Origin of the sequence: Streptococcus infantis, assembly GCF_047463315.1 — a bacterium.
Lineage (GTDB): Bacteria > Bacillota > Bacilli > Lactobacillales > Streptococcaceae > Streptococcus > Streptococcus infantis_AB.
Genome location: NZ_JASHEB010000004.1, coordinates 1 through 57671, shown reverse-complemented (window position 1 = coordinate 57671; position 57671 = coordinate 1). Strand labels below are relative to the sequence as shown.

Below are 57671 nucleotides of genomic sequence, written 5' to 3'. Positions count from 1 at the left end.
TGGCATCGATTTTTGCAATGCGTTCACCTTCTTTTTCAAGAAGGGAAAGATATCCTTGACGAACTTTTCTGTGCAAGTCTAAGCCTTCCAAGTCCAAACGGTTGACTTCACGATTACTGTTTGCCGCGATTCGTTCAAGCCCCTTCTCCACTTCAATATCAAAATAAAGTGTCAAATCTGGTTTAAGACCATCTGTCGCAAATTGATTGAGCCAATCAATAGCTTCAATATCTAAACCACGACCAAAACCTTGATAAGCAACGGAACTATCAATAAAACGATCCATGATGACCAGTTTCCCTGCTGCAAGTGCTGGTAAGACCTTTTCCACTAGGTGTTGTCTACGACTAGCAATATAGAGTAGAAGCTCTGTCTTGGCATCCATTTGAGTATGACTAGGATCTAAAATAACTTCTCGAATCTTCTCACCAATCAATACTCCACCTGGTTCACGTGTTGTTAAAACCTCAATATTTTTTTCTTCTAACACAGGAAGGATAGCTTCAAGCACACTCGTTTTCCCAGCTCCCTCTGGCCCCTCTAGAGAGACTAAAAATCCTTTTGACATGACAAACTCATTTCTTTTTTTCTTCCTTCTATTTTATCAAAAAAAGAGGCATTTGTGAAAAGCTTTTTAACCTAATAAAAATTTATTCTGAAAAACTAGGATATACATTCGTTAATAAAGTAGATAATTATTTAATTAAGTTTCTATATTCGTAATCAACTACCATACTGTCTTATTTTGCCTTCGTATAGCTAGAAAAAAGAACCTTGCATAGCAAGATTCTTTTAATGTCTGACTTAAATAATTGTTCTTCTGGGAACTAAATCGAATTAAGCTTCGATTTCTGTAACCATACCTGAACCAACAGTACGTCCACCCTCACGGATAGAGAATGTAGTACCTTGTTCTACGGCGATTGGGTGGATCAACTCAACGTCGATTGTCACGTTATCACCTGGCATTACCATTTCAGTACCTGCTGGAAGTTCGATTGAACCTGTAACGTCAGTAGTACGGAAGTAGAATTGTGGGCGGTAGTTGTTGAAGAATGGAGTGTGACGTCCACCTTCTTCTTTAGTAAGGATGTAAACTTCACCTTTGAATTTTCTGTGTGGGTTGATTGAACCTGGTTTAGCGATAACTTGTCCACGTTCGATTTCGTCACGTTGAACACCACGAAGAAGGACACCTACGTTATCTCCTGCAAGACCTTCGTCAAGTTGTTTACGGAACATTTCAACACCAGTAACAACTGCTTTTGAAGTTTCTTCTTTGATACCAACGATTTCGATTTCGTCGTTGACACGAACAGTACCACGGTCGATACGTCCTGAAGCAACTGTACCACGTCCAGTGATTGAGAATACGTCCTCGACTGGAAGAAGCAATGGTTTGTCAGTGTCACGTTCTGGTTCTGGAATGTACTCATCAACAGTGTTCATCAATTCCATGATGATATCTTCGTATTTAGAGTCACCTTCAAGAGCTTTAAGAGCTGAACCTTGGATAACTGGAAGATCGTCACCTGGGAAGTCGTATTCTGAAAGAAGGTCACGGATTTCCATTTCAACCAATTCAAGCAATTCTTCGTCGTCAACCAAGTCGATCTTGTTCATGAAGACGATAAGGTGTTTAACACCAACCTGACGTGAAAGAAGGATGTGCTCACGAGTTTGTGGCATTGGTCCGTCAGTTGAAGCTACTACAAGGATAGCTCCGTCCATTTGAGCGGCACCAGTGATCATGTTTTTAACGTAGTCCGCGTGTCCTGGAGCGTCGATGTGAGCATAGTGACGTTTTTCAGTTTCGTACTCAACGTGCGCAGTGTTGATTGTGATACCGCGTTCGCGTTCTTCTGGAGCAGCATCGATAGACGCATAGTCTTTAGGTTGGTTAACTGCTGAAGGCAAGCGACGTGCCAAAACAGTTGTGATAGCTGCAGTTAGGGTAGTTTTACCGTGGTCAACGTGTCCGATAGTACCAATGTTAACGTGTGGTTTACTACGATCGTATTTTTCTTTTGCCATTTGAGTAAAAGCCTCCAATAAAATATATTTTATAGATAGACAGTAGGCAATACAGTCTAACTTTCCTTACTATTTTATCAAATTTTAGCTAAATTGCAAGTGTTTTACAAAGATTTTGTGAATTATTCTTATTCTTCTTCTCGGTACTCGATTTATTGATAAAAGATAAAAAAAGAAACAGATGAATCTGTTTCTTTTTGAAAATCTTTATTTTTCTTGTACTTCTTTATGTTTTTCATAAAGTCGAACTAGGAATTTGGATATTTCTTTGAGAATCGAGTAGGTAGGAACGGCAACAATCATACCAACGACACCGTAGATATTACTTGACAACAATAATAGGACGAGAATTGTAATCGGATGAACCTTCATGACTCCACCAACAATACGAGGGTATAGGATATTCCCATCTACTTGTTGGATAATCAGCATATAGATAACTGCTATTATCATCTTTTGAGGATCCGTAAACAGATTTGAAATAATCATCGGGATTAATCCAATACTCGGTCCAACATAAGGAATCAGATTCGCTAAACCTGAGAAAATAGCAAAAACTAATGCATATTTTAAGCCAATCACACTATAACCGATAAAAGCCAAACACCCGATAATGAATGCATCGATTGATACTCCACTTATGTAACGGGAAATCGTCGCATTCAAGTTTGTTATTAAACCAGATATATTAAGTTTGTCTCGTTTTAAAATAGTTCTTTCTAGCATCGGCAAAAATTTATGCCCATCTAGAAGGAAGTAAATCAAGAAAACTGGTGTCATAATAATAATTAAAACAGTGCTTACTAGAGCTGAAAGAACACTTCCTACACTATTTGTCACACTATTTAAGATATTTTGTAAAATATCAACGTAAGAAAGATTTAATTGTTGAATTGTTTGTTGAATATCAAGTTCTTGGAAAGCAGGGTATTTTGATAATTCTATCACCAAATCTTGGAGTCGACCATAGATGCCTTGGCTGGAATTGATCAAACTACTCAACTGATTGATTAAAATCGGTAAGAGATATACGACAGCTATCACTATGGACCCGAAGAGAGCACAAAGTGTTAACAAAATCCCAATAATTCGGTTGATTTTACACTCTTTCTCTAAAAAGATAACGATTGGATTTGTTAAGTAGTAGAGAAATCCTCCTAATAAAAAGGGAATCATGATTGTATTTACGACACTTACAAATGGTGTAATAATAGCACCCATTTCTCTCCATAAGTAGAAGATTAAGGTTATTAATAATATCTCAGTGGTCCAGAAGAATAATTTATTTCTCCGAAACATAAGCCACCTCCTCTTTTTCCTATTTTACCATATTTCGAAAAAGATTGATAACCTACATTATAAAAACAAGAATATTTTTTGTCTTTATGATAGAATACAATTACTATGAAGAAAATATTTTTAACAATACTAACACTTATTTCATTTGGTTCGACTACAACTGTATTTGCTCAGGATTTTGATGTTGCTGCAAAACACGCCATCGCTGTTGAAGCTAATACTGGTAAGATTTTATATGAAAAAGATGCTACTCAACCTGTAGAGATTGCCTCTATCAGTAAGTTGCTAACTGTTTACTTGGTATATGAGGCCCTAGAACAAGGTAAAATCACTCTTTCCACTCCGGTAGAAATATCTGATTATCCTTACCAGCTCACGACTAACTCCGAAGCAAGTAACGTTCCTATGGAAGCTCGTAACTATACTGTTGAAGAATTGCTTGAAGCAACATTGGTATCTAGTGCCAATAGTGCAGCTATCGCTTTATCAGAAAAGATTGCTGGATCCGAAAAAGACTTTGTTGACATGATGAAGGCTAAACTGCTTGAATGGGGAATCCAAGATGCGACCCTAGTCAATACAACTGGTCTAAATAATGAAACTCTTGGGAATAATATCTATCCTGGTTCTAAGAAAGATGACGAAAACAAGATGAGTGCCTATGATGTGGCTGTCGTTGCACGTAATCTTATCCTCAAGTATCCTCAGGTTCTAGAAATCACTAAGAAACCTTCTTCTACTTTCGCTGGGGTGACCATTCATTCTACAAACTATATGTTAGATGGAATGCCTGCCTATCGTGGTGGTATAGATGGTCTTAAGACTGGAACAACTGATAAAGCAGGAGCTTCTTTTGTCGGTACGACTGTAGAAAAAGGAATGCGTATCATCACAGTCGTTCTGAATGCTGACAACCAAGATAGTAATCCTTATGCTCGTTTCACTGCAACTTCAGCTCTTCTAGATTATATCTCATCAAATTTCGCTCTTCAAACAATCGTCAATCAAGGGGAAAGCTATCAAGATAGCAAATCTCCAGTTTATGACGGGAAGCAAGATACTGTTACAGCAGTCGCTAAAGAAGATATAAAAATCGTTCAACGTCTCGGCAGTAGAGCACAGTCATCTGTTACTTATACACCTGATAGTACTGAGCATACTGCACCACTTGAGGCAGGTACAGTGGTTGGTCATCTGACTTATGAAGACAAAGACTTAGTTGGTCAAGGTTATATTACTACTGATAATCCAACCTTTGATATGGTTGCTGAAAAAAATGTTGAAAAAGCCTTTTTCTTAAAAGTATGGTGGAATCGTTTTGTTCGATTTGTAAATGAAAAATTATAAAAAAATCGCGAGAAATCGCGATTTTTTCTTTATTGATTTTTTGATAGTGTAGAGTTTTTATAGCCATAAGTAAAGTAAATAATAACTCCTACTGCTAAGGCTAATACAAATGCTATCCAAGTTTCAAGAGTATATTGAAGCATGAAGGACAGACAAATCAGAATAGACAAGATTGGTAAAAAAGGTACCAGAGGAGTTTTAAATTCTCCCTCTTTAGGTTCTCCCTTGTCTTTTCTTAATTTGATAATTCCATAAGCTAGGAGAATGAGATAAGCTAAAGTACAGATGTTTAGAAAGGCTGCGATACTTGATAGAGGGAAGATCCCAGCTGCAATTGCTGAAACAAGACCTGTTAAAATGGTCGCATTCTTTGGAACACGACTTGTCTTAGTCACTTCTTTAAAAGTCTTAGGCAACAACCCATCACGAGCCAAACTATAAATCATTCGAGACAAGGCGTATGTCATTGAAATACATACTGTAATCAAAGTAAAAATAGCAACCAGAGAAACATAATTAGCCGCCCAACCAATACCAATGCTTCTAAGAGCAAAAGCCACAGCATCATCAACATTGAGCTTGCTATAGTGAACAACACCAGTCAATACTAGGGTAACCAAAGCATAGAGAATGGTTACAATCATCAAGGATAAAACAATTCCACGTGGAATATTTTTCTGAGGATTTTGAATTTCATCAACTGCCATAGAAATGGACTCAAAACCTAAGAATCCAAAGAACATGAGCGAAGCACCTGCCATAATCCCAGTGCTTCCACCATAAATCTGCCCAAAACCAAATGGAGCAAAGTCTAACCAATTTTCAGGTTTAATGTACCAGACTCCAACTAAGATGAATAAAGCAAGAGCAGAAAATTTCAAGACTACTAGAATGGAATTAAAGCGCAAAGCTGTTTTTGAATTTAATAAGACAAGACCAGTAACAAGAAGAATGACTAAAATTGGCAGGAGATCAATATAGCTACCTTGTGCTTGGTTAAATGTCCCATTTAGAGCTTGAGGCAGAGAAATTCCATAATGACTAAGCAAACCTTTAAAGTAAGCAGCCCAACCTGAAGCCACACCAGAAACAGCTGTCATAAATTCCATAATGGTTAGCCAACCAGCTATCCAAGCTGGAAATTCTCCCAAAACCACATATAAATAACTATACGCCCCACCAGTTGCTGGTACACGAGATGCAAACTCTGCAAAAAAGAGAGCAGATAAGGAAACACAGATAGCTGAGATAACGATAGATACAACAAGGGCTGGACCTGCTAATGTAGCTGCAGCTGTTCCTGTAATGGTAAAAATACCTGTTCCCACCATGGCCCCAATTCCCAAGAGAATTAAATCCCATAATTTCAGATGACGATGCATCTCTGTTTTACCTAGACTTACGTCTTTGGTTCTAAAAATATTCATAATTCATCTCCACTAACAATAATTGTTTTATTTTACCATAAAAAATGGAATTTGTGAATATTTATAAAATTGTATATAAAAAACTGAACAAATTTGTATTTGTTCAGTTTTTATTTATAATGTTTATCCGACAGATCCTTCCATTTCATAGCTAATCAAGCGGTTAAGCTCAACTGCATATTCCATTGGTAGTTCTTTGGTGAAGGGCTCTACAAATCCCATGACAATCATCTCGGTTGCCTCAGATTCTGACAAGCCACGACTCATGAGATAATAGAGTTGTTCTTCTGAAATCTTAGAAACCTTAGCTTCGTGTTCCAAAGCTACTTGTGAGTTGTGGATTTCATTAAATGGAATGGTATCTGATGCTGACAAGTCATCCATGATAATGGTATCACACTCAATGTGAGAAACAGATTTCTTAGAGTTCTTGTTAAAGGTTACTTGTCCACGATAGTCAACCTTTCCTCCACCTTTAGCGATGGATTTAGACACGATTGACGAGCTTGTATGTGGTGCATTGTGGATCATCTTGGCACCAGTATCTTGGTGTTGCCCTGCATTGGCAAAGGCAATCGAAAGCATGGTACCACGCGCTCCTTCTCCATCTAGGTAAACAGATGGATACTTCATAGTCGTTTTTGCACCCAAGTTTCCATCAATCCACTCAACAGTCGCATCTTTCAAGGCTTTGGCACGTTTGGTTACCAAGTTATAAACGTTGTCAGACCAGTTTTGAATAGTCGTATAACGCATATAAGCTCCGTCCAAAGCAAAGATTTCTACAATAGCAGCGTGCAAGCTGTTGCTTGAATATGTTGGCGCTGTACATCCTTCTACGTAGTGGACGCTTGCTCCCTCATCAACGATAATCAAGGTACGTTCGAACTGACCTGTATTTTCGTTATTGATACGGAAGTAGGTTTGAAGTGGAATGTCTACTTTCACACCTTTTGGCACGTAGATAAAGGTTCCTCCAGACCATACTGCTGAGTTGAGGGCAGCCAACTTGTTATCTGTTGGCGGTACTAACTTCGCAAAGTATTGTTTAAACAAGTCTGGGTATTCCTTGAGGGCAGAATCTGTATCTGTAAAGATAATTCCTAACTTCTCAAATTCTTCCTTCATGTTATGGTAAACCACTTCTGACTCATACTGGGCTGAAGCTCCAGCTAGATAGGCACGCTCAGCTTCAGGAATCCCGATCCGTTCAAAGGTTTCTTTGATTTTTTCAGGAACGTCATCCCAAGAACGGGCTGGTTTATCAGATGGTTTTTGGTAGTAGATCAAGTCATCAAAGTCAATCTCTGACAAGTCTGCTCCCCAAGTTTGCATGGGCATTTTTTTGAAGGTTTCATAAGATTTCAAACGGAATTCCAACATCCACTCAGGTTCTCCCTTAGCAGCTGATAGTTCACGAATGACATTTTCATTCAATCCTTTTCCTGTTGATAGGACAGGCTCTACATCGTCATGGAAACCAAATTTATATTCACCAAGATCAATTGGTTTTGGTTCTACTCTTTCTTCAGCCATAATATCCTTTCTTTCATTCTTTATTTCTAATGATTTATAAGACAAAGAAAGCTTGTCTTATTTGTTTTCTTGGTCTTCAATTGTTTTTTTAAGGGCATTCCAAGCTAGGGTTGCGCATTTAATTCGTTGAGGGAATTTGGCAACTCCTGATAAGAAAGCTGCATCTCCAAGTTGATCTTGACGCTCATTCTTTTGACCTTGAACCATTTCAGAAAAAATGGTCGCAAGCTCTAGGATTTCTTGCTTGGTCTTTCCTAAAACTGCATCTGTCATCATACTAGCAGAGGCAGTTGAAATGGTACAGCCTGAGTTTAGAAAAGCAATATCTTCCAAACGGTCCTCTGCATCAAACTTAACAGAGAGATTAATCACATCACCACAGGTTGGATTGTTAAGACTGATTTGTTCAGCATCTACTAACTTTCCTTGGTGATGGGGATTTTTCGAATGATCTGCTACCACTGCCATATAAAGGCTATCTAGTTTAGAAAGTGCCATTGAAAAACTCCTTTGTCTTTTGTAGGGCATCGACCAACTTGTCGCAATCAGCCTTGGTGTTGTAGATATAAAAACTAGCGCGAGCTGTCGCAGGGACTTCCAAATACTGGAGCAAGGGTTGGGCACAATGGTGACCGGCACGAACTGCTACACCTTCATAATCCAGAGCTGTCGCAAGGTCGTGAGGATGAAGGTCACCTAGGTTAAAGGCAATGACACCTGAACGTTGAGCCAAATCTTGCGAACCGTAAATGGTCAATCCTTCAATTGCCTGTAATTTTGGATAGACATATGCAATCAGTTCTTGTTCATGAGCTTCAATGGCATCCATACCAATCTTTTCAAGATAATCCACGGCAGCTGCAAGTCCAATAGCACCTGCCATATTGGGAGTTCCAGCCTCGAATTTCCAAGGCAATTCCTTCCAGCTAGCAGATTGCTCATAGACGAAATCAATCATCTCGCCACCAAATTCAACTGGTGACATTTGCTCCAGATATTTTTCTTTACCGTAAAGGACACCAATACCAGTCGGACCAGCCATCTTGTGACCTGAAAAGGCGAAGAAGTCCACATCCAAGTCCTGGACATCAATCTTCATATGTGGTGTAGACTGAGCACCATCCACCACCATAATAGCTCCAACTTCATGAACCATTTGCGTGATTTCTTTGATAGGATTAACTACTCCAAGAACGTTTGATGCGTGAGCTAGGGAAACGAACTTGACCTTGTCCGTCAATCTAGAACGCAAGTCATCCATATCCAGAGCTCCATCTTTGAGATAGACATAAACAAGCTCTGCCCCAGTCTTTCGGCAAGCTTCCTGCCATGGAATAATATTGGAATGGTGTTCCATGATAGAAATCAAGACTTGGTCTCCCTCAGTCAAGACTTCCTCAGCGAAACGTGCCACCCAGTTGAGACTAGTCGTCGTTCCTCTGGTAAAGAGAAGTTCCTTTGTAGAGCCTGCATTGATAAATTTACGAATGGTTTCACGAGCAGCTTCGTAAGAAGCTGTCGCACGCTCTGCCAAGGTGTGAACACCTCGGTGGACATTGGCATTGTCCTGCTCATAGTAGCGGTTAATGGCTTCCAGAACAGCTAGTGGTTTTTGTGTCGTCGCAGCATTATCCAAATAAACCAGAGGTTCGTCATTAACAATCTGGTTTAAAATTGGAAAATCCTTACGAATCACTTCTACATCTAACATAGGCTTCCCCTTAGCGTTTTGACAATTTTTCTTCGATCGTCGCAATCATTTCATCACGAACTTCCTTGACTGGGATCTCAACGATAACGGATCCAAGGAAACCACGTACAACCAAGCGTTCTGCAGTTGCTTGATCTAAGCCACGACTCATAAGGTAGTACATATCTTCTGGATCTACTTGACCGATAGAGGCTGCGTGTCCTGCAGTGACATCATTTTCATCAATCAAAAGAATTGGGTTAGCATCTGAACGAGCTTGGTCAGAAAGCATGAGAACACGACTTTCTTGTTGAGCATCTGCTCCCTTAGCACCCTTGATGATGTGTCCGATACCGTTAAATGTCAAGGTTGCTTTTTCAAGGATAACTCCATGTTGAAGGATATTACCGATAGAGTTGCAACCATAGTTAGTCACTCGAGTATCAATCCCTTGAACCTGACGGCCACTTGAAAGAGCAACAACCTTAAGGTCTGCATGGCTACCATTACCAATCAAGTCACTATCAAAGTCAGCAACGACATTTCCTTCGTTCATGACACCGATAGCCCAGTCAATACTTGCATCGTTGCCCAATTTCCCACGGCGGCTAATGTAGGCAGTAACATTTTCACCTAGACGGTCAATCGCTGCAAACTTCACTTGTGCGCCTGAACGTGCAATGACTTCTACCGTGATATTAGCAGTTGCTTTAGCACTTCCTTCACCACGTGACTCTAAGCGTTCAAGGTAACTAATCTTACTGTTCTTACCAGCGATAATGAGGATATGCTTGTTAAATGGTACATCGCTATCGCTGTCTTGGTAGAAAATACCTTCAATTGGTTCTGTGATTTCTACGTTATCTGGAATGTAGAGAACAGCACCACTGTTAAAATATGCTGTATGGTAGGCTGCCAACTTATCATCATCGTATTTCACTGATGACATGAAGAATTCTTCTACAAGTTCTGGGATTTCTTCTAAAGCTGAATGGAAGTCTGTAAAGACCACTCCTTGTTCAGCCAACTCAACTGGAATTTGTTCGAAAATAGTTTGAGTTCCAACCTGCACCAATTTCAAGTGATTATCTAAAGCAGTGAAATCAGGAACATTTGCTGACGGTTCACTTTCTGTAATAGTTCCATCACCAAGATTCCAACGGTGAAATTTTACACGCTCAATGACTGGCAATTCCAAACTCTCAATCTTATCAAAAGCTTTTTGACGGAGGTCTGACAACCAGCTTGGTTCAGCGTGCATTTCTGAAAAAAGTTTAATAGTTTCTTTAGTCATTTACTTCTCCTAAAAGATACGAAGGAATTACAATTCTTCCTTGTAGTCATAGCCAAGTTCTTCAGCTAGTTTCGCGTATCCTTCACGTTCCAAGCGTGCAGCTAATTCTGGACCACCAGAAAGAACAACACGACCTTCCATCATAACGTGTACCACATCTGGTGTGATATAGTTCAAAAGACGTTGGTAGTGAGTAATGATCATAGCACCAAAACCTTCACCACGCATAGCATTCACACCTTTTGAGACAACTTTAAGGGCATCAATGTCAAGACCAGAGTCAATCTCATCTAAGAGGGCAAAAGTTGGTTCCAACATCAAGAGTTGAAGAATTTCGTTACGTTTTTTCTCACCACCTGAGAAACCTTCGTTGAGGTAACGCTCTGCCATTTCTTCTTTCATGTTGAGCAATTCCATTTTTTCGTCTAACTTAGTGATAAATTCACGAACTGAAATCTTCTCATCATCTTCTTTACCAGCATTCATAGCTGCACGAAGAAACTCAGCATTTGTAATCCCAGGAATTTCTGATGGATATTGCATGGCAAGGAAAAGTCCCATACGCGCACGTTCATCCACTTCCAATTCAAGAATGTTTACACCGTCAAACAAGACTTCACCTTTAGTGACTTCATAGTTTGGGTTCCCCATAATAGCAGCTGAAAGAGTAGACTTACCGGTACCATTTGGTCCCATGATAGCTGCAATTTCTCCTGTTTTAAGAGTCAGATTGACCCCTTTTAAAATTTCTTTTCCTTCAATTTCAACGTGAAGATCTTTGATCTCTAATACTGACATGATTGTTCCTTTCTTTTCATCCTTTTTACTGTATTTACCAGAAATTTAACCTTTTTAAATCTCTAGAAAAACACGGTAAAATGTCAATAAATATACCTTAATAGTATAACAAAAAAAAGCCTAAAAGGCTTTGATTTTGTCTAGAAGCTAGGAGCTACTTCTTCCCTTGAAAATGATCATCTATAGCGCTCACAATTTTACCCATGATATAACTCACGCGAAAATTTCTCAGGATCAAAATAGCCCAAAGCAAGGCCACGATATACCGTTGCTCCATGATGGATTCATTAAAGAAATAAGTCTCAGCAGCAGTAAAGAAGGCCATGATAATAAATTGTTGTCTGTTCATAGTCTTTTACCACCAATTCCTTTTAATCTTCAGCTATAGTCACTTTATCTGCTAAAAATTCAAATCCTTGAGGAAGTATGGACTCTTCAGTCTCTTCCTTCACGACTTGTTCTTGAGAACCTTTAGCTCTGCTTGAAAATGCAGCTCGAACTTCCTTCCATTCTTCCATAGAAATAGCAAGAATCTCTGGAGAAAATCCAGCGGCACGACTAAGAATATTGCCAAACATGGTGTTAAGATTGTCTCGTTTCATGGTTTGACCAGCATTGAAATTCGATTCAAAAGCCAAAATCGCATGATGTTCATTAGCCGCAACTGGTTTAGAACCAGCTAAGAGTGCCTTATCTGGACCAGATAAGCTTTCAATGACTTCTCCCCAAGCATTCTGAAGACGGATTAAGTTTTGACGGGCTAAGTCTGGATTTTCTACTGCTTCTTGAAGAATAGACTGCACCTTATTTCGGTCTACACGATAGATTGACTTACTGTTAGTCGGACGACTTGGTGTAGAAACAGTTTGTTTGGGATTAGAACCAACATTGGCAAGAGCTTGTTTTAATCGTGCAACTTCTTCTCGAAGAGAAGACAATTCCTCAGCCACTTCACCTGAAAGTTCTGGTTGAGAATCAATTTCTGCTAAACGAATAGTCATCATTTCTGCATAAATTTTAGGTTGTAGGCTAGCCTTAATATCAGCTAGACTTTTAGTAGCAAGACTGATCATCTCAAACAAGACATCCTGCGGAAGAGCTAAGTTTCTCTCAAATACATCACTATGATGTGTATTTTCTCCGCCTGCTTGAACAATTAAGATATCACGTAGATATTGCAGCAAATCGACTACAAAACGCGTCATGCTCTTTCCATTCTCAAAAATCAAATCAAGATTTTGAAGGGCTCCCGGTACATCCTTTTGAGCTAAAGCAGCTACGTAATGATCCAAGGCACTTAAACTAATGGTACCAGTGATTTCTTCTGAGACTGCAGTTGTCAGTGTAGCTTCTTGGGTTAAGCTTAACGCCTGGTCTAGAATTGACAAGGCATCCCGCATCCCACCTTCAGCTCGTCGAGCAATAATTTCAACAGCTTCTGTTTCGTAATCAATCCCTTCTTTTTCTAAAATCTGGAAGATATGATCTCGAATATCCTGAGTCTTAATGGACTTGAACTCAAATCGTTGAACACGAGACAAAATAGTTGCAGGAATTTTATGAAGCTCAGTCGTTGCCAAAATAAAGACTACATTTGGAGTTGGTTCTTCCAGTGTTTTCAAAAGGGCATTAAAGGCACCTGTCGAAAGCATATGAACCTCATCAATGATATAAACCTTATACTGAGCTATACTTGGAGCATAAGTTGATTTATCACGAATATCACGAATTTCATCAACCCCATTATTAGAAGCAGCATCCATTTCGATAACGTCTTCTAAACTTCCATCCGTAACAGCTTGACAGATATAACAGTTATTACAAGGTTCTCCCCCTACTTGATTAGGGCAGTTCATAGCCTTAGCAAAAATCTTAGCTACACTAGTCTTACCAGTTCCACGAGGCCCTGAAAATAGGTAGGCGTGACTAATCTTATCCTGTTCCACAGCCTGTTTAAGAGTTCTAGCAACAACTTCCTGGCCTACTAACTGTGAAAAATTTTGACTTCTATATTTTCGATAAAGCGCCTGATACATTATGCTTTCTCCTCAAACATTGAAAATTTCCATTCTGTCTTATCTAGTAAAATGGACACAAACTCTTCTAAATAGCGTTGATCAATTTCATCATAATCATCAATATGAGATGAGTCCAAATCTAATACACCCAGAAGCTGTCCATTTTTTACCATTGGAAGTACGATCTCGCTACGAGCACTACTATCACAAGAAATATAATTTGGATAAGTCTTGACATCACCAACGATAACTGTTTGACGGCTAGCCGCTGACTCACCGCAAACTCCTTTTCCGAGAGCGATTCTAACACATGAGACTCCACCCTGAAAAGGGCCTAAAATAAGCTCATTTCCGTCATATAAATAGAAACCTGCAAAGACAGTACGAGGAAAGTTCATTTTTAAGAGAGCACTAGCATTTGATAGATTAGCCAACACATTGGTCTCACCTTCTAAAAGACTAGAGAGTTGTTCATTTACAATTTGGTAAATTGATTCTTTTTCGGAATGTAACATAAATCCATTATATCAAAAAATACTAGTTGAAAAAAGAAAAATCCCTTGTTTTACAACAAAGGATTTATAATTAGTTCTGATTGATTAAAGTTCGATGTCTCCGAACAAGTCAGCCATTGAGAATCCTGTTTGAGTTTCAGGAAGCTCAAAGTCACGTTTTTCTTGACGTTTTGGACGACGTGGACGTGGAGCACGTTTTTCTTCGTTTTGTCCTTCTTCTTGAGCTGGACGTTCTTCAAGAGCTTTGATAGAAAGTGATACACGTTCTGCATCAGCATTAACATCAAGAACTTTAACAGTAACTTCTTGACCAACTGTAAGAGCTTCTTTTGGATTTTCAATACGTTTGTGTGAAATTTGTGATACGTGAACAAGTCCATCGATACCTGGCAATACTTCAACAAATGCACCGAAGTCAGTCAAACGTTTAACTGTACCTTCTACAACGTCACCTTTAGCCAATTTTTGCTCAACGCCATCCCATGGTCCAGGTGTTGTTGCTTTAAGTGAAAGTGATACACGTCCTTCTTCTTCGTTAAGGTCAAGGATCTTCACTTCAACTTCTTCACCAACAGTTACAACTGATTTTGGTGAAACGTTACGTTCGTGTGACAATTCAGTCAAGTGAACCAATCCATCAACACCACCAAGGTCGATGAACGCACCGAAGCTTGTGATACGAGCAACTTTACCAGTTACTACATCACCAACAGCCAATTTACCGAAAACTTCAGCACGAGCTGCTGCAGTAGCTGCTTCTACAACTTCACGACGTGAAAGGATGAAGCGGTTTTCTTTAGGGTCAACTTCTTTGATTTTAGCTTCAAATTCTTGACCTACAAAACGCTCAGTGTTACGTACGAAACGAGTATCCAACATTGAAGCTGGGATAAATCCACGCAAACCTTCAAATTCTACTGAAAGTCCACCTTTAACAGCGCGAGTTCCTTTAACTGTAACAACTTCTTCTTCGCGTCCTACAAGTTTGTCCCATGCTTTGCGAGCTTCAAGGCGTTTTTTAGATACAAGGTATGTTACTGTATCAGTATCTTTACCAACTACTTGACGAAGTACAAGAACATCAAATACTTCACCTACTTTTACAAAGTCATTGATATCAGCATCGCGATCGTTTGTCAATTCGCGAAGAGTCAAGACACCTTCAACACCAGTTCCAGAGATTGCAACGTTAGCTTGATTAGCATCAACTGTCAATACTTCAGCACTAACAACATCACCAGGTTCAACTTGGCTAACGCTATTTAGCAAATCTTCAAATTCATTCATCTAAAAAATCCTCCAACAATCAAGTCTTTTTAACTTGACATACTTATAATTTTTTTCCTAAGCACCCGCAACGACATGAACATCTCGAACGTCCTTCAATTATAAAAATAAAATACCCTAAGATATTTTTCTTTTTATCTTGAATTTATTACCTAAGAACTGGGGTAGCTGGATTCGAACCAACGCATGAGGGAGTCAAAGTCCCTTGCCTTACCGCTTGGCTATACCCCATTGATGATATGGAGAGAGAGGGATTCGAACCCCCGAACCCGAAGGAGCGGATTTACAGTCCGCCGCGTTTAGCCTCTTCGCTATCTCTCCGACAATCAACGAAAACTATTATATCATGAAAATTTGCAAAAAACAAGCATTATTTTGCTAAATTATAGTTCTCAATCAATATTTCCACAGCTTTTTCAAGATTTTTGTAAAAACTATCGACATTTCCATTCTTTATGATTGCAAATTGGTCATCTAGTTCGGCAATTTCACCGATTAACTTTTTACCAATCATTAAAGTATAACCATCGTACTTATCTTTTCCAACTACTACTTTAGCATCTGATAATTGAATCTCAATTTTTTTATCTTTTTTGCTCATACCATACCTCTTTTCACTTTTTCTATTTTACAAGAAATTCCCTAATCTAGCAAGAAAAAACTCTCTATCATGCTTATCTTGACAGAGAGTTTAAGGAATATTTTTTAATTTGAAAATTGAATCATTAGTGAGTCGTCCCTCCGACCAATTTCAAATCTTTATCTTTATGGTCTACGATAGCACCAATCGCAGCTTCGATACCTCGGACAATATCTCTTAAGCACATGGATGCAGTATTAGGCTTATTTACCACTTGTTCTGTCATATAGGGAATATGCATAAAGCCTGCTCTCATATTAGGAAATTTCTTATCCGCTAAATAGAGTGCCTGATACATCAAATGGTTGCAAACAAAGGTTCCAGCTGTATTGGATACTGAAGCAGGTAACCCTTCTTCTTTTATGGCTTGTACCATTGCTTTGATAGGAAGTGTGCTAAAGTAGGCAGCTTCTCCATCAAGGCGAATGGGAGTGTCAATCGGTTGATTTCCTTGGTTATCTGGAATTCTAGCATCATCTTGATTAATAGCAACTCTCTCAGGAGTTAAACTTGCTCTTCCTCCTGCTTGTCCGATGCAAAGCACCACATCTGGGTGGTATCGATTTATTTCTGCTTCTAAAACCTCTGCTGATTTATAAAAGATTGTTGGGATTTCTACCCAATGGAGCTCTGCACCATTGATTTCAGACGGTAATGATTTAACAGCTTCTAGAGCTGGATTGACCTTTTCACCACCAAAAGGATCAAATCCTGTAACTAATATTTTCATTTTATTTCCTTTACTAAAATGCCAAAAAGTACATCAGAAATACATGTATGATAATCATGACAATAGCTACTCCTACTTGCGCTTTGATAACGCCATTTGGATCTTTCATATCCAAAAGGGCCACAGGTAGAGTATTAAAATTGGCAGCCATTGGGGTTAATAAAGTTCCACAACAACCTGCTGTCATAGCAAGAGCACCCGCCATGATTGGATCTGCTCCCAAGGAAAATACAAAGGGAACACCAATTCCAGCAGTAATGACAGTAAAGGCCGCAAAGGCATTTCCCATAATCATAGAAAATAGAACCATCCCCAACACATAAGCCACTACACCCATCAACCGACTCCCTGAAGGCACAAAACCACTTATCAGATGTGACATTAAATCTCCAACTCCAGCTACAGTAAAAATAGCCCCCAAAGCTCCTAAAAGTTGGGGAACAATCCCACTAGTTGAGACTTGCTGAACCATGCGATTGTTTTCTGATAATAAGCTTTTAGGAGAACTCTTAGTAATCAATAAAAGAGAGATGGTTGCAAAAAATGCTGCAAGGCTGATAGCAATCTTACTAAAGTCAGGAATCATTTTTGCTAATACCAAAGCAATCAAAGCCATCAACATGACTGGAATAAAAATTTTATTCTTCAACCGTTTAGCTTCAATATTTGCCTTGACTTCATTCAGAGACGGTAAGGTTCCGATACGAACCTGTTTAAAGAGTGTTAGTAGGGCTAAGAGCACTACGATAATTCCAATACAGATAGATGGTAGATAGGAACCACCAATAAAACTGATTCCCAATAAAGCCCAAAACCCAGCTGTTCCATATCGAACTGGGTTTGTTTTGTCTTTATAGCTACAATAGGCCGTGTGAAGAAATTGACAACCAATCACAATATAGGTTAACTCTAATAACTGTCTTGCTAGATTGGTCATTCTTCTTTTCCTTTACTAAGCTTATTCGCTAGCAATTTTCTATCAAATAAGTAATTGTACAGCCCTACCACAAGCAAGGCAACTCCTGCAACAATAAGAGAAGCCGAAGCGATCCCTGTATAATTACTTTCGTAACCTAATTGGTCCAGAGTGCCCCCAACTAAGAGGACACCACCTGCACCAACGAAAGTGTTCTGAGCAAAGAAATTTGCAAAATTATCATTTGCTGCTGCACGCGCTTTTAGCGCTTCGCTCTCCTGCTCCGTTAATTTTCTACCTAATTGTGACTCTGCCGCTGCTTGTCCCATGGGTTGAACCAGAGGCCTTACAAACTGCGGCTGCCCTCCGATACGAATGGCAAAGAACCCGTCGAGTTCCCGAAAAAAGAAATAAACGGTATAAAAACTTCCTACGGTCAGCCCCTTTATCCTTTGAATCAAGTCAATCGAACGTTGCTTGAGGCCAAAAGTTTCAGATAAACCAACCAAGGGCAAGGTTACCATAAAAATCGTCAGAACTCGTTGATTACTAAATTCTCTTCCTAAAATTTCCAAGAACTCAACAAGAGATACTCCAGAAACTAGAGCTGTAACTAAACTAGCTAAGACTACCGTTGCGATGGTATCTAATTTATAGATAAAACCAACCACAATGATAACTATCCCTATTAGTTTAATCCATTCCATATAGGCCCCTTTATTCCAAAAATACTAGTCTGTTTTATTTGACATGACTTTCTAGTTCTTTTTGGTATTTACTGTTTGATTCCAATTTTTCTTTTTGCCATTTTTCAAGAGCTGCTTGATATTCTTTAGCAGATACAATCTCTTTTTGCAATTTCATTCCCTTGAAGATATATGGATCACCCTTAATACCTACTTGTGAGTATGGTTTAGAGAAAGGAACAACGTTGCTGACAACTGGTGAACCACCTGATGAAGCGGTTGGCATTAGGAGAGAGCTATCAGTGAGCCATGCTTGAGCTTTAGCATATTTTTCATATCTCTTGTCCAAATCGTTTGTTTCAGAAACTGCATCATCCAAGAGTTTCTTATATTCGTCCAGACCAAGTTGAGCTACTACTTCCTTGTCTTTACCTTTCGTAATACCAAGGTGTTTCATAGCAGAACCAGTCTTAGGATCCATGATATTAAGATAACTTGCTGGGTCTTGGTAGCTTGGAGCCCATCCAGTACTGTTCAAGTCATAGTCTTTTTGAGCTGGAACACGCGCTTGCGATGTAATACTTTCCTTTTCGTTATCGGTCATCTGAAGGACATCAATCACGACATTTTCAGAACCAAGAGTTGACTCGATTGATTGTTTGAAGGAATTGCTTTGTTGAACGGCAATTGTATCTGTCTGTTCAACCGGCACATCCAAATGAATTGGGAAGGTTACACCTTTTGCTTCCAATTCTTTTTTAGCTTTCTCGAATGAAGCCTTAGCTTTGTCAGGATTGTAGATAGTATCTTTTCCGTCTACAAGCTCAACGCCTTTCCATTGGTCTCCATAGTTGACCAATTCTGCTTGAGCGATATCACCAAAGTTTTTACCGCCAGATTGTACAAAGTTATCTGGGACTAGACTGTTACGAATAATCTTGTCCGCACCATCTTCACCATTAAGCTGAGCAGCATAAGAATGACGGTTGAAAGCAAAGTTAATTGCCTGGCGGAAGTCCTTGTTCAACATCGCTTCTTTTGTAGAAGTTTTTTCTTCTTCACTTGTTTTCGCAGTCTTATTGTATGATTGACGGTTTACGTTAAAGGTAAAGTAATAACTCGTTGAATCTTGTGGACTGTATGTGATTTTATCTCCGTATTGTTCTAAAGTCGAAGCAAAGTTTGAGCTACTTGGGAAGATACGAGCTGTTGTATAAACACCTGATGAGAAACTACGAATCAAGGATTCTTGGTCTGATCCATCATAGTAGGTCAATTTAACTTTCTCAATTTTAACCTTCTCTTTATCCCAATAATTTGGATTCTTTTCGTATTCGATTAAAGATTTTGAAGTCAATGTCTTCAGGATATACGGACCGTTATAAAGAATACCAGATGGACTTACTGCTCCGTAATTCTTACCTGAAGCTTTGAGGAATTCCTCGTTTACCGGCAACATGGTTGCTGAAGTCACTTTTGAATTCCAGAAACTTTCAGGTGCATTAAGAGTATACTGGACTGTGTAGTCATCCAATGCCTTAACCCCAACTGTAGAGAAGTCATTAGTCTCACCAGTCATATATTCATTCAAGCCCTTAATGGAGTTTTGAATAAGAGTGACACCGTCTGATTTACCATCTGCTACGTGTTTTAATCCAGTAACAAAGTCATGCGCAGTTACTTCAGCGTATTCTTCACCCTCTGAGGTATACCATTTAACTCCTTTACGAAGTTTATAAGTATAAGTCAAACCGTCTTGTGAGACACTCCAGTCTTCTGCTAGTGAAGGAACCAAATTTCCATATTCATCGTTTTCCAACAATCCATCAACAACGTTACCAATAATATCCGTTGTTGAAGTACGAGTTGCAATACTGTAGTCCAAAGATGATGGGTCTACTCCATATACATAAGAGAAAGTTGTAGGAGCATCTGCTTCCTTGTCAGCTTTACCACAAGCCACAAGAAGAACTGCTGTACTCAGGACAACTCCTGCTGTTAACATCCACTTTTTCGTTTTCATAAAGATCTCCTATAATAATTTTTAATCTACTTTTACAATCCAGCCTTCTGGTGCTTCAATATCACCAAACTGGATACCTGTCAATTCATCGTATAGTTTACGAGTCACTGGACCAACCTCTGTTTCACTGTAGAAAACATGGAAATCATCACCGTGTTGGATTCCCCCAATAGGTGAGATTACTGCTGCTGTTCCACAGGCACCTGCTTCTACAAATCGATCAAGGCTGTCAATTGGTACATCTCCCTCAACAGGCTTCAAGCCCAAACGATGCTCTGCCAAGTAAAGTAATGAGTACTTGGTAATAGATGGTAAGATTGATGGACTCAATGGCGTTACAAACTCATTATCAGCTGTAATTCCAAAGAAGTTTGCTGAACCAACTTCTTCAATCTTGGTGTGGGTTGATGGGTCTAGATAAATAACATCTGAAAAATGACGGGATTTAGCCATTTTTCCTGGCAAAAGACTAGCGGCATAGTTACCACCGACCTTGGCAGCTCCTGTTCCATTTGGCGCAGCACGGTCATACTCATCTTGAATCAAGAAGTTTGTTGGAACCAACCCACCCTTGAAATAGTTTCCAACTGGCATAGCAAAGATAGTGAAAATATACTCCTCGGCTGGTTTTACCCCGATGATATCTCCGACACCAATCAAGAGCGGACGAAGGTAAAGGGTTCCACCAGTTCCATAAGGTGGTACGTATTCTTCATTAGCACGAACAACTGCTTTACAAGCCTCTACAAACATTTCTGTTGGCACTTGAGGCATCAAGAGACGATCACAGGTACGTTGGAGACGTTTAGCATTTTCATCTGGACGGAAGAGTTGAATACTGCCATCCTTTGTACGATAAGCTTTCAATCCTTCAAATGCTTGCTGTCCATAGTGAAGACTTGGAGATGATTCTGAAATATGCAAGGTTGCATCTTCTGTTAATTCTCCTTGAGTCCATTGTCCATTTTTAAAATAAGCGATATAACGATAAGGTAGTTTCATATAGGAAAAACCGAGATTTTCCCAATCGATCGTAACTGTCATGACAATCTCCTTTATTCTAATCAAGCTTTGTGTTCTATTCTACACTATTCTCCTAAAAATTCAAGCATTATTTGTAATTTTCTGAAAATTTTGCTTATAAAAAATCAGTCACTAGGACTGATTTTCTTCTTAATTTTCTTTATCTTCTTTAAAGACTTCTTTGAGGTAGGCATCGAAAACTTCCTCGTCTGAAATAGTATCTGAGATAAAGCTTCCATTACTTGTGCGCTCTGATAGATTCAAATCTTGCAGAATTGCTTCGTAAATTGTTCCATTATTTGATTGAATAACAAGAGTTTGTTCGCCATCTTCTACTTCTGTACTAAAAAGATCTCCGATAAATCCTTGTTCTGAGACAGAACCGGCCAAGAAGACGCGATGTGGTTTACTCTTCAATTCTCTCAGAACTTGAAGGCCACGCTTAGCACGACTGGTTGCTGGAATCTCCTCTGTTGAAACACGTTTCAAGCTTCCACGTTGCGTTAACAGATAGAAGGATGAAGTATTGCAGATAAAGGCGGCTTGAAGCTCATCATCTGCTTTCAGATTCATAGCTTTAACACCTGCAGCCTTGGCTCCAACAACTGGAACCTCTTCGATATTAAAGCGAAGGGCATATCCATTTTTACTAATCAACAAAACATTATCCAATTTAATCGGAGCAACTGCTACAATCTGGTCACTATCGTCTTTCAACTTGGCATATTTGACCGATTTAGAACGATAGGTTCTCCATGGAGAGAATTCTTTGCGTTCGACACGCTTGATTTGTCCAAGGCGAGTCGCTGCAAAGTAGGTCGTCGCATCATCAAACTGATCCACAACTTCTACGTATAGCACTTCTTCATTGGTTTCAAAGTTTGTAATCGTTTGGCTCAAGTGCTCCCCGATATCTTTCCAACGAATATCTGCTAATTCATGGACAGGACGGTAGATAACATTTCCTAGTGTCGTAAAGATTAAGAGATGTTGAGTTGTCTTAACAGATTTGATAAATAGCAATCGGTCATCATCCCGTTTACCAATTTCCTCTAACGTTGAAGCTGAGAAAGAACGAGGGCTAGTACGCTTGATATAGCCAGCCTTCGTCACGCTGACGTATGTATCTTCTTCAGCGATAAGGCTAGCTGTATCAATCTCGATCACTTTTGCTGTATCTTCTAAAGAACTCAAACGAGGAGTCGCAAACTGTTTCTTGACCTCACGAAGTTCTTTCTTCATGAGATTGTACATAGTCCGTTCGTCACCAATGATAGCCGCCAGCATAGCAATTTTTTCGCGAAGTTCTGCTTCTTCTTCCTGCAAGACAACCACGTCTGTATTGGTCAAACGATACAGTTGCAAGGTAACAATAGCTTCAGCCTGCTCTTCAGTAAAATCATAACTGACCTTGAGGTTTTCCTTGGCATCAGCCTTGTTCTCAGAAGCACGGATAAGAGCAATGACTTCATCTAAGATAGAGATAACACGAATCAAACCTTCCATGATATGGAGACGTTTTTCAGCCTTTTCCTTGTCAAAGCGAGAACGTGCTAAGATGACCTCACGACGGTGGGCAATATAGCTAGATAAGATAGGCACAATCCCAACCTGACGAGGAGTGAAATTGTCAATCGCCACCATGTTAAAGTTGTAATTGATTTGTAGGTCAGTATATTTGAAGAGATAGTTAAGAACGAGCTCGGTATTAGCGTCTTTCTTGAGTTCGATAGCGATACGAAGACCGTCACGGTCAGACTCATCACGAACCTCAGCAATACCAGCCACCTTGTTATTGACGCGAACATCATCGATTTTCTTGACTAGATTAGCCTTATTGATTTCATAAGGAATCTCAGTGATAACGATTTGTTCCTTACCACCTTTAAGCTTTTCAATCTCTGTTTTGGAACGAACGACCACGCGCCCTTTACCAGTTTCATAGGCCTTCTTAATTTCGTCACGTCCTTGAATAATCGCTCCTGTAGGGAAGTCTGGCCCAGGCAAGAATTCCATGAGCTTTTCAACCTTAGCAGTCGGGTGATCAATCATGTAGACTGTCGCATCGATAACTTCAGCCAAATTATGCGGTGGAATATCTGTCGCATAACCAGCTGAAATACCTGTCGAACCATTGACTAAAAGGTTTGGAAAGGCTGCTGGTAAGACAGTTGGTTCTTTCTCGGTATCGTCAAAGTTCCAAGCAAAGGGAACTGTCTTTTTCTCGATATCTTGAAGAAGGTAACCTGCAATCTCTGACAAACGGGCCTCGGTATAACGCATAGCTGCAGGCGGATCTCCGTCCATAGAACCATTGTTACCGTGCATTTCAACCAGAATCTCACGGTTCTTCCAGTCCTGAGACATACGAACCATAGCATCATAAATAGAACTATCTCCATGTGGGTGGAAATTACCCATGATGTTCCCGACTGACTTGGCAGACTTACGGTAGCTCTTATCAAAAGTATTGCCATCCTTATTCATCGAATAAAGAATACGGCGTTGAACCGGCTTCAATCCATCCCTAATGTCTGGTAAAGCCCGGTCTTGAATGATGTACTTGGAGTAGCGACCAAAGCGCTCTCCCATGATGTCCTCTAAGGACATATTTTGGATATTACTCATATAAGATACAAAGGGACGTTTCGGCTTGCCGAAAATTTCTATAGAAAAATAGGAAATCGATGCAGGGTTCGATGAACCCAAGGCGATTTATCTTTTTTCATAAGAAATTAGTCCCGTGTTCAGTTACCTCTAGTAACCAAACTATCCTTTCTGTAGTTTAAAGTTTTGAATTGTGTTCTGTATTTTCTTAGTGATTTAGAAGGTTTTCCTCAGCATACTCAATCATCTTCTCAGCTACTTCTTTTTCATACTTAAATCCCATCTTTTGAGCAAGACTTTGAGCTTCTTGGTGGAAAAGTTGTATAGTTGCTAATAAAGACTGAGTGATTTTGTCTAAACTTGAGAAATCAAGAAGAGCAGAGAATTCCTTCTCCTTCTCAGCAGGCAAGTAGTTAAAGAGGTACTTGTAGTTCTTACCGATGTCGACTACTCCTCTATCTCTTGCGACCTTCCAAGCTAAGATTTTCAAGAGTTCTTGCTGACAAATACCGTAGAGATGGTCAGTAGCATAAATGATTTGCTTACGACAAATTCCTTTGACCACGTAAGTTGACACCCACCAAAATTCATTGCAAGATTTGTCAAAGTCAGTCGCACTGGCTGGTGCCGTCCAATAGCGCTTAGGCGTCGGTGCATAAGGGACAAAGAGCCCCTGCGGGTCATTCAGCACCGTGAAATCTGCTTCACTATCCACCCACTCTTTGATGTGCTCTTTGGGGCAGAGGGTCAAATCGATCCGATTGCCATCCTCAAAGAGCATGAGATAAAGGCGACGGTGTTCCAGTACATTATACTGTTCAATCAAGCGTTTGCCAAACCGATTCAACCAAGCAAGGTCGGCTATCAGACCATCCAAATCCTCCATGATATAAACTACATCATAGTCTTGGAACTCGTCCTTGGGAGCCTTTGGGTTTGTCCGCGAGCCGGACATGGCGACTGCATCGACCTGTAGCACTTTTGCGGTTTGCAAAATCACATCAAACATCTCGGTTTCAGTTCTCATGGGAATACCTACCTTTTTAGTGGAAACTCTTGATTCTGTAGAGGACATGTCTATAAAGCGGACTATCTGCTGGAACTTTTTCATTATCAAATTCTTTGGCAAATTCCATGCTCAGTTTTTGCATGACTTTTTGCGAAAGTTGATTGAGTAAGGATGTAAAAGAGTAAACTTCTGACAAGCCAGCTTGCTGAAAAGCAAAGTCTAGACAAGCTTGGGCAGCCTCCGTCGCATAACCATCTTGGCTAGTTCAAGCGAATCTGTCAGACCCAGTTTGTTGTCAAGCGTCATTGGCTGTCTCCTTTCATTCAGATTTTCTAAATCCTGTACCAACAGGCTTAAAACTTATTGACCGATAAAATCCATCTGCTTCTGATATTAATTCAATCCGTGTCAAAGGATATTTTTTGTGGATTTCCTCAATCAGCTGCTGTCCCAGTCTTTTTCTACGGTGGGATTTATCAATAATTATTTCAGCTAAAAAGGTTGTCATCACTTCATCTGTCAAGTAGCGGGCAAAACCAAGGATTTTCTGGTTCTCTTCAACTACCAAGTAATGGGACAGGTTTGTTGAAAATAATGATATCACTTTTTCCTCTGTAAAAGAAATCCATTTTTCATTTTGATAAAGGGCATAAATAGCTTGACAATCTTTTGTGCTTGCAGGTCTGATTATCATTCTCTACTCCTTTCAAATCCGATGCGACCACTAACAATTTTTCAACTCAAATTTAGTTATATTCTAGTTGCTCTCCCTCGTCTTCTTAGGTGGCTTGCGTTTTTTATAGTGGTTGCGGATGGTGTTGAGGTGGTCGCGAAGATTGACCATGTGAGTTCTTTCGGGATAAGCATAAGCACCGATGGCAGTAAAGTCCACAAGGAAATCATAGATTTCCTACAGCTTGAGGCGGACGGTCTTATTCTGGCTGGGAGCCTTGCCCTTGAGCTCAGTCAGTCGCATAGATGACTTGCTTACGACAAATTCCTTTGACCACGTAGGCTGACACCCACCAAAATTCATTACAAGATTTTTCAAAATCCGTCTTACTAGCTGGGCTTATCCAGAAACGCTGAGGACTGGGAGAATAAGATTCAAACAAACCCTTCTCATCTACTAAAACTGTGAATCCTGCCTCACTATCCACCCACTCGTTGATATGTTCTTTAGGACAGAGGGCTAGATCAATGCGATTCCCATCTTCAAAAAGCATGAGATAAAGACGGCGATGTCCTAGAATATTATGTTGCTCAATGTTACGTGTACCAAACTGGTGCAACCAAGCAAGATCTCTTATTAGAGTGTCTAAGTCGTCCACAACATAGACTACGTCGTAATCCTGAAACTCATCTTTTGGTGCTTTTGTATCAGTACGTGAACCAGATAGTGCCACAGCATCAATCTGTAACTTTTTAGCTGTTTCTAAAATCAGTTCAAGTATTTCCTGGTCAGTTCTCATGTGGTTCTTCCTCAGTGGTCTCTATGTTCTGAATAACAGCATCTTCATTTCTTTGCTGAAGAAGCTTCTGAACTCTTTTTCTTTCAAGCTCTCCGACTATAAATTGAATGATAGAACTAATTCCAAAAAATGGTAGCAGCAACATAATTCCCATTTCTTCCGTCAGCATTAAAAATAGGAAATTAATAACTGAAAATATTTCTAAAAACCAGGCATTTAGCCTAAGAAGTTTTGAGTAACTACTAGGATAATGTTTGAGATGTTTATTGCTCTTATAAATAGCTGTGAATCCAAAAGCTAAGCTAGCTGGTGTGAAAATAAAAATGTCAAAAGTATAGAATAGCAAACCTGCATAAGGATTGGATCTAAAAGGATTATCAAATAAAAAGACACAGGCGGTTACTATAGCTAATAGTAAGAATTCAAGAAAGCGAATTTTCTCAGGTTTTCCTTGTTTAGCTGTTATAAACATAACTGCACCTATAGCTATAACTATCGCAAGAAAAGGAGTATGATACAATAAACTTATCATGATGTATACCTCTTTTAAAGAGCCAAGATTATTAAGAAGGAAAATCTACTTAAAACACAGTCGCTTCTTCCAGCGTAAACTTGACATTGTCTTCGATCCACTTGCGACGTGGTTCGACCTTGTCTCCCATGAGGACGTTTACGCGGCGTTCAGCGCGTGCTAGATCTTCGATTGTAACACGGATAAGAGTGCGAGTTTCTGGATTCATGGTTGTCTCCCAGAGTTGGTCCGCATTCATCTCACCAAGACCTTTATAGCGTTGGAGGGTGGCTCCTTTGCCAAACTGCTTACGAAGTTCTTCTAGCTCTCCGTCCGTCCAAGCGTAGGCCACTTCTTCTTTCTTTCCTTTCCCTTTGGACATCTTGTACAGAGGCGGAAGAGCGATATAGACATGTCCTGCCTCGACTAGTGGCCGCATGTAGCGATAAAAGAAGGTTAAGAGAAGGGTTTGAATGTGGGCACCATCGGTGTCCGCATCGGTCATGATAATGATCTTGTCATAGTTAGCATCTTCAAGGGAGAAATCTGCCCCAACACCAGCACCGATGGTATAAATCATGGTATTGATTTCTTCATTTTTGAGGATATCTGCCATCTTGGCCTTGGCTGTATTGATGACCTTACCACGAAGAGGCAAAATAGCCTGAAACTTGCGGTCACGACCTTGTTTGGCAGAGCCACCGGCAGAGTCCCCCTCGACCAGATAGAGTTCGTTCTTAGCTGGATTCTTAGACTGGGCTGGGGTTAATTTACCAGAAAGCAATCCCTTATCTTTTTTGTTTTTCTTGCCATTTCGGCTCTCATCACGCGCTTTTCGTGCTGCTTCACGGGCATCACGAGCCTTGATAGCTTTACGAATCAGATTTGAAGCTAATTCCCCATTTTCCATAAGGAAGAAAGTCAGTTTTTCAGCAACAATACTATCAACGATTGGACGAGCTAGTGGACTTCCAAGTTTATCCTTAGTCTGTCCTTCAAACTGAAGATGTTCCTCAGGAACCAAGATAGAAAGAACAGCTGCCAATCCTTCACGGTAATCTGAACCTTCAAGATTTTTATCTTTTTCTTTGAGAAGGCCTGTCTTACGGGCATAGTCATTCATAACCTTGGTGATGGCTGACTTAAGTCCTGTCTCATGCGTCCCACCGTCTTTTGTACGGACGTTATTGACAAAGGATAAGATGTTATCTGAAAAGCCATCATTATACTGTAGGGCTACTTCTACTTGAAAACCATTGTCTTCCCCTTCAAAGTATAGAACTGGCGTCAAGGTTTCCTTGTCTTCGTTGAGGTAGGAAACAAAGTCTTGTACCCCGTTCTCATAATGGAACTCGATTGCTTCATCTGTTCGCTTGTCCGTTAATGACAAGGTTACATTCTTCAAGAGAAAGGCTGACTCATTGAGACGCTCTGAAATAGTATTGTACTTGAAGTCTGTCGTAGAAAAGATACTGGCATCTGGCATGAAGGTAACTTTAGTACCTGTCTTAGACTTAGGTGCCGTTCCAACCTTTTCAAGAGTTGTTACTGGCTTCCCACCATTTTCAAAACGTTGTCTATAAACTGCGCCATCACGAGTAATTTCTACCTCTAACCAACTAGAGAGGGCATTGACGACAGAAGATCCAACCCCGTGGAGACCTCCTGATGTCTTATATCCACCCTGACCGAATTTTCCTCCGGCGTGAAGGATGGTAAAGATAACCTCGACTGTTGGAATGCCCATAGCATGCATTCCAGTCGGCATTCCACGTCCGTGGTCTTGAACCGTTAAACTTCCGTCTTTATTAATGGTCACATCGATCCGATCACCAAATCCAGACAAGGCCTCATCGACAGCATTATCGACGATTTCCCAGACAAGGTGGTGGAGACCAGCACCATCGGTCGAACCGATATACATCCCTGGACGTTTCCGGACCGCATCCAACCCTTCTAACACCTGGATGGCATCATCATTATAATTGTTAATATTGATTTCCTTTTTTGACACAAGGAACCTCCTATTTGTTCATCTTTACTATTTTACAGGTTTTCTAGGGATTTTGCAAAATTTTCAAGTTAAAAAGCCTATTCACAAGTCCTTTTTAGTAAAAAAAGCACTCATTTCCACCCTAAAAAAAGAAACCAAGACAAAATCTTAGTTTTCTTTTCCTTTAATTTGGTTTGTAGCCACATCTTCACCAAACCATTTCTTGCTTATTTCTTGGAATTTACCTTCTTGATAAAGGTCTACAAAAGCTTTATTCAAATTTGCTAACAAGGTCTTATCAGCTGGTCTCACACCAACTGCAAAAGACTCACTCTCAAAACCAGCAGGAAAAATCTCATACTGGTCTAAAATTCCTTCAGTTTCAAGATAATAATTGGCGTAAACACGGTCAATTAAAAGGGCATCAATCCGATCATTTTGCAAGTCAATCAAGGCTTCGTTAAAACTCTGATATTGGTTGGCTTTTTTATCTTTTACGATATTTTTTAAGAGTTCTGGTTGGGCTTCGAAATCTATATAACCAGAAGATCCTGCCTGGGCACCCAAAACCTTGCCTGTCATATCTGACACTGATTGTATATTCTGAGATTTCTTAGAGACTAGAACCTGCTGATTCTCCATGTAAGGAATGGTAAAAGCAACCTTCTCACGGCGTTCATCAGTCGCTGAATATCCATTCCAGATAGCATCAATGGTGCCGTTTTGAAGTTCGGTTTCCTTCATGTCCCAATCAATGGGTTGAAACTGTACCTTGAAACCAAGTTTCTCAGAAACAGCCTGTGCTAAATCAATATCAAATCCAGCATATTGCCCATTCTTTTCTTCAAAACCCATGGGAACAAAGGTATTGTCAAACCCGATGGTAATGGTTCCCTGTTCTTGGTATTTGTCCCAATTATCGACTTTGGGATCACTAGCTTTTTGTGTGCATCCTACCAGGAAAAAAGCCAGAAAGAATACCAAAACAAGGCTGATTTTCTTTCGATTCATCGATACCTCCTACTTAGGCTCTACTTTGAGAATCTGGTCAGCTATATTCTCTGCAAACTGGAGATCGTGAGTCACGACAATCTGAGTCATGCCTAATTCTCGATTTTGTAGAATCAGTTTTTCAATCTCAAGACGCAACTCAGGGTCAAGGGCTGAAGTTGGTTCGTCATACCCAATCACTTCAGGATCTATCATCATAGCGCGTGCTAAGGCAACCCGTTGCTTTTGACCACCAGATAATGAGAATGGATAGGCATCTGCATGAGCTTCGAGACCCAGACGAGCGAGTAAGTCGGTTGCCTTCTTCTTGGCATCTGCTTCAGACATCCCCATAGTTTTGATGGGTGACAAAATCAAGTTCTCCATAACGGATAAGTGAGGAAAAAGCTGAAAATCTTGAAACACAAAACCTAACAAGTGACGTTTTTCAAGTTCATCCAAAGGTAGGGATTCTCCATTATAAAAAATCTCACCTGAATCAATGGTTTCAAGTCCAGCCAACATTCTAAGCAAGGTTGTCTTCCCACCACCAGAAGGTCCAACAATAGCCAAAATCTGCTTTTCAGGAATTGTTAAATTGAAATTGGATAAAATTTCTTTTTTTCCAAATTTTTTGCTGATATTTTTTAACTCTAACATGGATAACCCTCCTATCTATAGTAGCTAAACTTTTTCTCAAGTTTCTTAGCTATAATCGTAACAATACCAATCATGAGAAGATAGATAGCTCCTGCTAGAAACATTGGAATCAAGCTCGCATCACGATTGGCTGCAGTACGACTAGCAAGGATTAAATCTGAAATACCGAGTGCATAGACCAAAGAAGTATCCTTAACCAAACTCATAACCTCGTTAAATACACTTGGTAAAACAATCTTGGTTACTTGTGGCAAGATAATATAGCGGACGGTATCAAAAGGTTTAAATTTCAAGACCTTAGCTGCTTCATATTGTCCTTGAGGAATCGTTGCAATCCCTCCACGGAATATTTCTGCAAAATAGGCTGCATAATTAAGCGTGAAGGCAATAATCGCTGCTGGTACCCGATCAAGTCGAATCCCGATACTTGGAAGGACATAATAGATAAAGATTAACTGCAAGAGCAAGGGTGTCCCACGCATCACCCAGATATAAACATCAATCATGTAATGGAGGGGTTTCCAATGGACCTGTAAGCAAAAGGCAACCAAAATACCTAAAGGAATTGAAAAGAGTAAGACCAGTGTAAATACTTGTAAAGTCATTGTCGCACCACTCAATAAACTAGGTAATATCTCAAATAAGTAAGACATATTCCACCTCCTAAAAATAATTGTTCCTATTATAGCATAAATAAACATAAAATCAAGTTTTTCAGAAAATTTCATGAATTTTTAAAACTTTAGCCTTTATTTTTGAATAAAAATGGTACTCATGATAAACTTATCAACTTTGATAAAGTATCAGACTTCACAGCTAGTAAACAGATTCAGTTTCGATTCTCTCCTATTTCATGGTATAATAGAAACATGATGACAATAGTATTATTAATTTTAGCTTATTTATTGGGTTCAATTCCTTCTGGCTTGTGGATTGGACAAATATTTTTTAACATCAATCTAAGAGAACATGGATCTGGGAATACTGGAACGACCAATACCTTCCGAATCTTAGGCAAAAAAGCTGGAATGGCAACCTTTGTAATTGATTTCTTTAAAGGTACTTTGGCCACTTTACTCCCACTAATCTTCCATGTGCAGGGAGTTTCACCAATCGTCTTTGGGCTTTTAGCAGTCATTGGCCACACCTTCCCTATCTTTGCAAAATTCAAGGGTGGTAAGGCTGTTGCAACCAGTGCTGGAGTTATTTTTGGTTTTGCTCCTCTCTTTTGCCTTTACCTTGCAGTCATTTTCTTTGGAATCCTATATCTGGGAAGTATGATCTCCCTCTCTAGTATTTCAGCTGCTATTGCTGCTATTATTGGAGTCCTTCTGTTTCCTCCCTTTGGATTTATTTTAACTAGTTATGACCTACTTTTTACTGTGATTATTATTGGTCTTGCAAGCCTAGTAATTGTACGCCACAAGGACAATATCAAACGTATCCAAAATAAAACAGAAAATCTCATTCCTTGGGGACTTAACCTAACGCACCAAGAACCAAAAAAATAAAACGTCAGTTGAAACTGACGTTTTATTATGTTATTTAGACTTGATATAGTTGATACCATCTGCCTTCGGCGCAACAGCTTTACCAAAGAAGGCCGCTAGAACGACAATGGTCAAGAGATATGGTGCGATTTGCAAGTAAACGGCTGGAACTCCTTGCAAGAAAGGAAGCTGAGAACCGATAACTGCCAAACTTTGTGATAGCCCAAAGAAAAGACTTGAAAGCATAGCACCAACAGGATTCCATTTACCAAAGATCATGGCTGCAAGAGCGATAAATCCAGGTCCTACGATAGTTGTAACTGAGAAGTTGACGGAGATTGACTGAGCGTAAATAGCTCCACCGATTCCTCCAAGGAAGCCTGAAATCACAACTCCAAGATATCTCATCTTGTAGACATTGATACCCAAAGTATCTGCTGCTTGTGGGTGTTCACCAACTGAACGAAGGCGAAGTCCAAAGCGAGTCTTAAAGAGGATAAACCAAGCTAGGAATGAGAAAGCAATTGCTAGGTAACCTAGTAGACTAGTTGACTTGAAGAAGATATCTCCGATAACAGGGATATTAGCTAATACCGGGAAGTCAAAACGACCAAAAGTTTGTGTTAAGTTATCCGTTTGTCCCTTATTATAAAGTACCTTCACCAAGAAAACTGCCAAGGCTGGCGCCATCAAGTTAAGTACAGTACCACTGACAACATGGTCTGCACGGAAATGAACTGTAGCTACTGCATGAATGAGCGAGAAGATAGCTCCGACTAATCCACCAACTAGAAGAGCTAACCAAGGAGTTAATGCTCCCAAATCTTGAGCAAATTCAAGGTTAAAAACAACTCCAGAAAAGGCACCCATGACCATGATTCCTTCAAGACCAACGTTAACAACTCCAGCACGTTCTGAGAAAACTCCTCCGATACTTGTGAAAATAAGTGGTGCTGCATAAATCAACATCGAAGAAACCATAAGGGTTAACATTGTTGTAATCGACATCCTTATTTACCTCCTTTAAGTTGTTTTCTTGGTTTGACAAAGCGTTCGATGATGTAGTGAACGCTGACAAAGAAGATAATTGAGGCTGTAACGATACTTACAAGCTCAGATGGTACTTGTGCAGCATTCATACCAGGGGCTCCAACTTGAAGAACACTGAAAAGGAAGGCTGCAAATAGAATTCCAACTGGTGAGTTTGAAGCGAGTAGGCTTACTGCCATACCGTTAAATCCGATTGCCAATGATGAACCTTGAACATAAACGTTTTGGAAGGTACCAAGTCCTTCTACTGCGCCACCAAGTCCTGCAAGAGCACCTGAGATAATCATCGATAGGATAATAGTACGTTTTGCAGAAATACCTGCATATTCAGAAGCATTTGGATTGAGACCAACAGCACGGATTTCAAAACCAAGAGTTGTTTTCTTGAGCAAGAACCAGATAACCGCTACTGCTATGATAGCAAAGAAAATCCCAATGTTCATACGAGAGTTTCCAGTTAACTCAGCAAGCCATGGTGTCTGATAAGTTGCATTTGCACTTACTCGAATGGATGAGTCAGTACTTTGCATGATTTCTTTAGGGAAGTGATGAATAAAGGCATTTCCCACATAAAGAACAATGTAGTTCATCATGATGGTTACAATAACTTCAGATGTCCCAAGGTAGGCTCTTAAAATACCAGGAATAGCACCAACGATCCCTCCTGCAACTAAGGCAATTACAATCGTCGCAAGAATCATTAATGGTCGTGGCAAATCTGGGAAAGAGAGAGCGAACCAGCCACTCATAACCCAACCTGCGAGAGCTTGTCCTGGAAGACCAACGTTAAAGAAACCAGCACGGCTTGCAACTGCAAATCCGAGGGCAATCAGAATTAAAGGTCCCATAGCACGGAAGATTTCACCGATTCCACGAACACTACCAAATGCTGTGTAGAATAGTTCTTCATAGCCCCAGATAGCATCGTAGCCAAAAATCCACATGACGATGGCTCCGAGTAGAATTCCTAAAATAACAGAAATCAAAGGAACCGAAATTTGTTGTAATTTTTTAGACATCACTCTTCTCCTTTTCCAATTCACCACCAGCCATCAAGACACCAAGCTCTTGCTTGTTGGTTGTTTCTGGTGTTACAATCCCTTGAATCTTACCATCGTGGATAACGGCAATTCTATCAGAGATATTTAGAATCTCATCCAGTTCAAAGCTGACTACAAGGACAGCTTTACCATTATCACGTTCTTGAATCAAGCGTTTGTGAATGTACTCAATAGCACCGACATCCAGACCACGAGTAGGTTGGCTGACGATTAGGAGATCAGGATTTCGATCGACTTCTCGAGCGATAATTGCTTTTTGTTGATTTCCTCCAGAAAGAGCTGATGCTGGAACAATCTCACTAGCAGCACGCACATCGAATTCTTGCATTAACTGTTTAGCGTACCCGATGATATTGGTGTAATTTAAGATTCCCTTCTTGCTAAGAGGTTCCTTATAGTAGGTTTGAAGAGCGATATTTTCAGAAATCATCATTTCTAAAACTAAACCATCACGGTGGCGGTCTTCTGGAACGTGTCCTACACTCATTTCTGTAATTTGACGAGGGTGTAAACCTACGATAGACTGGCCTTTCAACTCCACGCTACCAGACTCAATCTTACGAAGACCAGTGATAGCTTGGATTAATTCAGATTGACCATTTCCATCAATACCGGCAATTCCGACAATCTCACCAGCTCGAACATCGAGTGAGAGATTTTTAACAGCAGGGACACCACGGTTTTCGTTTACTACTAGGTCTTTAATAGACAGAATAACTTCTTTAGGTTGAGCTTCCTGTTTCTCAGTTTTAAAGGAAACAGAACGTCCTACCATCATCTCAGCTAAGTCAGCATTAGTTGCACCAGCAATCTCTACTGTTTCAATAGATTTACCACGACGGATAACTGTAACACGGTCAGATACAGCACGAATCTCATCCAACTTATGGGTAATCAAGATAATTGATTTACCTTCTTTAACCAAGTTCTTCATAATAGCCATCAATTCATCAATTTCTGATGGCGTCAAAACAGCAGTAGGTTCGTCAAAGATAAGAATATCTGCTCCACGATAAAGTGTCTTCAAGATTTCAACACGTTGTTGAGCCCCAACAGAGATGTCTGCAACTTTGGCAGAAGGATTCACAGCAAGGCCATAACGTTCAGACAACTCATTGATTTCTCGAGTTGCACGAGCAATATCTAGCACACCATTTTTGGTCAATTCACTCCCCAAAATGATATTTTCAGCAACGGTGAAAGCTTCTACCAACATAAAGTGTTGGTGGACCATCCCAATCCCTAAGCTAGCTGCTTTTGATGGCGAATCTAGTTTTACAACTTGACCGTTGACCACAATTTCACCACTAGTTGGTTCTAAAAGCCCCGCTAGCATGTTCATAAGAGTGGACTTACCAGCTCCATTTTCTCCTAAAAGTGCATGAATTTCACCTTTACGAAGTTCAAGGTTAATCTTGTCGTTAGCGACAAATTCACCAAAAACTTTGGTAATTTCACGCATTTCAATGACATTTTCGTGTGCCATGTGCTCTTCCTTTCAGAATTTTATTTTGTTTCAATAAAACCTGCTAAAGAAACTTAGCAAGCTCTATTGAGACAAAACCATTTGTCTCAATTCTTAAAGAAGCGGCCACTGGCCGCTTCCTAAGAAATGACTTCCATCAATTATTTTTCAGGAACTTTGATGCTACCATCAAGGATTTTAGCTTTTGCATCTTCAACAGCTTTTTTACCTTCTTCAGAAAGGTTTGTCACTGCCAAATCAACACCTTTATCCTTCAATGAGTAAACGATAACTTGACCACCAGGAAATTCCCCTTTTTCAGCCTTGTTGGCAAGGTCTTTTACGGCTGTACCAACTTGTTTCAAAGAAGAAGCAAGTACGAAGTTTGATTCTTTACCGTCTTTAGAAGTGTATTTACCTTCTTCTGCTTGGTCACGGTCTACACCGATAACCCAAACTTTTTCGTCTTCATTTTTGCTTTCATTCAAAGATTTAGCTTCTGAGAAGACACCTGCACCAGTACCACCAGCTACTTGGTAAACTACGTCTGCACCAGCTGCGTATTGAGCAGCAGCGATAGTTTTACCTTTAGCAGCATCACCAAATGATCCAGCATAGTCTACTTGAACCTTGATTGATGAGTCAACAGAGGCAACACCTGCTTTGAAACCAGCTTCAAAACGTGAGATAACTTCAGATTCCATACCACCTACAAAACCAATTTGTTTAGTTTTTGTAGTTTTAGCTGCAGCCACACCTGCAAGGTAAGCTGCTTCGTTATCAGCAAAAGTAGCACTTACAACATTCTTTTGATCTTTAATGACATCGTCAATCAAAACATAGTTTAAGTCTGTATGTTCTTTTGCAGCATCTGCAACTGCATTTTTAAGTGCAAAACCAATACCATAGATCAAGTTATAGTTTCCAGCTGCTTGTTGCAAGTTGTTTGCATAGTCAGCTTCACTTGTTGATTGGAAGTAAGTGTAACCTTTATCTTTTTCAAGGTTGTGTTCTTTACCCCAAGCTTGAAGACCTTCCCAAGCTGATTGGTTAAATGATTTATCATCAACACCACCAGTATCTGTAACGATAGCTGCTTTAGTCTTCACATCAGAAGAAGATGAAGCTGCGTTACGAGAAGAGCGATTACCACATGCAGCAAGTCCAAATGCTGCTACTGCAACTAGACCAAGGCCTAGCCATTGTTTCTTGTTCATTACTGAACCTCCTAAATAAGATGCGCAACTAAGTTGCAAGTATGGATTGATTGGTCACAAGGACCCTTGCCACTCAGAGAGTGACACAGACTATTGCAAGTCTGTAAAAGAATATGGAAGTAATTCCCCGACCGTCATCTCGACCGTCGATTTATCTTTGGCAACTAGAGTCACCTTTAGATCTGGTTTAAAAAATTCGACCATAACTTGGCGACAAGCACCGCAAGGCGAAATTGGTTTTTCAGTTTGACCATAAACAATCAATTCTGAAAAATCTCGTTGTCCTTCAGAAACTGCCTTAAAGATTGCAGTTCTTTCGCCACAGTTGGTCAAGGGGTAGCTAGCATTTTCAATGTTAACCCCTGTATAGATACTTCCGTCCTTGGCTACCAAAACAGCGCCAATCGGAAAATGTGAGTAGGGAACATAAGCTTTCTTACTAGTTTCAATCGCTAAATCAATCAACTCAGTAGTCGCCATCAGCCAACTCTCCTTTTAAGATTGCTACACCAGAAGATGTCCCGATACGTGTAGCTCCCGCTTCAACAAAGGCAACTGCATCTGCATAAGAACGAGCTCCACCAGCAGCCTTAACACCCATATCAGGTCCAACTGTCTGACGCATTAACTGAACATCTGGCAAAGTCGCTCCACCTGTTGAAAAGCCTGTAGAAGTCTTAACAAAGTCTGCACCAGCTTTTTGAGCAAGTTGGCAAGCCAGAACTTTTTCTTCATCCGTTAACAAACAAGCTTCAATAATAACCTTAACAAGTTTGTCTCCGCTTGCTTCAACAACAGCACGAATATCTGAATCAACTAATGCAGCATTTCCTGATTTGAGTGCGCCAACATTGATAACCATATCAATTTCGTCAGCACCATTTTGGATGGCTTCTTTGGTTTCATAGGCTTTGACAGCTGAAGTTGTAGCTCCAAGAGGAAAACCTACAACTGTACAAACCTTGACATCAGTATCTGTTAGACCAGCTTTTGCATGAGAAACCCAGCAAGGATTCACACAAACACTGGCAAAATCGTACTCTCTTGCTTCAGATAGCAAACGATCGATTTGTTGCTCGGTCGCATCTTGCTTCAAAAGTGTATGATCAATGTATTTATTTAATTTCATTTCGGATTTTCCTTAAATTAGGAGATAATTTCAATGATTTCACGCGTTTTTATCGCTTCATCACTTATTTTAATTTTAACATATTTTTGGAAATCTGTAACTAGTTCCGGAGAAATTTTGCCATTTGCATATACTTTTGCGACAATTTCACCCTTTTTAACTGATTCTCCAACTTTCTTCACAAAAACAATCCCTGTCTCATAGTCAAGAGCATCGGTTTTGACTGCACGACCAGCACCTAATCTCATGGCGAAAAGACCAAACTCCATGGCTGGTAGCGCCTCAATAACACCATCTTCCTGAGCGGGAATCTCAACTACGTGGTCAACTTTTACTGGTCGATAAAGATCGTCTAAATCCCCACCTTGAGCGAGGACCATCTCTTCAAACTTCTTAAGTGCCTGACCATTTTCAAGATGTTGCCTTACCTCCTCGACTGTTTTTTCAACATTTGCCAAAGATAGCATAATCTGGGCTAACTCACAGATAAAGTGGCTGATATCCTCGCGTCCTTTACCTTGAAGAATTTCTAGTGCTTCTAGAATTTCCAAGCGGTTCCCAATGGCACGTCCTAAAGGTTGACTCATATCCGTAATGACTGCTACTGTCTTACGGCCAACAGCCTTACCAAGGTTTACCATGGTTTGAGCCAATTCACGCGCCTCATCAACTGTCTTCATAAAGGCACCTTCACCGACTGTTACATCCAGCAAAATAGCATCGGCTCCAGCTGCAATTTTTTTACTCATGACAGAACTAGCAATCAAGGGAATCGTATCAACTGTCGCAGTGACATCTCGTAGTGCATAGAGAAGTTTATCCGCTTTAACTAATTGATCAGACTGGCCAATAACTGAAACCCCAATATCCTGAACCTGTTTGATAAAGTCATCCTGACTGCGTTCAACTTGAAAACCTTTGATAGATTCTAATTTATCGATTGTTCCGCCAGTATGTCCTAGACCTCTACCACTCATTTTGGCAACTGGAACATCAAAACTAGCTACCAAGGGTGCTAGTATTAAAGTTACCTTGTCACCAACACCACCCGTAGAGTGTTTATCAACCTTCACACCATTTATAGCAGACAAATCAAACTCCTGACCTGTCTTGACCATGTTCATAGTCAAATCGGAAATCTCTCGTGTTGTCATTCCTCGGAAGTAAACTGCCATGGCAAAAGCTGACATCTGGTAATCAGGAACAGTTCCTGCAACATAACCTTCAATCAGCCATTGGATTTCACTTGAAGTTAGTTCTTGACCGTCTCTTTTTTTCTGGATTAGATCTACTGCTCTCATTCTTTCACACTTCTAAGGATATAATATCCCTTGTCTTTCTTCACGACCTCACAATTACCAAAGACTTCTTCCATCTTGTTTTTGGCACTTGGAGCTCCTTGTTTTTTCTGGATAACAATGGTTAAATCTCCACCGTCTACAAGATAATCAATGCTTTTCTCGATGATTTCATGAACGACTTGCTTGCCTGCACGAATGGGTGGATTCGAAATGACATGGTCAAATTGCCCTTCTACCTGCTCATAAATATTGGACTGAAAGATAGTCGCTTGAACTTTGTTTTTCACTGCATTTTGCTGGGCCAAATCCAGGGCACGATTATTGATATCAACCATAGTTGCTTGGGCACCATAAGCTTTGACTAAAGACAAGCCGATGGGACCATAGCCACAACCAACATCAAGGATTTTTTCACCTTTTTCGACATCTAGACATCTTAACAACAACTGACTTCCGAAATCAATCATTTTTTTACTAAAGACACCTGCATCCGTCAAAAAAGTCATCTTTTCTCCAAGTAGTTCCACTCTTAGTTCATGAACATCATGGGCAGCATCTGGATTTTCTGCATAATACATTTTACTCATAGTTTCATTTTACCACATAAATAAGTTAATTGTAAATCGTCTACATGACAACAAAGGCTTTTCTTTGGCATCGATTTATTAAAAAATAGTATAAGTTACCTAATCCCTTAGGGGCCAAGCAAGTAAGAACCCAATGCCATAGTGATAGCAAAGGAAAAAATACAGGCTAGACCAAACAAGAAAAGCCACCATTTTCTTGTTAAAATGGCGAGAATCAAGTAAATAAAACCAATAATTGGTAGCAAGAATAACAAGACAAAGGCAGACCAACTATAGGTTTGACTTCCTAAACTCACAGTAAACTCAATCAAAGTCGGAGATAACCACAGAATCACAACCAGTAAGCTAGTCAGTTTTATAAATTTATCACTCACTACTAGTCTCATAACATCACCTCTTTTGATTGCTATACTACTTATATTTTAACAAAGAAAGCGCTTTTTCTCAAATGATTCAGATGTCTTTCTCTGTAAATTATGGTATACTGAGATATCAAACGAGGAAATTTTATGACCAACGAATTTTTACATTATGAAAAAATCAGCCGAGGAACTTGGCAATCATTACATCGTAAGACAACACCTCCTTTAACCGAGGAGGAATTAGATTCTATTAAGAGTTTCAATGACCAGATCAGTCTCCAAGATGTAACAGATATTTATCTACCGCTGGCTCACCTGATTCAAATCTACAAACGTTCCAAGGAAGATCTGGCCTTTTCAAAAGGAATTTTTCTCCAAAGAGAGAGTAAAAATCAGCCTTTTATTATCGGGATTTCAGGTAGTGTAGCAGTCGGAAAGTCAACTACTAGTCGACTCTTACAAATTCTGCTTTCTCGTATTTTTCCAGAAGCAAGTGTTGAATTAGTTACGACTGATGGTTTTTTGTATCCTAACAGTATCTTAAATGAACGAAATATCCTAAACCGAAAAGGTTTCCCCGAGAGCTATGATATGGAAGCTCTACTTAATTTTCTTGACCAACTTAAAAACGGGCAAGATGTTGACATTCCTGTTTATTCTCACGAAATCTATGATATCGTACCTGATAAAACACAAAGAGTTCAAGCAGCGGATTTTGTCATCGTAGAGGGTATCAACGTCTTTCAAACCCCTCATAACAGCCGTCTTTACATTACAGACTTCTTTGATTTTTCAATCTACGTAGACGCTGCAGTTGAGGATATCGAGAGTTGGTATTTGGACCGTTTCTTAAAACTCCTTAGTTTTGCACAAGATGATCCAAGCAACTATTACTATCGCTTCACCCAACAACCAATCAGTGAAGTCAAAGATTTTGCTCATCAGGTTTGGACTAGTATTAATTTGACCAATCTACAAAACTATATTGAACCGACTAGAAATCGGGCAGAAGTCATTCTTCATAAATCTAAAAATCATGAAATTGATGAAATTTATTTAAAAAAGTGATTTCCCCTTGTCAAAATAATAGTTTTCAGATATAATGGTATAGTTAGTAAATATGGAGGTAAGAACATTGGCAAACATTAAATCAGCTATCAAACGCGCTGAATTGAACGTTAAACAAAACGAAAAGAACTCAGCTCAAAAATCAGCTATGCGTACTGCTATCAAAGCTTTTGAAGCAAACCCATCTGAAGAACTTTACCGTGCTGCTAGCTCAGCCATCGATAAAGCAGAAACTAAAGGTTTGATCCACAAGAATAAAGCTAACCGTGATAAAGCACGTCTTGCAGCTAAACTTGGTTAATCTTTAACTGCATACAAAATGAGCTCTTCGGAGCTTTTTTTGTACACATTTTTCTGGAGGTTATCATGAAAATTGCTATTATAGGATATTCAGGATCAGGTAAATCTACTTTGGCTGAAAAACTTTCCAGCCACTACTCCATTCCCAAACTTCATATGGACCGATTGCAATTTCAGCCTGGTTGGGTAGACAGTGATCGCGATTGGATGTTAAAGGAGATGGCGACATTCCTTACTGAAAATGAGGATTGGGTTATTGACGGTAACTATAGCTGGTGTTACTATGAGGAAAGAATGGAGCAAGCTGACCAGATTATCTTTCTAAACTTTTCAGCTTGGAATTGTTTAGCAAGAGCCTTAAAACGCTATCTACAATACAGAGGAAAAGTTAGAGAAAGTATGGCAGACGGTTGTCCTGAACAGTTTAACTGGGAATTTATCCGCTGGATTCTTTGGGATGGACGTAACTCTTCTCATAAAGACCATTATCAACAGATCTGTTCAGACTATGCTGACAAGGTAACCATAATCACTAATCAAAAAGAACTAGATAGCTTTCTTCATAAAAAAGAGGTTTCCTGTTAAGGAAACCTTTTTTCTTATTCTGCAATTAAAGTCTCTAGACCAACCTTCATCATATCAGTGAAGGTGTTTTGACGTTCTTCTGCTGTAGTGTCCTCTTCTGGATTAACCAAGCTATCAGAAATGGTCATAATAGCTAAAGCATCGACGTGGTGTTGAGCAGCAAGATAGTAAAGAGCTGCTGCTTCCATTTCTACAGCTTTCACACCCCATTTACCAAGCTCGATATTCTTTTCACCATAGTTTGAATAGAAAACGTCTGATGACAAGACATTTCCGACGTGAGTAGTCATACCAAGGTCTTTGGCAATATGATAAGCCTTATCTAGCAAGTCAAAACTTGCGATTTGTGGGAAATCGTATTGAGGCCAATCGTTGCGGATGATGTTTGAGTTGGTTGCAGCTGCTTGAGCCAAGACCAATTCACGGACGTGAACATCCTCATTCAAAGATCCAGCCGTTCCCACACGGATCAATTTCTTTACTCCGTAGTCGACAATCAACTCGCGCGCATAAATAGAGATAGATGGCATTCCCATCCCAGTTCCCATGACTGATACACGGTGACCTTTGTAAGTACCTGTGTACCCATACATGTTACGAACTTCGTTAAAGCAAACAGCATCTTCAAGAAAATTCTCAGCGATAAATTTCGCACGAAGAGGATCTCCTGGAAGAAGAATTTTATCAGCAATTTCACCCTGCTTAGCAGCAATATGGATAGACATAATATAAGATACCAAACCCGTCAAAAAGCGAAGGGAGAATAGGAGTTGGGCGCAGTGAGCGATGCTCGCTAGACCAACTATCTTTTTCCCACTACTTTTAGGGTGGGTTCAATTCCTTTCTTTCTTAAATTTTATGATTTAGAGGAGAGTAAACAGTATTCAGTTCAGCGAATACGGCTTACCCATCCTTTCATTTTTTGTTTGTAGAAAAGCTTTCCGCTCGTGTTCAAATCTGAACACATGCTCTACCTTTCTTTATTAAATGATATTGATTATAAGTCAAAAATATATTTTGGATTAGAAAAACTAGAGTATTCTTATTAATTTTCTATTATCCTTGTCTTTGGTCGTAAGTATTTCTCCCAAGGGATTCGGTCCAGCATTTTAGCAAAAACAAATGCCAAGTAAGCAGTCACCATAAGAAAAGGTATAGCCTCTAATGATTGACCAGTGAAACCCATTACTAATCCAGTTGCAGACAAGGGTGCCTTCAAGGTCACAGCTAAAAAGCAAACCGAACCTAATAGTAAGACTGCTGGCTGGTTGCCACCTCCGAGAATCATAGTCAAGAGTGCAGCTCCTGCCATCCCCAAGGCAAAAGATGGGGTCAAGGTACCGCCATAGGCACCTGCCCAAAGGGTAACTAAAACGACCAAAGCTTTCAAGACAAACAAGAGGATTACCGTCTTGGCATTACTGCCATTTAAAATCTCCTGAGCCATCATACGCCCATTACCAAGTAGATGAGGCAAATGGCTAGCCAATCCAAGAAGGAAAAGGAATGTTACAGGCAGAGTATAGAGTATCCGCTTGTCCTTTATTCTCTTTGAAGAAGCTTGTTTGTTGAAGCGACTAAAAAGCCAAGCGAGTGGAGTCAGGAAAAGAACTAATAGGGGAACAAGCCACATATCACCTAGTGACCAAGTCATGGCTAGAATCTGGTAGAGAGCATGATCTGAAACAACAAAGCCTGCTGTAAAGGCTGATACATATGTAGTCAGACCGACCAAGAAAAAACGTTTGACAGATAAAGCAATTCCCAAGGTTTCAAAAACGAAAAACACACTCGTTAATGGAACCTGATAGACAGCCGCTAAACCCGCACCAGCTCCACAGGCAATGAGAAAAGATTGGTCCTTCACGGAGAGAGAAAAAATATTGGCAATAGGTCTTGCAAATAAAGCTCCAATCTCTCGAGGCGCAGCTTCCTTACCCATAGGCGCTCCTCCTCCAACTGCAACAATCTGCCAAATTGAATGAACTAGCTGTTTTAAAAAATGAAGTTTGTATTGTGATGTTTCATCTTTCATCTGCGCTTTGATGGAAAAAATCTTTGCTTTTCTTTGCAAGAAATACCAGACCAAGGCAGAACTGACTCCCACGATGATTAAACTGAAGCCTATTCGTGATGAGGCAACACCATCTGTCAAGAATCCAGCGGTATGCTCTGTCTGACCAAAAGCAATCCCTTCAATCAGCTCTAAAAGATAATGGAGCAGAATTCCGAATATGCCTGAAACTAGCCCTAGCATGATGACCGCTAGAACTAATTTGAGGTTATATGGGATTTTCTGAACACTACTCCTCAACTCTTGTAACATGATTACAATTCAGCAAGAATAGCTTTTAGCAAGCCTTTGAAGTCGTCTTTGACGCGCTCCGTCACTTCCACTACTTCTTCGTGGTTAAGCTCTTCTTGGAAACCAGCCGCAAAGTTGGTAATACATGAAATACCAAGAACTTTCAAACCAGAGTGAGCCGCAATGATGACTTCAGGAACAGTTGACATACCGACAGCATCTGCACCAAGAGTCTTATACGCACGGATTTCAGCTGGAGTTTCATAAGTTGGACCTGTCACACCGATATAAACCCCATCATCCAGTTTAATGCCCAATCTGTCTGCTACTTGATGAGCAGTCTCACGGTATTCTGGAGTGTAAGCTTTCGACATATCAGGGAAACGAGGACCAAAGTCATCCAAGTTTTCACCGATTAATGGGTTTTGACCTGTCATATTGATGTGGTCAGTAATAGCCATCAAGGTACCAGGACCGAAGCCGATACCTCCAGCAGCGTTGGTGACAAGCACTCCTTCACATCCCAACACTTTCATGACACGAACTGGGAAAGTCACCACTTCCAATGGGTTTCCTTCGTAGAAGTGGAAACGACCTTGAAGAGCCAAGACTTTACGACCAGCAAGATCACCATAAACCAATTTACCAGCGTGTCCGACTACTGTGGATTGACCCCAGTTTGGAATGTCAGAGTAGTCTACTACGACTGCATTTTCAATTTCTTCAGCTAATTCTCCTAGACCTGAACCAAGGATCAAACCGAACTCAGGAGCTTCCATTCCTTTGCCCTTCAAAAATGCTGCTGTTTCATTGATTTTTGCTAATAATGTCATTGTGTTTCTCCTTTTATTTCTTAAGTAATCTACCAATTTTGTCAAAGGTGTTAGCGTTGCGAATAGTGATCTGACGATAGAAAGGCATCTTCATCAGATGTTTGTGGTAGGCGGTTTTAGCGTAGCTTTCTTCGGAGAACTTTCCCCAGAAAACCGCTGTTTTGCCAAGGTGAAGTACTTCATCGCCTAGCTTCAAAGCAAGCAACTTCTCTTCCACGGATTCCCTATCCAAGCCCTCGGTGTAAAAGAGCACATCCTTACGAGCCATCTCTTCTGTCCACCATTGCGGTAGGTTTGCATATTCTGCTTCATAGTCTTCACGACTCAAAAGAGAAAAGTGCTGAATGAAGGGATAGTGATTCTCAAAGAAGGTAGACAGGCACTCTACTAACTGAGATCGAGAAAGACCTGTCGTAAAGAAGATATTACCACTGTTGATGTAGGTTTCCACTTGTTCCAATCCCAGCTCCGTCAATTCTTGACGAAGTTGAGCCATGACTACTTTGTTTTTACCGCCAACATTGATTCCTCTTACGAGGAGAGCAAAGCGCATCATCTTAGACCAATTTATCTAAGAAGCTTTCTCCGATCATGGCTTTCTCAACACCAAAGTTGTCCGCCACAGTAGCTGAGATATCCGCAAAGTGGCCAACCGGAATCACGCCGCTACCTTTGAAAGATGGGCTATAAGCCAAGAATGGGATGTATTCACGCGTATGGTCAGTACCAGCGTAGGTTGGGTCGTTACCATGGTCAGCAGTGATCATCAAGAGATCGTCTTCACGCATGGCTGCAATGATTTCTGGCAAACGCTCATCGAACTCATGCAAGCAATCGCGGTAGCCGTGCGCATTGCGACGGTGTCCGTAAAGAGCATCAAAGTCTACCAAGTTGGTAAATGAGAAGCCTTCTTGGAACTCAGGAAGTCCCATGGTCTTAATCAAGGTATCTATACCGTGGCTATTTGATTTGTTATGACCCATATCATGGTTGATACCAGCACCGTTAAAGATATCGTTAATCTTGCCAACCGCATAAGTATCAATACCAGCTTCATTCAATTTATCCAAAACAGTTGGGGCAAATGGTAAAACAGCCAAGTCACGACGGTTAGCCGTACGAGTGAAGTTTCCAGGCTCACCAACATAAGGACGAGCAATGATACGTCCTAGAAGAGCTGGGCGCTCAAGAGTAATAGAACGAGCGTATTCACAGATACGGTACAATTCATCCAAAGGAATGATGTCTTCGTGGGCTGCGATTTGAAGAACCGGGTCAGCAGATGTATAGATAATCAACTCGCCAGTTTCCATTTGGCGTGGTCCAAAGTCATCGATGACAGCTGTCCCTGAGTATGGTTTGTTTGCTTCCCGGATAACCTTGCGGCCTGAAAATTCTTCGATTTTAGCCAATATTTCTTCTGGGAATCCATTCCAGAAAGTATCAAAAGGTTCGGTAATGTTGAGTCCCATGATTTCCCAGTGACCGGTCATGGTATCTTTCCCGAGAGAAACTTCTTCTAACTTAGTCGCGTAACCAGTAGGGTTGCTTTCAGCTGGAACAGTCTTCAATGGTGTTTCGCGAGGGATGTTTCCAAGACCAAGTTTTGCCATGTTTGGTACATCCAAACCTACAGCTTTTGAAATGTGCCCAAGTGTGTCTGATGCACCATCAGGAACACCCGCATTTACAAAGTTATTAGCATCTGGTGCTGCACCGATTCCTACAGAATCTAGTACCACCAAGTGAATACGATTAAATTTTGGCATAGTGTGTCTCCTTTTTACTTTGATTATTTCGCTTTTGTTGAAGTTAAAACCTGAACGCCCTTTTGTCCAGCAACGATGACCTTATCGACCATTCGGTTAAACAAGCCGTGCTCAACGACACCAACGACGTGATCTAATTCTTGTCCCAGAGCAATTGGATCTTCAATCACTTCCAAGGCGAGGTCAATGATAAAGTTCTGCATATCCGTCACAAAACGTTGGCCATCCTTTTCACGGAAGTTCGGTTTATAGCCAGCTCGTTCAAATCGACGGAAGACCTGTTCGGCACCATATTGAACTACCTCTACAGGCAATTTAAAAGCACCCAGTTTCTCAACTAGTTTGCTCTCATCAACAACCCAGATATATTCTTTAGATGGAGTTGCGACAACCTTCTCCATTAGAAGAGCTCCTCCACCACCTTTGATTCCGTTAAACTGACTGTCTACTTCATCTGCACCATCGACTGTCAGGTCAACAAAGTCCACTTGGTCAATAGACTTAAGAGGAATATTGAGTCCTTCTGCCTGCTTGCTGGTCACACTAGAAGTCGTTACAGCTGTAATCTGCAAGCCTTCTTCCTTGATGCGACGACCTATCTCTTCTACGAAATAGTAGGCAGTTGAGCCTGTTCCAAGTCCGACAACCATACCATCTTTGACGAACTCAGCAGCCTTAATTCCTGCCATTTTTTTCAGATTTTCCACTTATACACCTCCAAATAGAGCTACTTCCATTATATCATGAATACGCTTCAAATTCATCCTTGCACTAGAAAAACCCGAACATTTTATTTCGGGTTTTGTGATATTTATTTAACCATATCAGGGTCATAGTCGTAAAATCCAGTATCCAAGAAACGATTTTTAGGATGAAGCTTACGAACTTCTTCATCTAGCAAGAAGGCTTGGTCATGTGTAAAGTTCCCTTCTTGAATTAAGCTGCGTGCTTGGATAAAAAGTTTTGCGATTTCAACAAAGTTTTGGCCAGGTGTATAGAGACCTTCAAGCTTCCAATGAGTGAAGCCATGTTCTACCAACTCAGTCAACTTGGTCATCAAATCTAGGTCATTGTTAGCAAAGATATGAGTTCCATGATTGTCTTCAAAAATAGAGTAATGACTCTCTGGATCACTAGGCTCGGCCAAGAACAAGTCACGTTGACGAGATTTTTCATCATCAATCTGTGTGAAATTGTAGTAGTTTTGCAAGAGCGGACGCTTCGAATGGTGGATAACACTAGCACCGTATACCAAGACTTCAGCAGGAATTTCTAAAATTTCAGGCATTTTGAAAAGTTCTGCAGATGGGATTTCACGCGCCAAAACAGCTTCTGACGCTCCTGCTTTTTGTCCCCAGAAATTAATCTGACGACTGCTAGTGACCATGGTTGACGCATCATAAATAGTTTTGAAAGAATAGCCGTCACGGTTGACCACATAAAAGACACCTGCGTCTCCAACAGTGATATAGTCAGCTTTAATTTCCTCTAGAAAGTCCAAGAAGGGCTTGATACGGTCCATCATGTCTTGGTGCATAAGAGCATTAACCGCAACGATTAATTCCTTACCTGCATCATGAACGATTTTTGCGATTTCGCGCAATTCTTCATGACTAAAGGTAGTTGGCAAACGAAGACCAAAATCTTTCTCACCGACATAAATGCGGTCGACACCAGCCTCGAGTAGCTGTTTTACTTGTTCAATACTTTCAGCAGTTGCTGTAATTATAATCTTTTCCATAGAGAAAATTATACCACATTTCCAAAAAATCAGCTATATAGAAAAGTGGGTCTTGTTAGTCCAAATTTTAAAAAAAGTGAACCGTATCAATAACAGTTCACTTTTTCGTTTTATGCTTGTGTCTTTTCGACAAGCCGTCCGTCATTCATAACATAAATACGGTCAACCTTATCTAGCAAGCGAGTATCATGTGTAATCATGACAACACCCCTGCCTTGCTCATGGGCAATTGAAGCCAACATATCTGTAACTTGATAAGCTCTTTGGGTATCAAGACTGGCTGTCGGTTCGTCTGCAAGCACGATGCTCGGATTATTGTATAGGGCTCTAGCAATTGCAGCTCGTTGGCGTTCTCCACCAGAGAGAGCTTTGGGATAGTGATTTTGAACCTTATCCAAGTCCAACAAACTGAACAACTCTTGTCGGTTACTTTTTATAGATTTCTTTTTATCCAAACGGTCAATTAAATCTAATTGCTCCTTAACCGTTAAAAAGGGAATCAGATTTGAAGCCTGGAGAATAAAGCCAAATTCACTAAAGCGCAAATCCGTTTTTTCTTTTTCGGTTAGGTTTCCAGTCTCTTTTCCCTTTACCAGAATCTTGCCACTTGAAGCTTCCTGAAGTTGGCCTAGAGTCGTTAAAAAGGTTGTTTTACCTGACCCAGAAGGCCCTACAATGGCTACAAACTCACCAGCGTTTAGCTGAAAATTGGTCTCATGAAGAGCTGTAACTTTCATATTACCTTGGCCATAAGTTTTTGTCACTTGAATCATCTCAATTAATCTAGTCATGTCATTCTCCTTATCATTCTGCAATGGCCGTAATTGGATCTACTTTTAGCAGACGAGGAAGCGAAATAACACCACCTAGAAGAGCCATTAAGCAGATGACCAGGCTTAAGACAACGTATGCCAGCCAACTAGGATAGAAAAAGAAGGTTGCAGGTAAGACTAAAATGACTGCCCAAATGGCTACTAAGGCCATTCCAATACCTAAACCAGATAAGAGAAAGATTTGACAGAAAAGGGACCATACGATAGATTTTATCTGAATTCCTTGCGCTCGCATAATTCCATAGAGGCCTAATTTTTGAATAGTAATGATGTAGATAAAAATTCCTACAATCAGACCTGTAATGACAATCATAGCTAGAATCATTCCTGAGAATACATTGACCTGAGGGGTATAGCCAGGAATTTTCGAAATCAATTTTTGAATAGAAATCTGCTTCAAACCATCGCCAGTCACTTCTACATCATTTTGCAATACCAATGCAGAGATCGAACGATTGCCTTTTATTATTCCTTGTAAATCCCAATACGTTGTTAAACTTGTAAAGACAACAGGTTCCGTGAAAAATTTATTTTCTCTGGTCAAACCTACAACCTTAAAACTTGTCTCACTTCCGTTGAGTTGAATAGCGTCCCCGAGTTTGATGCCGTAATTTTCAAAAGACTGATCCACTACCACTTCTTGGTCATTTTCTGGGTAACGCCCTTCAATCAGGGTTGGCGAGATAAAACTGTCCCACTCTTGACCAAAAATAGAGACATTCATCTTGTCACTACTATCTACAAGGTTTGTCACCGCAAACATGTAGCTTAGGGGAACAGCATCCTCAGACACTTTATCTTTGTAGTCTTTTTCTGGTATAAAGGATGCAGTTAAATTATCATTTGCATAATCGGATAGCACAACTCCTGTTGCTTGCCAATTATCAATAGCAGCCCTGTTATTTCGAACAAGCCCGAGAGCCAAACTGGTCATAAAAAAGACCATAAAAGCAATGAGAAAAATGGTAGTTAGAATTAAACTGTAACGCAGTTTATTCTGTAAAATTTCTTTGATAGCAAGATACATGCCAATCTCCTTTAAGTATTCTGTTGTCGGGAAAATACATCTTCCCTCTACCATAGCACTAAAGATAGAAAACCATCTTGTCATGAACAACTAGAATCAATTTAAAAGAATCCTGTCCTTACTTCGAAATTGAATTTATTTGCATCTGTGTATGATTTTTATTCGTTTCAACTATCAAACTTCCCCTCATTTGAAATAAGAGAAAAATAATAAAGTTTAAACGGTTCACCCATCCTATCATTTTCCCTAAGGCATGTCAAGAAAACCGACTTTGTCCTTGAAAACAGATTTTATGCAATTTGTAACCATCCTGTAATAATTCTCTCTTTAAAAAGTGATAAAATAGTAATGTATTGGTAAGGAGAGAAATATGCCCGCTAGAAAATTACACCCGTATGAGTTAGAACAAGAAAGTGTAAAAACTGCTCAGTTTCAAGATTATGTTCCAGAAAATGCTTCTGTCGCTAGTGTAAAGGAAGTCCTATTTTTTGTGAACATTGCTTGCTTCTGCGTCTTTTTAGCGATTTTTAGCTTTTTGTTCTTATCACTAAAAGTCAATACTGTTTTATCATTTGCTTTAGCTATCGGTCTTAGTCTTGTAGCATTGCAATTTCAGCGTACTTTTATCAAGAAAAAATTCAAATAAAAACCTTCGATGAATCGAAGGTTTTTTTTTATTTATTCTTTCGTTTTGATGGTGTTGAGATAGCTATCTTGACTTCAAAAATTGTTCCGTTAGGTTTATTATCTTTAACACTGATGCTCCCCTTGAGGGCATCAACGATTTGCTTAGCTAAAGACAAACCTAAACCGAAACCACCCTTTTGACGTGTCCGAGCCTTATCAACACGATAAAATCGATCAAAAATTTTCTTTTTATCTGCTGCAGAAATACCAATTCCATTATCTGCTACCTTTAGATAAAGACTACGTTCTGTCGTTGAAATCTCAAAATAAATATCTCCCTCTTCTTCTGTATATTTGACCGCATTGTCAAACAAAATGGTCATCAATTGCTTGAGGAGAAGTTTATCTGTGATGATGGTGCGATGAACACGATTCGAGAAACGAAAAACACGATTATTCTCGGATGCAATCATTTCATAGTTGGTAAAGGTCGTATTAAAGAAAGCAGGTTCTACTTCGCCAAGCTCTGGCTTAATACCATCATCTCTACGTGCTAGATTGAGAAGATTTGTCGTTAGAAACTTCATATTTCGAACTTCTTCCAAACTGGAAGCGATGCTCTCACTTGATTCCATAATGGTCGCTTCTGGTTTTCTAAAAAGAGTTTCCAGGCGATTCTGAAGAACTGCTAAGGGAGTACGCAATTCATGACTGGCATTTTCCACAAAGCTCTTCTGCTTTTGCATACTTTCAAGCAAGGGTTTAACACTGACACGAGCAAGATAGAGACTGGCTAAGATAGATAGAATCCAAAAACTTGCCATGACCACCACAATTAACTGCTCGTGATTTTGACTGATCTGCTCTAGTTGGCTCGTGTTAATCAGGACAGCAGCATACTTAATATTGGTCGAAACCGAATCAATATTTATTTCCGTCAAGACAACACGGTAAATCTCATCCTGACCGTAGCTATTGACAACATGAAGTTGGCGAATATGGTTTAAATCCTTTTTATTGAAGGTGATTCTATCTAATCCCAAAAAGCGATTGCCAGTCACCAATTGATTGAGATTCGAATCCAGCAAAATCACTTCAGTATTGGAACTCACATTTGGTTTTTTATCAGAAGCTGGAGCTACATTCCCACCATCTAAATCCTTTACGTCTTCAGTCGCACGATTGACCGCTAATTGAATAATGTCCTGGGGATTTTTGCTCAATGATAAGAGTTTTTCATCCACTGACGTATAGAGACTGGAGTGCATAACCTGCAGGATAATCAAGGTCATGGCAGAGAAAATCAGCGTGAATACTCCAAAATTACGGATAAAGTAGCTGAAATCTTCTGCATACCAATTCTTTTTTAGTTTATTAAACATGTTTTAAAATATACCCAACACTACGCAAGGTTTGAAGGTTCTCAGCAAAGACTGAACCTTTCAATTTCTTACGAACTTTTGATACATAGACTTCTACAACGGAAATAGTTGTGTCACTATCAAATCCCCATAATCGATCAAAGATTTGAGTTTTAGGTAAGATGACATTTTGGTTTTGGAGGAAATAAACCAAGAGTTCAAATTCTTTACCAAGCAACTCCACAACAGCATCATGTACCTTAACTTCATTGGTAGATAGATTGACTGTCAAATCACCGTACGTTAAGGTATTTTCGTTAAATTTCCCTGAGCGTTTGAGGAGGGCCTGAATACGCATCTTGAGTTCTTCAAGGTAGAAAGGTTTGGTTAGATAATCATCTGCTCCCAGCTCAAACCCATGTCCTTTGTCATCAAGACTTTCCTTGGCTGTCATGATGAGAACAGGAGTCGAAACACCTTTTTCACGTAGTTCTTTTAAGACTTGAAAACCATTTTTTTCTGGTAACATCAAGTCCAATAGAATCAGGTCATAGACGCCACTTTCAGCCTCATAGAGACCTTCTTCGCCATCAAATACCTGCATGACATCTGCAAAATCATCCAAAAAATCAAAGACTGAATTTGACAGGCCTAGGTCATCTTCCACTAATAGAATTTTAATCATCAAAAATTCCTCCTTATTATATCCATTATAGCAAAAATATCTTAAAAAAAACTCAACTTTCCTTGTTTTTCTAAGAGAAAGTTGAGTTTTTATATTCTATTTAGTCAAGAAGTTTTTAAGCCTTGCCATATTGTGCAACAACTGCTTCAACTGCTGCTTTCTCACGTTTAATCAATTCAACGCGTGCTGCGATTTCCTTGATTCCCATACCGATGTTACGGCTAAGAGCTAGGTCAGAGAGTTGTGGTTCAAAAAATTCCTTGTATTCTCCCAAGCGTCGCTCTGTCTTAAATACATGAGCAGGAAGGATAACAAAGCTATCAAAGCTCATATCTCCACCGAGGGCTGCCTTGATCCAATCCCAGTTTTCACGCGCCCATACCCAAACAGTTTCTTGAGTTGTTTGATGAGCTAGGAACTGGTAATACCAAGCAGACAAGTCTTGTGGTTTCACCACAAATTTATCCTTCCATGAACTAATCAAAGTTTGGATATTTTCTGCATCTGTACTGTATGCTAGAGCAGCTGCCAACTGGCGTTTAAAGACCGCATCTGTTGCATGAGTGTATAAGTCCAGATAAGTCGCTACCAACTCCTTAGTCTCATGATGTTTGATCTCATTGATGAGGACTTGAGAGCGAATAGCCGCTGGAAGTCCTGCAAGATTTTCTTTATGAGCTGCAAAGATTTGACTAGCAACTTGACTAGCTTCTTCATCATTTGAACGAATCATCATAGAAATGGTTAATTGACGAACCAATTCATCTTCATCAGATTCACCCTCTTTTGCTTCAAAACCAAGTCGTTCATAGTTGTGACGAGCCAATTTAGCAATGAGGTTATTAAAGTCTTTCTCAACTTCTGTTCCTTCATCGATAAAGCGCTCAAGGGCAGAAATCACTTGAGAAACTGCAGCAACAACAAGGTAAGACTCTTCCTTAGCAAGTTTATCAAGGACTGGAAGTAAGTCTGCAAATGAAATGTGTCCTGCCTCAGCAAGCAAGCGACGTTCTTGGACGATTTGAAGCTTACTTGTATTATCAAGTTCTACTAATTCTGAAAGGATAGCATCCAGTAATTCACCTTGATAGTCAGTAATGTAGTGGGCAGTATTTTCAGTGTTAAGACGAAGAGCTGTTTTGTTTTCAGCAAGAAGAGCGGCGTAGCCAGGGATTTCGATGCTTTCAGTTTCGAGTGTATCTGGCAAACCTTTCCAATTACTGTTAAGGGGTACTACCCAAAGACGGTTCTTGTCTTCGTGTTCACCGATGAAGAATTGTTTTTGTGAAATCTTCAAAACATCATTTTCAACTGTAGCAGTCAAAACTGGATAACCAGGTTGCTCCAACCAAGAATCCATAAAGGCTGCTACATCACGGCCTGATGCTTGAGCAAGGGCATTCCAAAGGTCACGACCAATGGTATTTCCGTATTGGTGTTTTTCAAAGTAAGCACGCAAACCTTTAGCAAAATCAGCATCTCCTAGCCAACGACGAAGCATGTGCATGAGACGGCTTCCTTTAGCATAAACGATAGCAGAGTCAAAGAGTGTATTGATTTCATCTGGATGTTTAACTTCAACGTGAACAGACTGAACACCATCAGTCGCATCACGTTTAAGTGCGGCTGGCACTCCACTTGTTTGGAAGTCTTCAAAGATATTCCAGCTTGGCTCAATCGCATCCACACAGACGTATTCCATCATGTTGGCGAAGCTTTCGTTGAGCCAGAGGTCATCCCACCATTTCATAGTTACGAGGTTACCGAACCATTGGTGAGCAAGCTCGTGGGCAATGACAAGAGCTACTTGTTGACGGCTGGCAAAAGTAGAGTTCTCATTTACAACCAAGTAGACTTCACGGTAGGTTACGAGACCCCAGTTTTCCATAGCACCTGCTGAGAAGTCAGGAAGGGCGATGTGAAGAGATTGAGGAATTGGATACTTAACTCCGTAATAGTCTTCGTAAAATTCGATAGAACGAACAGCGATGTCTAGTGAAAACTCCAGGTTTGAAAGTGGGTGTGCCTTGGTTGAGTAAACACCAACGAGAGTACCGTTTTTAGTTGTAGCAGTTACCCCTTGCAAATCACCAGCTACAAAGGCTAGCAAGTATGAGGACATTCGAGGTGTAGTTTCAAACTTCCAGATGCCAGTTTCCTTGCGATTTTCAACATCAATCTCAGGCATGTTTGACAAGGCAAGTTCGCCTTCTGCTTGGTCAAAGCGAAGTGCTAGATCAAAGGTTGCTTTAGCTTCTGGCTCATCCACACATGGGAAGGCTTCACGGGCAAAGTGGCTCTCAAACTGAGTCGACAAAACTTCCTTCTTAACTCCATCAACTGTGTAGTATGATGGATAGATTCCTGTCATGTTGTCTGTGATTTTACCTGAAAAAGCGATAACCAATTCAACTGAACCTGCTTCTGCAAGTTCGATATGAAGGGCTTCATTTTCGTTATCAACTGTAAATGGACGAGCTTGTTCTCCTACTTCAACTGAAGAAATCTCCAAATCCTTTTGGTGAAGGGAAATACGGTCACTTTTAGCTTGACCAGTAATAGTTACTTTTCCTGAAAAAGTCTTGGTCTCACGACTCAAGTCTAAAAACAAATCATAATGTTCAGGAACAAATGTTTCAATATAATGTTCTACTGCTTGCATCATATTCTCCTATTCTAAATTTCTGAGCGAATGCTCTAGTTCAAACATACCTATTTTATCATATTTTTAAATAGAAAGAAGGATTGAAATGATTTTTACAATATTTTCATCTCACGTAACTCTATAGATGTTTTATAAAAATTGTTAAGTCGTATTATTTGACCGCTTAATATGTTAGTGCTAAAATTGTCTTGTTTGGTAAATCAACTATAAAAAGGAGGAACAATGAAAAAGTTATTTTTTGCTGTTATTTCTGCGTTTGCGGCCCTAGCACTTCTAATTTCTATTGGTGCATATAGTACCCAAGCAAAAGAATTAACCAGCCAAGTGAAGATTTCTCAAGTGAAAACTGAAGGCGAAAAGATTTCATATCACTGGGAAATTGATTCAGGTGTGGAAGTCGGAGATACATTCAAGATTTCTATGCCAGAGGACGTTAAGTTTGCTTCTTCTGCTTTTAGCTCAATGAAAAACGCTAGTGGCGAAGAAATTGCAACAGGAAAAGTATCAGATGATGGTAAGACTCTGACTATCACCTTTGTAAAAGGAGGAAATAAAGGGGCCGAAGGAAACGTATCATTCTGGTATAAATGGGATGGAGATAATACCACTGGTCAAGACCAAGAACGCTCCATTAAAATCGGTTCAGAATCTGCAATTGTCAAACGTTCTGGACAAGGTCCAGTACCAGTCCTACTTCCGATTAAGAAGTATAATTCTGGTGGTACAGATAACACTAACTTGCAACATGCTCAAAAAATTTGGGGACCTACAGGAATTCCAGACTGGAGAGATACCCTAGAAGTAACTGATAAGACTACTGATGGTTTCTTGTTCTGGCACATATCAGTAAACAATGCTGTTGACAAGAAAGAAGCTGCTTCAAGCATCATCTTTACTGACCAAATGCCCAACCTTCCTGCACTTGACTATAGTCGTATTAAATCTGCCAAAGGTCAAGATGTGTCTCAATACTTCAAAGGTGGAACTTACCTTCCAGCATCATTTGACTTGAAAGTCAATGGTAAAACTCTAGTTGTCAACGGAGTATCAATGTCTGGTCTTGCATTAGAACCATACATTGAGTGGACAGAACATGGATTTAAACTTGATTTGACTAAGGTCAGCGACCAATTTAAAGTTACATCTACAGACGAAATTACCCTATCATATCAAACACTTCTACAACATGCTGATCAAATCAAGAGCGTAACAAACGTTGCTTCTCTTACAAGCGATCAACACAAAACAGCTGTAACCAAAGAAAACACTTGGGTTAACAAAGCTGCTTCAGCAGATGCACAAGTCTACAATAGTGATGTAACAACTACAACAACGACTACATCTACTACCACAACAACTTCAACAACTTCAACAACGACTACGACATCTACTACTACAACTACTGAGTCTACGACTTCATCCACTACAACTACGACTCCTGAGTCTACAACTTCATCCACTACAACTACGACTGAAGAGCCTAAGACTTCAACTTCAACTACTACAACTACGACTGAAGAGCCTAAGACTTCAACTTCAACTACTACAACTACGACTCCTGAGTCTACAACTTCATCCACTACAACTACGACTGAAGAGCCTAAGACTTCAACTTCAACTACTACAACTACGACTCCTGAGTCTACAACTTCATCCACTACAACTACGACTGAAGAGCCTAAGACTTCAACTTCAACTACTACAA

Annotated in this window: 55 protein-coding genes, 2 tRNA genes and 3 pseudogenes (1 of these 60 running past the window's edge); 7 read left to right on the top strand and 53 right to left on the bottom strand. The window is 40.0% G+C overall.

Annotated features, from left to right (window positions below):
• From tmk to QM857_RS05465, 3 genes are all read right to left on the bottom strand, one after another.
• Positions 1 to 568: the 5' portion of a dTMP kinase gene (gene tmk / locus QM857_RS05475; protein WP_195183324.1), read on the bottom strand. The gene continues 71 nt to the left of window position 1, outside the view; the window shows 568 of its 639 coding nt (coding positions 1-568); the start codon lies at positions 566 to 568; the stop codon falls past the left edge of the window.
• 269 nt (positions 569 to 837) lie between these two features.
• On the bottom strand, positions 838 to 2034 hold the full coding sequence (gene tuf, locus QM857_RS05470; RefSeq protein WP_006154249.1) for an elongation factor Tu: 1197 nt from the start codon (positions 2032 to 2034) through the stop codon (positions 838 to 840).
• Between the two features lie 207 nt (positions 2035 to 2241).
• Entirely contained in the window at positions 2242 to 3333 is a 1092-nt protein-coding gene (locus QM857_RS05465; protein ID WP_195183323.1) for an AI-2E family transporter, read from the bottom strand.
• A 105-nt stretch (positions 3334 to 3438) separates the two neighbouring features.
• On the opposite strand from QM857_RS05465, the gene pbp3 reads away from it, so the two are divergent.
• Positions 3439 to 4680 (top strand): D-alanyl-D-alanine carboxypeptidase PBP3, encoded by a 1242-nt coding sequence (pbp3, locus tag QM857_RS05460; protein WP_414253754.1) that lies wholly within the window; start codon positions 3439 to 3441, stop codon positions 4678 to 4680.
• Between the two features lie 29 nt (positions 4681 to 4709).
• Here pbp3 and QM857_RS05455 read toward each other — a convergent pair whose 3' ends face one another.
• From QM857_RS05455 to QM857_RS05315, 29 genes and pseudogenes are all read right to left on the bottom strand, one after another.
• Entirely contained in the window at positions 4710 to 6107 is a 1398-nt protein-coding gene (locus QM857_RS05455) for an APC family permease (protein WP_414275312.1), read from the bottom strand.
• Between the two features lie 123 nt (positions 6108 to 6230).
• Positions 6231 to 7643 carry a Fe-S cluster assembly protein SufB gene (sufB, locus tag QM857_RS05450; protein WP_414275311.1) on the bottom strand — a complete coding sequence of 471 codons (1413 nt, stop codon included), beginning with the start codon at positions 7641 to 7643 and terminating at the stop codon, positions 6231 to 6233.
• 57 nt (positions 7644 to 7700) lie between these two features.
• Positions 7701 to 8141, bottom strand: a complete 441-nt coding sequence (sufU, locus tag QM857_RS05445) for a Fe-S cluster assembly sulfur transfer protein SufU (protein WP_414275310.1) — start codon at positions 8139 to 8141, stop codon at positions 7701 to 7703.
• Positions 8128 to 9354 (bottom strand): cysteine desulfurase, encoded by a 1227-nt coding sequence (locus tag QM857_RS05440; RefSeq protein WP_414275309.1) that lies wholly within the window; start codon positions 9352 to 9354, stop codon positions 8128 to 8130. Before QM857_RS05440 ends, sufU begins: the two co-directional genes overlap by 14 nt.
• Positions 9355 to 9364: 10 nt before the next feature.
• Entirely contained in the window at positions 9365 to 10627 is a 1263-nt protein-coding gene (sufD, locus tag QM857_RS05435) for a Fe-S cluster assembly protein SufD (protein WP_414275308.1), read from the bottom strand.
• 27 nt (positions 10628 to 10654) lie between these two features.
• Positions 10655 to 11425, bottom strand: a complete 771-nt coding sequence (gene sufC / locus QM857_RS05430) for a Fe-S cluster assembly ATPase SufC (protein ID WP_000114489.1) — start codon at positions 11423 to 11425, stop codon at positions 10655 to 10657.
• Positions 11426 to 11579: 154 nt separating this feature from the next.
• Positions 11580 to 11774, bottom strand: a complete 195-nt coding sequence (locus tag QM857_RS05425; RefSeq protein WP_006153320.1) for a DUF3272 family protein — start codon at positions 11772 to 11774, stop codon at positions 11580 to 11582.
• A 22-nt stretch (positions 11775 to 11796) separates the two neighbouring features.
• The gene (gene dnaX, locus QM857_RS05420) at positions 11797 to 13461 is read right to left on the bottom strand and encodes a DNA polymerase III subunit gamma/tau (protein ID WP_414275307.1); all 1665 of its coding nucleotides are present in this window, start codon (positions 13459 to 13461) and stop codon (positions 11797 to 11799) included.
• The gene (locus QM857_RS05415; RefSeq protein WP_414275306.1) at positions 13461 to 13958 is read right to left on the bottom strand and encodes a GAF domain-containing protein; all 498 of its coding nucleotides are present in this window, start codon (positions 13956 to 13958) and stop codon (positions 13461 to 13463) included. Before QM857_RS05415 ends, dnaX begins: the two co-directional genes overlap by 1 nt.
• Before the next feature lie 84 nt (positions 13959 to 14042).
• Entirely contained in the window at positions 14043 to 15245 is a 1203-nt protein-coding gene (gene rpsA / locus QM857_RS05410; protein WP_006145742.1) for a 30S ribosomal protein S1, read from the bottom strand.
• Between the two features lie 159 nt (positions 15246 to 15404).
• Positions 15405 to 15476, bottom strand: a tRNA-Gln gene (locus tag QM857_RS05405).
• A 9-nt stretch (positions 15477 to 15485) separates the two neighbouring features.
• Positions 15486 to 15566, bottom strand: a tRNA-Tyr gene (locus QM857_RS05400).
• A gap of 49 nt (positions 15567 to 15615) precedes the next feature.
• Entirely contained in the window at positions 15616 to 15846 is a 231-nt protein-coding gene (locus QM857_RS05395; RefSeq protein ID WP_006148690.1) for a DUF2969 domain-containing protein, read from the bottom strand.
• 124 nt (positions 15847 to 15970) lie between these two features.
• A complete protein-coding gene (gene pcp / locus QM857_RS05390; protein ID WP_414275305.1) occupies positions 15971 to 16615 on the bottom strand; it encodes a pyroglutamyl-peptidase I in 645 nt (214 codons plus the stop codon).
• Between the two features lie 13 nt (positions 16616 to 16628).
• Positions 16629 to 17552: a DUF979 domain-containing protein gene (locus QM857_RS05385; RefSeq protein ID WP_414275304.1), complete on the bottom strand. Its 924-nt coding sequence runs from the start codon at positions 17550 to 17552 to the stop codon at positions 16629 to 16631.
• Complete coding sequence (locus QM857_RS05380; RefSeq protein WP_414275303.1) at positions 17549 to 18238, bottom strand: DUF969 domain-containing protein; 690 nt, start codon at positions 18236 to 18238, stop codon at positions 17549 to 17551. Before QM857_RS05380 ends, QM857_RS05385 begins: the two co-directional genes overlap by 4 nt.
• Before the next feature lie 34 nt (positions 18239 to 18272).
• Positions 18273 to 20240 carry a peptide ABC transporter substrate-binding protein gene (locus QM857_RS05375; RefSeq protein ID WP_414275302.1) on the bottom strand — a complete coding sequence of 656 codons (1968 nt, stop codon included), beginning with the start codon at positions 20238 to 20240 and terminating at the stop codon, positions 18273 to 18275.
• A 21-nt stretch (positions 20241 to 20261) separates the two neighbouring features.
• A complete protein-coding gene (locus QM857_RS05370) occupies positions 20262 to 21284 on the bottom strand; it encodes a branched-chain amino acid aminotransferase (RefSeq protein ID WP_247921418.1) in 1023 nt (340 codons plus the stop codon).
• A 129-nt stretch (positions 21285 to 21413) separates the two neighbouring features.
• Positions 21414 to 23891, bottom strand: a complete 2478-nt coding sequence (gene parC, locus QM857_RS05365) for a DNA topoisomerase IV subunit A (RefSeq protein ID WP_414275301.1) — start codon at positions 23889 to 23891, stop codon at positions 21414 to 21416.
• A 187-nt stretch (positions 23892 to 24078) separates the two neighbouring features.
• The gene (locus QM857_RS05360; RefSeq protein ID WP_414275300.1) at positions 24079 to 24897 is read right to left on the bottom strand and encodes an aminoglycoside 6-adenylyltransferase; all 819 of its coding nucleotides are present in this window, start codon (positions 24895 to 24897) and stop codon (positions 24079 to 24081) included.
• A gap of 16 nt (positions 24898 to 24913) precedes the next feature.
• Positions 24914 to 25132 (bottom strand): annotated as a pseudogene (locus tag QM857_RS05355) (GNAT family N-acetyltransferase); the annotation flags it as partial.
• 66 nt (positions 25133 to 25198) lie between these two features.
• The gene (locus QM857_RS05350; RefSeq protein ID WP_414256801.1) at positions 25199 to 25573 is read right to left on the bottom strand and encodes a GNAT family N-acetyltransferase; all 375 of its coding nucleotides are present in this window, start codon (positions 25571 to 25573) and stop codon (positions 25199 to 25201) included.
• 63 nt (positions 25574 to 25636) lie between these two features.
• Positions 25637 to 25852: pseudogene (locus QM857_RS05345) on the bottom strand (hypothetical protein); the annotation flags it as partial.
• Positions 25845 to 26351, bottom strand: a pseudogene (locus QM857_RS05340) (aminoglycoside 6-adenylyltransferase); the annotation flags it as partial. The pseudogenes QM857_RS05345 and QM857_RS05340, both read right to left, overlap by 8 nt.
• On the bottom strand, positions 26341 to 26883 hold the full coding sequence (locus QM857_RS05335) for a hypothetical protein (protein WP_414275299.1): 543 nt from the start codon (positions 26881 to 26883) through the stop codon (positions 26341 to 26343). The pseudogene QM857_RS05340 and the gene QM857_RS05335, both read right to left, overlap by 11 nt.
• A gap of 49 nt (positions 26884 to 26932) precedes the next feature.
• Positions 26933 to 28876: a DNA topoisomerase IV subunit B gene (gene parE, locus QM857_RS05330; protein ID WP_254724071.1), complete on the bottom strand. Its 1944-nt coding sequence runs from the start codon at positions 28874 to 28876 to the stop codon at positions 26933 to 26935.
• Positions 28877 to 29023: 147 nt separating this feature from the next.
• On the bottom strand, positions 29024 to 29866 hold the full coding sequence (locus tag QM857_RS05325; protein ID WP_414275298.1) for an amino acid ABC transporter substrate-binding protein: 843 nt from the start codon (positions 29864 to 29866) through the stop codon (positions 29024 to 29026).
• Positions 29867 to 29875: 9 nt separating this feature from the next.
• Entirely contained in the window at positions 29876 to 30505 is a 630-nt protein-coding gene (locus QM857_RS05320; RefSeq protein WP_414275297.1) for an amino acid ABC transporter ATP-binding protein, read from the bottom strand.
• An 11-nt stretch (positions 30506 to 30516) separates the two neighbouring features.
• Positions 30517 to 31158, bottom strand: a complete 642-nt coding sequence (locus QM857_RS05315; protein WP_414275296.1) for an amino acid ABC transporter permease — start codon at positions 31156 to 31158, stop codon at positions 30517 to 30519.
• A 216-nt stretch (positions 31159 to 31374) separates the two neighbouring features.
• Between QM857_RS05315 and plsY the strand changes: the two genes are divergently transcribed.
• A complete protein-coding gene (gene plsY / locus QM857_RS05310; protein WP_414275295.1) occupies positions 31375 to 32016 on the top strand; it encodes a glycerol-3-phosphate 1-O-acyltransferase PlsY in 642 nt (213 codons plus the stop codon).
• Positions 32017 to 32046: 30 nt separating this feature from the next.
• On the opposite strand, the gene QM857_RS05305 is transcribed toward plsY, so the two are convergent.
• The 9 genes from QM857_RS05305 to QM857_RS05265 all read right to left on the bottom strand — a co-directional run bounded on the left by QM857_RS05305 (position 32047) and on the right by QM857_RS05265 (position 40191).
• Complete coding sequence (locus tag QM857_RS05305) at positions 32047 to 33003, bottom strand: ABC transporter permease (protein WP_414275294.1); 957 nt, start codon at positions 33001 to 33003, stop codon at positions 32047 to 32049.
• A gap of 2 nt (positions 33004 to 33005) precedes the next feature.
• Positions 33006 to 34064, bottom strand: coding sequence for an ABC transporter permease (locus tag QM857_RS05300; protein WP_225750201.1), 1059 nt, complete (start codon positions 34062 to 34064; stop codon positions 33006 to 33008).
• A complete protein-coding gene (locus QM857_RS05295) occupies positions 34057 to 35592 on the bottom strand; it encodes an ABC transporter ATP-binding protein (RefSeq protein WP_247921409.1) in 1536 nt (511 codons plus the stop codon). The genes QM857_RS05300 and QM857_RS05295 overlap by 8 nt, the downstream gene beginning before the upstream one ends.
• Before the next feature lie 140 nt (positions 35593 to 35732).
• Positions 35733 to 36788 (bottom strand): BMP family lipoprotein, encoded by a 1056-nt coding sequence (locus QM857_RS05290; protein ID WP_254729778.1) that lies wholly within the window; start codon positions 36786 to 36788, stop codon positions 35733 to 35735.
• Positions 36789 to 36878: 90 nt separating this feature from the next.
• Positions 36879 to 37268: a cytidine deaminase gene (locus tag QM857_RS05285; RefSeq protein ID WP_254729776.1), complete on the bottom strand. Its 390-nt coding sequence runs from the start codon at positions 37266 to 37268 to the stop codon at positions 36879 to 36881.
• A complete protein-coding gene (gene deoC, locus QM857_RS05280) occupies positions 37255 to 37917 on the bottom strand; it encodes a deoxyribose-phosphate aldolase (RefSeq protein ID WP_254729775.1) in 663 nt (220 codons plus the stop codon). Before deoC ends, QM857_RS05285 begins: the two co-directional genes overlap by 14 nt.
• Positions 37918 to 37934: 17 nt before the next feature.
• The gene (locus tag QM857_RS05275) at positions 37935 to 39218 is read right to left on the bottom strand and encodes a pyrimidine-nucleoside phosphorylase (RefSeq protein WP_254729773.1); all 1284 of its coding nucleotides are present in this window, start codon (positions 39216 to 39218) and stop codon (positions 37935 to 37937) included.
• Positions 39215 to 39805 carry a class I SAM-dependent methyltransferase gene (locus QM857_RS05270; RefSeq protein ID WP_414275293.1) on the bottom strand — a complete coding sequence of 197 codons (591 nt, stop codon included), beginning with the start codon at positions 39803 to 39805 and terminating at the stop codon, positions 39215 to 39217. Before QM857_RS05270 ends, QM857_RS05275 begins: the two co-directional genes overlap by 4 nt.
• A 107-nt stretch (positions 39806 to 39912) precedes the next feature.
• Positions 39913 to 40191 carry a 1,4-dihydroxy-2-naphthoate prenyltransferase gene (locus tag QM857_RS05265; protein ID WP_178894856.1) on the bottom strand — a complete coding sequence of 93 codons (279 nt, stop codon included), beginning with the start codon at positions 40189 to 40191 and terminating at the stop codon, positions 39913 to 39915.
• A gap of 123 nt (positions 40192 to 40314) precedes the next feature.
• Here QM857_RS05265 and coaA point away from each other — a divergent pair, with 123 nt between their 5' ends.
• From coaA to QM857_RS05250, 3 genes are all read left to right on the top strand, one after another.
• Positions 40315 to 41235, top strand: coding sequence for a type I pantothenate kinase (coaA, locus tag QM857_RS05260; RefSeq protein WP_045615125.1), 921 nt, complete (start codon positions 40315 to 40317; stop codon positions 41233 to 41235).
• 52 nt (positions 41236 to 41287) lie between these two features.
• Complete coding sequence (gene rpsT, locus QM857_RS05255) at positions 41288 to 41536, top strand: 30S ribosomal protein S20 (protein ID WP_029689886.1); 249 nt, start codon at positions 41288 to 41290, stop codon at positions 41534 to 41536.
• 65 nt (positions 41537 to 41601) lie between these two features.
• On the top strand, positions 41602 to 42120 hold the full coding sequence (locus QM857_RS05250) for a DNA topology modulation protein (protein WP_414275292.1): 519 nt from the start codon (positions 41602 to 41604) through the stop codon (positions 42118 to 42120).
• 14 nt (positions 42121 to 42134) lie between these two features.
• Here QM857_RS05250 and deoD read toward each other — a convergent pair whose 3' ends face one another.
• The 9 genes from deoD to QM857_RS05205 all read right to left on the bottom strand — a co-directional run bounded on the left by deoD (position 42135) and on the right by QM857_RS05205 (position 50628).
• Positions 42135 to 42845 (bottom strand): purine-nucleoside phosphorylase, encoded by a 711-nt coding sequence (gene deoD / locus QM857_RS05245; protein ID WP_414275291.1) that lies wholly within the window; start codon positions 42843 to 42845, stop codon positions 42135 to 42137.
• 320 nt (positions 42846 to 43165) lie between these two features.
• On the bottom strand, positions 43166 to 44446 hold the full coding sequence (locus QM857_RS05240) for a chloride channel protein (RefSeq protein WP_414275290.1): 1281 nt from the start codon (positions 44444 to 44446) through the stop codon (positions 43166 to 43168).
• 2 nt (positions 44447 to 44448) lie between these two features.
• The gene (locus QM857_RS05235; protein ID WP_414275289.1) at positions 44449 to 45258 is read right to left on the bottom strand and encodes a purine-nucleoside phosphorylase; all 810 of its coding nucleotides are present in this window, start codon (positions 45256 to 45258) and stop codon (positions 44449 to 44451) included.
• Positions 45259 to 45271: 13 nt separating this feature from the next.
• A complete protein-coding gene (locus QM857_RS05230) occupies positions 45272 to 45814 on the bottom strand; it encodes a DUF1697 domain-containing protein (protein WP_414275288.1) in 543 nt (180 codons plus the stop codon).
• A gap of 1 nt (position 45815) precedes the next feature.
• Positions 45816 to 47027 (bottom strand): phosphopentomutase, encoded by a 1212-nt coding sequence (locus QM857_RS05225; RefSeq protein WP_414275287.1) that lies wholly within the window; start codon positions 47025 to 47027, stop codon positions 45816 to 45818.
• Between the two features lie 23 nt (positions 47028 to 47050).
• On the bottom strand, positions 47051 to 47734 hold the full coding sequence (gene rpiA / locus QM857_RS05220) for a ribose-5-phosphate isomerase RpiA (RefSeq protein ID WP_414275286.1): 684 nt from the start codon (positions 47732 to 47734) through the stop codon (positions 47051 to 47053).
• Between the two features lie 104 nt (positions 47735 to 47838).
• Positions 47839 to 48768, bottom strand: a complete 930-nt coding sequence (locus QM857_RS05215) for a peptidase U32 family protein (protein ID WP_414275285.1) — start codon at positions 48766 to 48768, stop codon at positions 47839 to 47841.
• A gap of 110 nt (positions 48769 to 48878) precedes the next feature.
• Entirely contained in the window at positions 48879 to 49559 is a 681-nt protein-coding gene (locus QM857_RS05210; protein WP_414275284.1) for an ABC transporter ATP-binding protein, read from the bottom strand.
• Between the two features lie 13 nt (positions 49560 to 49572).
• Complete coding sequence (locus tag QM857_RS05205; RefSeq protein ID WP_414275283.1) at positions 49573 to 50628, bottom strand: ABC transporter permease; 1056 nt, start codon at positions 50626 to 50628, stop codon at positions 49573 to 49575.
• Positions 50629 to 50998: 370 nt separating this feature from the next.
• On the opposite strand from QM857_RS05205, the gene QM857_RS05200 reads away from it, so the two are divergent.
• A complete protein-coding gene (locus tag QM857_RS05200; RefSeq protein WP_254729758.1) occupies positions 50999 to 51274 on the top strand; it encodes a DUF3270 family protein in 276 nt (91 codons plus the stop codon).
• Positions 51275 to 51302: 28 nt separating this feature from the next.
• On the opposite strand, the gene QM857_RS05195 is transcribed toward QM857_RS05200, so the two are convergent.
• From QM857_RS05195 to QM857_RS05185, 3 genes are all read right to left on the bottom strand, one after another.
• Positions 51303 to 52637 carry a sensor histidine kinase gene (locus QM857_RS05195; protein ID WP_414275282.1) on the bottom strand — a complete coding sequence of 445 codons (1335 nt, stop codon included), beginning with the start codon at positions 52635 to 52637 and terminating at the stop codon, positions 51303 to 51305.
• Complete coding sequence (locus QM857_RS05190; protein WP_263393434.1) at positions 52630 to 53301, bottom strand: response regulator transcription factor; 672 nt, start codon at positions 53299 to 53301, stop codon at positions 52630 to 52632. Before QM857_RS05190 ends, QM857_RS05195 begins: the two co-directional genes overlap by 8 nt.
• A gap of 115 nt (positions 53302 to 53416) precedes the next feature.
• Positions 53417 to 55963 (bottom strand): M1 family metallopeptidase, encoded by a 2547-nt coding sequence (locus QM857_RS05185; protein ID WP_414275394.1) that lies wholly within the window; start codon positions 55961 to 55963, stop codon positions 53417 to 53419.
• A gap of 225 nt (positions 55964 to 56188) precedes the next feature.
• Between QM857_RS05185 and QM857_RS05180 the strand changes: the two genes are divergently transcribed.
• Positions 56189 to 57671 (top strand): hypothetical protein (locus tag QM857_RS05180; RefSeq protein ID WP_414275281.1); only part of this gene is annotated, 1483 nt, incomplete at its 3' end.

Bases quoted from the DNA above. Each gene is read 5' to 3' on its own strand.
- QM857_RS05265 (WP_178894856.1), bottom strand. From the start codon at position 40,191: ATGAGACTAGTAGTGAGTGATAAATTTATAAAACTGACTAGCTTACTG.
- sufB (WP_414275311.1), bottom strand. From the start codon at position 7,643: ATGGCTGAAGAAAGAGTAGAACCAAAACCAATTGATCTTGGTGAATAT.
- deoC (WP_254729775.1), bottom strand. From the start codon at position 37,917: ATGAAATTAAATAAATACATTGATCATACACTTTTGAAGCAAGATGCG.
- QM857_RS05465 (WP_195183323.1), bottom strand. From the start codon at position 3,333: ATGTTTCGGAGAAATAAATTATTCTTCTGGACCACTGAGATATTATTA.
- rpsA (WP_006145742.1), bottom strand. From the start codon at position 15,245: ATGAATGAATTTGAAGATTTGCTAAATAGCGTTAGCCAAGTTGAACCT.
- QM857_RS05325 (WP_414275298.1), bottom strand. From the start codon at position 29,866: ATGAATCGAAAGAAAATCAGCCTTGTTTTGGTATTCTTTCTGGCTTTT.
- QM857_RS05290 (WP_254729778.1), bottom strand. From the start codon at position 36,788: ATGAACAAGAAACAATGGCTAGGCCTTGGTCTAGTTGCAGTAGCAGCA.
- QM857_RS05215 (WP_414275285.1), bottom strand. From the start codon at position 48,768: ATGGAAAAGATTATAATTACAGCAACTGCTGAAAGTATTGAACAAGTA.
- QM857_RS05440 (WP_414275309.1), bottom strand. From the start codon at position 9,354: ATGTTAGATGTAGAAGTGATTCGTAAGGATTTTCCAATTTTAAACCAG.
- QM857_RS05195 (WP_414275282.1), bottom strand. From the start codon at position 52,637: ATGTTTAATAAACTAAAAAAGAATTGGTATGCAGAAGATTTCAGCTAC.
- QM857_RS05385 (WP_414275304.1), bottom strand. From the start codon at position 17,552: ATGACCAATCTAGCAAGACAGTTATTAGAGTTAACCTATATTGTGATT.
- QM857_RS05185 (WP_414275394.1), bottom strand. From the start codon at position 55,963: ATGCAAGCAGTAGAACATTATATTGAAACATTTGTTCCTGAACATTAT.
- QM857_RS05375 (WP_414275302.1), bottom strand. From the start codon at position 20,240: ATGAAAACGAAAAAGTGGATGTTAACAGCAGGAGTTGTCCTGAGTACA.
- rpsT (WP_029689886.1), top strand. From the start codon at position 41,288: ATGGAGGTAAGAACATTGGCAAACATTAAATCAGCTATCAAACGCGCT.
- QM857_RS05315 (WP_414275296.1), bottom strand. From the start codon at position 31,158: ATGTCTTACTTATTTGAGATATTACCTAGTTTATTGAGTGGTGCGACA.
- QM857_RS05285 (WP_254729776.1), bottom strand. From the start codon at position 37,268: ATGGCGACTACTGAGTTGATTGATTTAGCGATTGAAACTAGTAAGAAA.
- pcp (WP_414275305.1), bottom strand. From the start codon at position 16,615: ATGAAAATATTAGTTACAGGATTTGATCCTTTTGGTGGTGAAAAGGTC.
- QM857_RS05275 (WP_254729773.1), bottom strand. From the start codon at position 39,218: ATGAGAGCAGTAGATCTAATCCAGAAAAAAAGAGACGGTCAAGAACTA.
- QM857_RS05300 (WP_225750201.1), bottom strand. From the start codon at position 34,064: ATGTCTAAAAAATTACAACAAATTTCGGTTCCTTTGATTTCTGTTATT.
- QM857_RS05200 (WP_254729758.1), top strand. From the start codon at position 50,999: ATGCCCGCTAGAAAATTACACCCGTATGAGTTAGAACAAGAAAGTGTA.
- sufU (WP_414275310.1), bottom strand. From the start codon at position 8,141: ATGGCACTTTCTAAACTAGATAGCCTTTATATGGCAGTGGTAGCAGAT.
- deoD (WP_414275291.1), bottom strand. From the start codon at position 42,845: ATGTCTATCCATATTGCTGCTAAGCAGGGTGAAATTGCTGATAAAATT.
- QM857_RS05240 (WP_414275290.1), bottom strand. From the start codon at position 44,446: ATGTTACAAGAGTTGAGGAGTAGTGTTCAGAAAATCCCATATAACCTC.
- sufD (WP_414275308.1), bottom strand. From the start codon at position 10,627: ATGACTAAAGAAACTATTAAACTTTTTTCAGAAATGCACGCTGAACCA.
- QM857_RS05205 (WP_414275283.1), bottom strand. From the start codon at position 50,628: ATGTATCTTGCTATCAAAGAAATTTTACAGAATAAACTGCGTTACAGT.
- pbp3 (WP_414253754.1), top strand. From the start codon at position 3,439: ATGAAGAAAATATTTTTAACAATACTAACACTTATTTCATTTGGTTCG.
- QM857_RS05455 (WP_414275312.1), bottom strand. From the start codon at position 6,107: ATGAATATTTTTAGAACCAAAGACGTAAGTCTAGGTAAAACAGAGATG.
- QM857_RS05425 (WP_006153320.1), bottom strand. From the start codon at position 11,774: ATGAACAGACAACAATTTATTATCATGGCCTTCTTTACTGCTGCTGAG.
- tuf (WP_006154249.1), bottom strand. From the start codon at position 2,034: ATGGCAAAAGAAAAATACGATCGTAGTAAACCACACGTTAACATTGGT.
- QM857_RS05230 (WP_414275288.1), bottom strand. From the start codon at position 45,814: ATGATGCGCTTTGCTCTCCTCGTAAGAGGAATCAATGTTGGCGGTAAA.
- QM857_RS05210 (WP_414275284.1), bottom strand. From the start codon at position 49,559: ATGACTAGATTAATTGAGATGATTCAAGTGACAAAAACTTATGGCCAA.
- plsY (WP_414275295.1), top strand. From the start codon at position 31,375: ATGATGACAATAGTATTATTAATTTTAGCTTATTTATTGGGTTCAATT.
- QM857_RS05295 (WP_247921409.1), bottom strand. From the start codon at position 35,592: ATGGCACACGAAAATGTCATTGAAATGCGTGAAATTACCAAAGTTTTT.
- coaA (WP_045615125.1), top strand. From the start codon at position 40,315: ATGACCAACGAATTTTTACATTATGAAAAAATCAGCCGAGGAACTTGG.
- QM857_RS05235 (WP_414275289.1), bottom strand. From the start codon at position 45,258: ATGACATTATTAGCAAAAATCAATGAAACAGCAGCATTTTTGAAGGGC.
- QM857_RS05360 (WP_414275300.1), bottom strand. From the start codon at position 24,897: ATGAGAACTGAAACCGAGATGTTTGATGTGATTTTGCAAACCGCAAAA.
- QM857_RS05395 (WP_006148690.1), bottom strand. From the start codon at position 15,846: ATGAGCAAAAAAGATAAAAAAATTGAGATTCAATTATCAGATGCTAAA.
- QM857_RS05350 (WP_414256801.1), bottom strand. From the start codon at position 25,573: ATGATAATCAGACCTGCAAGCACAAAAGATTGTCAAGCTATTTATGCC.
- QM857_RS05225 (WP_414275287.1), bottom strand. From the start codon at position 47,027: ATGCCAAAATTTAATCGTATTCACTTGGTGGTACTAGATTCTGTAGGA.
- QM857_RS05305 (WP_414275294.1), bottom strand. From the start codon at position 33,003: ATGTCGATTACAACAATGTTAACCCTTATGGTTTCTTCGATGTTGATT.
- QM857_RS05370 (WP_247921418.1), bottom strand. From the start codon at position 21,284: ATGACAGTTACGATCGATTGGGAAAATCTCGGTTTTTCCTATATGAAA.
- QM857_RS05380 (WP_414275303.1), bottom strand. From the start codon at position 18,238: ATGGAATGGATTAAACTAATAGGGATAGTTATCATTGTGGTTGGTTTT.
- QM857_RS05415 (WP_414275306.1), bottom strand. From the start codon at position 13,958: ATGTTACATTCCGAAAAAGAATCAATTTACCAAATTGTAAATGAACAA.
- QM857_RS05270 (WP_414275293.1), bottom strand. From the start codon at position 39,805: ATGAGTAAAATGTATTATGCAGAAAATCCAGATGCTGCCCATGATGTT.
- QM857_RS05320 (WP_414275297.1), bottom strand. From the start codon at position 30,505: ATGTTAGAGTTAAAAAATATCAGCAAAAAATTTGGAAAAAAAGAAATT.
- dnaX (WP_414275307.1), bottom strand. From the start codon at position 13,461: ATGTATCAGGCGCTTTATCGAAAATATAGAAGTCAAAATTTTTCACAG.
- parC (WP_414275301.1), bottom strand. From the start codon at position 23,891: ATGAGTAATATCCAAAATATGTCCTTAGAGGACATCATGGGAGAGCGC.
- QM857_RS05335 (WP_414275299.1), bottom strand. From the start codon at position 26,883: ATGATAAGTTTATTGTATCATACTCCTTTTCTTGCGATAGTTATAGCT.
- QM857_RS05190 (WP_263393434.1), bottom strand. From the start codon at position 53,301: ATGATTAAAATTCTATTAGTGGAAGATGACCTAGGCCTGTCAAATTCA.
- QM857_RS05250 (WP_414275292.1), top strand. From the start codon at position 41,602: ATGAAAATTGCTATTATAGGATATTCAGGATCAGGTAAATCTACTTTG.
- sufC (WP_000114489.1), bottom strand. From the start codon at position 11,425: ATGTCAGTATTAGAGATCAAAGATCTTCACGTTGAAATTGAAGGAAAA.